Source organism: Burkholderia sp. THE68 (assembly GCF_009938265.1).
Taxonomy (GTDB): domain Bacteria; phylum Pseudomonadota; class Gammaproteobacteria; order Burkholderiales; family Burkholderiaceae; genus Caballeronia.
Map to the genome: position 1 here is coordinate 1,532,522 of NZ_AP022315.1, position 56,889 is coordinate 1,589,410.

The 56,889-nt window shown below is 64.6% G+C and carries 50 protein-coding genes and 1 other RNA gene (1 of these 51 running past the window's edge); 23 read left to right on the forward strand and 28 right to left on the reverse strand.

All coding sequences use genetic code 11. The features are described from left to right. Together rlmN and ndk are read right to left on the reverse strand one after the other, a co-directional pair. Positions 1–94: the 5' portion of a dual-specificity RNA methyltransferase RlmN gene (gene rlmN / locus BTHE68_RS07255; RefSeq protein ID WP_162066818.1), read on the reverse strand. It extends 1,049 nt beyond the left edge of the window; the window shows 94 of its 1,143 coding nt (coding positions 1–94); it begins with the start codon at positions 92–94; its stop codon lies off the left edge, out of view. Positions 95–247: 153 nt separating this feature from the next. Then, positions 248–673 (reverse strand): nucleoside-diphosphate kinase, encoded by a 426-nt coding sequence (gene ndk / locus BTHE68_RS07260; protein ID WP_162065765.1) that lies wholly within the window; start codon positions 671–673, stop codon positions 248–250. 333 nt (positions 674–1,006) lie between these two features. On the opposite strand from ndk, the gene BTHE68_RS07265 reads away from it, so the two are divergent. After that, positions 1,007–1,705, forward strand: coding sequence for a Bax inhibitor-1/YccA family protein (locus BTHE68_RS07265; RefSeq protein WP_061178613.1), 699 nt, complete (start codon positions 1,007–1,009; stop codon positions 1,703–1,705). A gap of 82 nt (positions 1,706–1,787) precedes the next feature. Here BTHE68_RS07265 and rlmD read toward each other — a convergent pair whose 3' ends face one another. From rlmD to surE, 6 genes are all read right to left on the reverse strand, one after another. Further along, positions 1,788–3,113, reverse strand: coding sequence for a 23S rRNA (uracil(1939)-C(5))-methyltransferase RlmD (gene rlmD / locus BTHE68_RS07270; RefSeq protein ID WP_286202785.1), 1,326 nt, complete (start codon positions 3,111–3,113; stop codon positions 1,788–1,790). Positions 3,114–3,261: 148 nt separating this feature from the next. Beyond that, a complete protein-coding gene (locus tag BTHE68_RS07275) occupies positions 3,262–4,038 on the reverse strand; it encodes a 3'-5' exonuclease (RefSeq protein WP_162065767.1) in 777 nt (258 codons plus the stop codon). A 48-nt stretch (positions 4,039–4,086) separates the two neighbouring features. Beyond that, positions 4,087–5,184 carry an RNA polymerase sigma factor RpoS gene (gene rpoS, locus BTHE68_RS07280; RefSeq protein WP_162065768.1) on the reverse strand — a complete coding sequence of 366 codons (1,098 nt, stop codon included), beginning with the start codon at positions 5,182–5,184 and terminating at the stop codon, positions 4,087–4,089. 12 nt (positions 5,185–5,196) lie between these two features. Continuing rightward, positions 5,197–6,150 (reverse strand): peptidoglycan DD-metalloendopeptidase family protein, encoded by a 954-nt coding sequence (locus tag BTHE68_RS07285; protein WP_162065769.1) that lies wholly within the window; start codon positions 6,148–6,150, stop codon positions 5,197–5,199. Positions 6,151–6,154: 4 nt separating this feature from the next. After that, complete coding sequence (locus tag BTHE68_RS07290) at positions 6,155–7,246, reverse strand: protein-L-isoaspartate(D-aspartate) O-methyltransferase (RefSeq protein ID WP_162065770.1); 1,092 nt, start codon at positions 7,244–7,246, stop codon at positions 6,155–6,157. Next, positions 7,216–7,974: a 5'/3'-nucleotidase SurE gene (surE, locus tag BTHE68_RS07295; RefSeq protein WP_061178667.1), complete on the reverse strand. Its 759-nt coding sequence runs from the start codon at positions 7,972–7,974 to the stop codon at positions 7,216–7,218. Before surE ends, BTHE68_RS07290 begins: the two co-directional genes overlap by 31 nt. 103 nt (positions 7,975–8,077) lie before the next feature. On the opposite strand from surE, the gene BTHE68_RS07300 reads away from it, so the two are divergent. Both BTHE68_RS07300 and BTHE68_RS07305 read left to right on the forward strand, forming a co-directional pair. Beyond that, positions 8,078–9,052, forward strand: a complete 975-nt coding sequence (locus BTHE68_RS07300) for an NADPH:quinone oxidoreductase family protein (RefSeq protein WP_162065771.1) — start codon at positions 8,078–8,080, stop codon at positions 9,050–9,052. Between the two features lie 48 nt (positions 9,053–9,100). Then, positions 9,101–10,087: a glycosyltransferase gene (locus BTHE68_RS07305; protein WP_162065772.1), complete on the forward strand. Its 987-nt coding sequence runs from the start codon at positions 9,101–9,103 to the stop codon at positions 10,085–10,087. A gap of 9 nt (positions 10,088–10,096) precedes the next feature. On the opposite strand, the gene BTHE68_RS07310 is transcribed toward BTHE68_RS07305, so the two are convergent. From BTHE68_RS07310 to ffs, 10 genes are all read right to left on the reverse strand, one after another. Continuing rightward, on the reverse strand, positions 10,097–11,071 hold the full coding sequence (locus tag BTHE68_RS07310) for a glycosyltransferase family 9 protein (RefSeq protein WP_162065773.1): 975 nt from the start codon (positions 11,069–11,071) through the stop codon (positions 10,097–10,099). A 274-nt stretch (positions 11,072–11,345) separates the two neighbouring features. After that, entirely contained in the window at positions 11,346–12,170 is an 825-nt protein-coding gene (locus BTHE68_RS07315; RefSeq protein ID WP_162065774.1) for an ABC transporter permease, read from the reverse strand. A gap of 13 nt (positions 12,171–12,183) precedes the next feature. Further along, complete coding sequence (locus BTHE68_RS07320; RefSeq protein WP_162065775.1) at positions 12,184–13,011, reverse strand: ABC transporter ATP-binding protein; 828 nt, start codon at positions 13,009–13,011, stop codon at positions 12,184–12,186. A 3-nt stretch (positions 13,012–13,014) separates the two neighbouring features. Next, the gene (locus BTHE68_RS07325; protein ID WP_162065776.1) at positions 13,015–14,052 is read right to left on the reverse strand and encodes an ABC transporter substrate-binding protein; all 1,038 of its coding nucleotides are present in this window, start codon (positions 14,050–14,052) and stop codon (positions 13,015–13,017) included. Between the two features lie 50 nt (positions 14,053–14,102). Continuing rightward, on the reverse strand, positions 14,103–15,308 hold the full coding sequence (locus BTHE68_RS07330; RefSeq protein ID WP_162065777.1) for a CaiB/BaiF CoA transferase family protein: 1,206 nt from the start codon (positions 15,306–15,308) through the stop codon (positions 14,103–14,105). Between the two features lie 30 nt (positions 15,309–15,338). Further along, on the reverse strand, positions 15,339–15,563 hold the full coding sequence (locus BTHE68_RS07335; RefSeq protein WP_061178626.1) for a DUF1653 domain-containing protein: 225 nt from the start codon (positions 15,561–15,563) through the stop codon (positions 15,339–15,341). Positions 15,564–15,576: 13 nt separating this feature from the next. Next, positions 15,577–16,173, reverse strand: a complete 597-nt coding sequence (recR, locus tag BTHE68_RS07340; RefSeq protein WP_162065778.1) for a recombination mediator RecR — start codon at positions 16,171–16,173, stop codon at positions 15,577–15,579. Positions 16,174–16,213: 40 nt separating this feature from the next. Next, positions 16,214–16,540: a YbaB/EbfC family nucleoid-associated protein gene (locus tag BTHE68_RS07345; protein ID WP_061178628.1), complete on the reverse strand. Its 327-nt coding sequence runs from the start codon at positions 16,538–16,540 to the stop codon at positions 16,214–16,216. Between the two features lie 105 nt (positions 16,541–16,645). Continuing rightward, on the reverse strand, positions 16,646–18,889 hold the full coding sequence (locus BTHE68_RS07350; protein ID WP_162065779.1) for a DNA polymerase III subunit gamma/tau: 2,244 nt from the start codon (positions 18,887–18,889) through the stop codon (positions 16,646–16,648). A 165-nt stretch (positions 18,890–19,054) separates the two neighbouring features. Continuing rightward, positions 19,055–19,153: signal recognition particle sRNA small type (gene ffs / locus BTHE68_RS07355), an RNA gene on the reverse strand. 342 nt (positions 19,154–19,495) lie between these two features. Between ffs and trxA the strand changes: the two genes are divergently transcribed. The 10 genes from trxA (at position 19,496) to BTHE68_RS07405 (ending at position 35,792) form a co-directional block, all read left to right on the forward strand. After that, positions 19,496–19,822, forward strand: coding sequence for a thioredoxin TrxA (gene trxA / locus BTHE68_RS07360; protein WP_008349330.1), 327 nt, complete (start codon positions 19,496–19,498; stop codon positions 19,820–19,822). Between the two features lie 275 nt (positions 19,823–20,097). Continuing rightward, entirely contained in the window at positions 20,098–21,363 is a 1,266-nt protein-coding gene (gene rho, locus BTHE68_RS07365; RefSeq protein WP_035501035.1) for a transcription termination factor Rho, read from the forward strand. Positions 21,364–21,476: 113 nt separating this feature from the next. Beyond that, positions 21,477–22,304 (forward strand): M90 family metallopeptidase, encoded by an 828-nt coding sequence (locus BTHE68_RS07370; protein ID WP_162065780.1) that lies wholly within the window; start codon positions 21,477–21,479, stop codon positions 22,302–22,304. A 138-nt stretch (positions 22,305–22,442) separates the two neighbouring features. Continuing rightward, positions 22,443–22,697, forward strand: a complete 255-nt coding sequence (locus BTHE68_RS07375) for a type B 50S ribosomal protein L31 (RefSeq protein WP_061178668.1) — start codon at positions 22,443–22,445, stop codon at positions 22,695–22,697. Between the two features lie 215 nt (positions 22,698–22,912). Next, on the forward strand, positions 22,913–24,676 hold the full coding sequence (locus BTHE68_RS07380; RefSeq protein ID WP_162065781.1) for an ArnT family glycosyltransferase: 1,764 nt from the start codon (positions 22,913–22,915) through the stop codon (positions 24,674–24,676). A 40-nt stretch (positions 24,677–24,716) separates the two neighbouring features. Further along, positions 24,717–26,078, forward strand: a complete 1,362-nt coding sequence (locus BTHE68_RS07385) for an MATE family efflux transporter (protein WP_162065782.1) — start codon at positions 24,717–24,719, stop codon at positions 26,076–26,078. A 92-nt stretch (positions 26,079–26,170) separates the two neighbouring features. Then, positions 26,171–32,173, forward strand: a complete 6,003-nt coding sequence (locus tag BTHE68_RS07390; protein ID WP_162065783.1) for an Ig-like domain-containing alpha-2-macroglobulin family protein — start codon at positions 26,171–26,173, stop codon at positions 32,171–32,173. 4 nt (positions 32,174–32,177) lie between these two features. Further along, positions 32,178–34,382, forward strand: coding sequence for a penicillin-binding protein 1C (gene pbpC, locus BTHE68_RS07395; RefSeq protein WP_162065784.1), 2,205 nt, complete (start codon positions 32,178–32,180; stop codon positions 34,380–34,382). Between the two features lie 213 nt (positions 34,383–34,595). After that, the gene (locus BTHE68_RS07400) at positions 34,596–35,174 is read left to right on the forward strand and encodes a ComEA family DNA-binding protein (protein WP_162065785.1); all 579 of its coding nucleotides are present in this window, start codon (positions 34,596–34,598) and stop codon (positions 35,172–35,174) included. A 153-nt stretch (positions 35,175–35,327) separates the two neighbouring features. After that, positions 35,328–35,792 (forward strand): YidB family protein, encoded by a 465-nt coding sequence (locus BTHE68_RS07405; RefSeq protein WP_162065786.1) that lies wholly within the window; start codon positions 35,328–35,330, stop codon positions 35,790–35,792. A 163-nt stretch (positions 35,793–35,955) separates the two neighbouring features. Here the strand turns inward: BTHE68_RS07405 and clpB are convergent, their stop codons facing one another. Together clpB and BTHE68_RS07415 are read right to left on the reverse strand one after the other, a co-directional pair. Then, entirely contained in the window at positions 35,956–38,553 is a 2,598-nt protein-coding gene (clpB, locus tag BTHE68_RS07410) for an ATP-dependent chaperone ClpB (RefSeq protein WP_162065787.1), read from the reverse strand. A 158-nt stretch (positions 38,554–38,711) separates the two neighbouring features. Beyond that, complete coding sequence (locus tag BTHE68_RS07415; RefSeq protein ID WP_162065788.1) at positions 38,712–39,209, reverse strand: Rrf2 family transcriptional regulator; 498 nt, start codon at positions 39,207–39,209, stop codon at positions 38,712–38,714. A 266-nt stretch (positions 39,210–39,475) separates the two neighbouring features. On the opposite strand from BTHE68_RS07415, the gene BTHE68_RS07420 reads away from it, so the two are divergent. Beyond that, the gene (locus BTHE68_RS07420) at positions 39,476–40,015 is read left to right on the forward strand and encodes a group III truncated hemoglobin (RefSeq protein WP_162065789.1); all 540 of its coding nucleotides are present in this window, start codon (positions 39,476–39,478) and stop codon (positions 40,013–40,015) included. A 10-nt stretch (positions 40,016–40,025) separates the two neighbouring features. On the opposite strand, the gene BTHE68_RS07425 is transcribed toward BTHE68_RS07420, so the two are convergent. From BTHE68_RS07425 to BTHE68_RS07435, 3 genes are read right to left on the reverse strand one after another with little or no spacing between them, the layout of a single operon-like run. Continuing rightward, complete coding sequence (locus BTHE68_RS07425) at positions 40,026–40,499, reverse strand: molybdenum cofactor biosynthesis protein MoaE (protein ID WP_162065790.1); 474 nt, start codon at positions 40,497–40,499, stop codon at positions 40,026–40,028. Position 40,500: 1 nt separating this feature from the next. After that, positions 40,501–40,758, reverse strand: a complete 258-nt coding sequence (gene moaD / locus BTHE68_RS07430; protein ID WP_061178639.1) for a molybdopterin converting factor subunit 1 — start codon at positions 40,756–40,758, stop codon at positions 40,501–40,503. Between the two features lie 13 nt (positions 40,759–40,771). After that, a complete protein-coding gene (locus BTHE68_RS07435) occupies positions 40,772–41,998 on the reverse strand; it encodes a molybdopterin molybdotransferase MoeA (RefSeq protein WP_353622647.1) in 1,227 nt (408 codons plus the stop codon). Positions 41,999–42,243: 245 nt separating this feature from the next. On the opposite strand from BTHE68_RS07435, the gene BTHE68_RS07440 reads away from it, so the two are divergent. The 6 genes from BTHE68_RS07440 (at position 42,244) to BTHE68_RS07465 (ending at position 47,277) form a co-directional block, all read left to right on the forward strand. After that, positions 42,244–42,789 (forward strand): NUDIX hydrolase, encoded by a 546-nt coding sequence (locus tag BTHE68_RS07440; RefSeq protein WP_162065792.1) that lies wholly within the window; start codon positions 42,244–42,246, stop codon positions 42,787–42,789. A 19-nt stretch (positions 42,790–42,808) separates the two neighbouring features. Next, positions 42,809–43,540 (forward strand): leucyl/phenylalanyl-tRNA--protein transferase, encoded by a 732-nt coding sequence (gene aat / locus BTHE68_RS07445; protein WP_162065793.1) that lies wholly within the window; start codon positions 42,809–42,811, stop codon positions 43,538–43,540. 94 nt (positions 43,541–43,634) lie between these two features. Beyond that, positions 43,635–44,462 (forward strand): arginyltransferase, encoded by an 828-nt coding sequence (locus BTHE68_RS07450; protein ID WP_162065794.1) that lies wholly within the window; start codon positions 43,635–43,637, stop codon positions 44,460–44,462. Between the two features lie 84 nt (positions 44,463–44,546). Beyond that, entirely contained in the window at positions 44,547–45,569 is a 1,023-nt protein-coding gene (locus BTHE68_RS07455; protein ID WP_162065795.1) for a quinone-dependent dihydroorotate dehydrogenase, read from the forward strand. Between the two features lie 113 nt (positions 45,570–45,682). Beyond that, on the forward strand, positions 45,683–46,477 hold the full coding sequence (locus BTHE68_RS07460; RefSeq protein WP_162065796.1) for a cystine ABC transporter substrate-binding protein: 795 nt from the start codon (positions 45,683–45,685) through the stop codon (positions 46,475–46,477). A 140-nt stretch (positions 46,478–46,617) separates the two neighbouring features. Beyond that, positions 46,618–47,277: an amino acid ABC transporter permease gene (locus BTHE68_RS07465; RefSeq protein ID WP_162065797.1), complete on the forward strand. Its 660-nt coding sequence runs from the start codon at positions 46,618–46,620 to the stop codon at positions 47,275–47,277. A 21-nt stretch (positions 47,278–47,298) separates the two neighbouring features. Here the strand turns inward: BTHE68_RS07465 and BTHE68_RS07470 are convergent, their stop codons facing one another. The 4 genes from BTHE68_RS07470 to BTHE68_RS07485 all read right to left on the reverse strand — a co-directional run bounded on the left by BTHE68_RS07470 (position 47,299) and on the right by BTHE68_RS07485 (position 51,525). Beyond that, entirely contained in the window at positions 47,299–48,348 is a 1,050-nt protein-coding gene (locus BTHE68_RS07470; RefSeq protein WP_502710552.1) for a Gfo/Idh/MocA family protein, read from the reverse strand. Between the two features lie 92 nt (positions 48,349–48,440). Then, entirely contained in the window at positions 48,441–49,193 is a 753-nt protein-coding gene (locus tag BTHE68_RS07475) for a FadR/GntR family transcriptional regulator (RefSeq protein WP_061178648.1), read from the reverse strand. Positions 49,194–49,674: 481 nt separating this feature from the next. Continuing rightward, positions 49,675–50,826: a glycosyltransferase family 4 protein gene (locus BTHE68_RS07480; RefSeq protein ID WP_162065799.1), complete on the reverse strand. Its 1,152-nt coding sequence runs from the start codon at positions 50,824–50,826 to the stop codon at positions 49,675–49,677. A 192-nt stretch (positions 50,827–51,018) separates the two neighbouring features. Further along, the gene (locus BTHE68_RS07485) at positions 51,019–51,525 is read right to left on the reverse strand and encodes a GNAT family N-acetyltransferase (RefSeq protein ID WP_061178650.1); all 507 of its coding nucleotides are present in this window, start codon (positions 51,523–51,525) and stop codon (positions 51,019–51,021) included. A gap of 395 nt (positions 51,526–51,920) precedes the next feature. Here BTHE68_RS07485 and BTHE68_RS07490 point away from each other — a divergent pair, with 395 nt between their 5' ends. The 3 genes from BTHE68_RS07490 to BTHE68_RS07500 all read left to right on the forward strand — a co-directional run bounded on the left by BTHE68_RS07490 (position 51,921) and on the right by BTHE68_RS07500 (position 56,126). After that, the gene (locus tag BTHE68_RS07490) at positions 51,921–52,943 is read left to right on the forward strand and encodes a DUF1839 family protein (RefSeq protein WP_162065800.1); all 1,023 of its coding nucleotides are present in this window, start codon (positions 51,921–51,923) and stop codon (positions 52,941–52,943) included. 980 nt (positions 52,944–53,923) lie between these two features. Further along, on the forward strand, positions 53,924–54,670 hold the full coding sequence (locus BTHE68_RS07495) for a Crp/Fnr family transcriptional regulator (protein ID WP_014191659.1): 747 nt from the start codon (positions 53,924–53,926) through the stop codon (positions 54,668–54,670). Positions 54,671–54,704: 34 nt separating this feature from the next. After that, a complete protein-coding gene (locus BTHE68_RS07500; protein ID WP_162066819.1) occupies positions 54,705–56,126 on the forward strand; it encodes an undecaprenyl-phosphate glucose phosphotransferase in 1,422 nt (473 codons plus the stop codon). A gap of 66 nt (positions 56,127–56,192) precedes the next feature. On the opposite strand, the gene rpiA is transcribed toward BTHE68_RS07500, so the two are convergent. Further along, positions 56,193–56,882: a ribose-5-phosphate isomerase RpiA gene (gene rpiA, locus BTHE68_RS07505; protein WP_162065801.1), complete on the reverse strand. Its 690-nt coding sequence runs from the start codon at positions 56,880–56,882 to the stop codon at positions 56,193–56,195. Between the last annotated feature and the right edge of the window lie 7 nt (positions 56,883–56,889).

Genomic DNA, 56,889 nt, shown 5'->3' on the forward strand with positions numbered 1-56,889 from the left:
TGGCGCGAAACGGCTTTTCGCCCAGGCTCGCGCAATACGCGGTGAGCCCGGCGGCGTCGAGATCGAGAAGATTGACGGTGGTGCTGCTCGTCATGTCGAATTCTGCCATTTCAGATTTGCGAAGCCCGGAAGATGCCTTCCGGGACCGTTCGCGCCATTTCCTGCTTCTGTTCGTACCGCTTTTTCTTGCGTCGAGGCGCGATGCGCGCGACGGTCATGCGGACCGCCGCGCCGTACAACGCGGAAATTAACGCGAGTAGACGTTGACTTCCGGGAAGAAGAAAGCAACTTCCTGCTTTGCGGTTTCCGGAGCGTCCGAGCCGTGCACGGCGTTGGCGTCGATGCTGTCGGCGAAGTCGGCGCGGATCGTGCCCTTGTCCGCCTTCTTCGGATCGGTCGCGCCCATCAGGTCGCGGTGCTTGGCGATCGCGTTTTCACCTTCCAGCACCTGAATCACGACCGGGCCGGAAATCATGAATTCCACGAGATCCTTGAAGAACGGGCGTGCAGCGTGCACCGCGTAGAACTTTTCTGCGTCGCCGCGCGACAGATGAACCATGCGCGACGCGATGATCTTGAGACCTGCGTTCTCGAAACGGCTGTAGATCTGGCCGATAACGTTCTTTGCCACTGCGTCCGGCTTGATAATCGACAGGGTGCGCTCGATCGCCATGAAAAACTCCAAATAATGAACGGTTTACGGATTAAAACGAATCGACAATTGTAGCACGAAGCAAGGTATCATTGCGATTGAAACCTTACGGTACCGTAAGGATCAAACACAGCGAAGACTACGCGCCGGAACGCCGAATCAACCTTTCGAACTATTGAATTCGGCGCGCGCCGGGGTCATATTGGAGCCGTACGCTGCGTTGCAACCTGGCGCACCATGCCGCGGATGCACCAAAACGGTCCTAATACTGGTTTAAGTCCGGCACCTTATCATTCGCGTGTGACGGGCGTAGCGGGAAGACCAAACCACAGACAATTGGAGCAAGGAGAAACCATGAACGAATCACCCTACGGCTTTGGCCGGAATGGCAGCGTCACCTCGGTCGAGGTGCGCAACCGCGTGCTGCGCAACACCTACTGGCTGCTCGCGCTCTCGATGGTGCCGACGGTGCTCGGCGCGTGGGTCGGCGTCGCGACGGGCTTCTCGCTGTTCGCCGCCACCAGCCCGGCGATGAGCTTCATCGCGTTTCTCGCCATCGCGTTCGGCTTCATGTTCGCGATCGAGAAGACCAAGGACAGCGGCATGGGCGTCGTGGTCCTGCTCGGCTTCACGTTCTTCATGGGCCTGATGCTGTCGCGCCTGCTGAGCTTCATCCTCGGCTTCTCGAACGGTCCGCAGCTCATCATGATGGCTTTCGGCGGCACGGGCGTGATCTTCGCCGCGATGGCGACCATCGCCACGGTCAGCAAGCGCGATTTTTCGGGACTCGGCAAGTTCCTGTTCATGGGCGTGATCGTGATTCTGCTCGCCGCGTTCGCGAACATCTTCCTGCAGTTGCCGGCCCTGATGATGACGATCTCCGTGCTCGCCATCGTGATCTTCTCGGCGTACATGTTGTTCGACGTGCAGCGCGTGGTGAACGGCGGTGAAACGAACTACATCAGCGCGACGCTCGCGATCTACCTCGATCTGTACAACGTGTTCACGAACCTGCTGGCGCTGCTGGGCATTTTCGGCGGCAACCGCAACTGATCGGAGGATCGTTTCCCGAAACGAAAAACCGGCCTTCGGGCCGGTTTTTTTGTGCCTGCGGTCTTCTTACTAAGCGCGTCGATCAGTCCCGCTCGAACAGCGCGATCGACTCGACGTGCGACGTGTGCGGAAACATGTTCACCACCCCCGCGCCCTTCATCCGATAACCGGCTTCGTGCACCAGCAGGCCCGCGTCGCGCGCAAGCGTCGCCGGGTTGCACGACACGTAGACGATGCGCTTCGGCAACGGACCGTCGCCGCTCTGCGCGATGTCCGCGAGCGCCTTCGCTACCGCAAGCGCGCCTTCACGCGGCGGATCGACCAGAAACTTGTCGAACGCGCCGAGCGCGCGAAGGTCGTCGGCGGTGACTTCGAACAGGTTGCGGCATGCGAACGACGTATGCCCGTCGACGCCATTGGCCTTCGCGTTCTCCAGCGCACGCGCGGTCAGCGCCTCGCTGCCCTCGATGCCCACCACTTCGCGCGACACCCGCGCGAGCGGCAGCGTGAAATTGCCGATGCCGCAGAACAGATCGAGCACGCGGTCGGACTTTTCCGGCGCGAGCAGGCTGAGCGCCCGGCTCACCAGCACGCGATTGATCTGGTGATTCACCTGCGTGAAATCGGTCGGCTTGAACGGCATGCGGATATCGAATTCCGGCAGCGTGTAAGCCAGTTCCTGATCGAGCGGATAGAACGGATAGACCGTATCCGGGCCCTTCGGCTGCAGCCAGAACTGCACGCCGTGTTCGTCGGCAAAGGTGCGGATCAACGCTTCGTCCGCTTCGGTCAGCGGCTCCAGAATGCGCAGCACGAGCGCGGTGACGTCGGTACCGAGCGCGAGTTCGATCTGCGGCATGCGATCGCGGATCGAGAGCCCAGCCACCAGATGGCGCAGCGGCACGAGCATCGCGGAAACGTGCGGCGGCAGCACTTCGCAGCTCGTCATGTCGGCGACATAGCTGCTCTTGCGCTCATGAAAGCCCACCAGCACGCCGCCCTTCTTTTCGACATACCTCACAGTGAGGCGCGCGCGATAGCGATATCCCCACGACGGACCGTGAATCGGCCGGAACATGGTTTCCGCGCGCAGCTTCGACAGATGCTGCAGGTTGTCCTCGAGCACGCGCTGCTTCACCGCGATCTGCGCGCGCACATCGAGATGCTGCATCGAGCAGCCGCCGCAGGTGCCGAAAAACCGGCACTTCGGCCTGGTCCGCAACACGCTCTCGCGCAGCACGTTCACCACTTGCGCCTGCTCGAAACTCGGCTTCTTGCGAAAACTCGAATAGCTGACGCGTTCGCCCGGCAGCGCGCCTTCGACGAAGATGACCTTGCCCGGCTCGCCGTCCTCGTTGACCAGACGGCCGACGCCGCGCGCTTCCATATCGAGCGACTCGATTTCGATTTCCGGGGCGACGAAGTTCGGATCGGGCGTGACGGACTTCGCCGGCGCGGCGCGGCGGCGATGGGGAGTTTTTCGGGCGGCTTCAGACACCTGCGTACTTCCTGGCTAACGAATGGCAAAGGCGAGATTGTAGACGAACGTCACCGCATCAACGTCCGAACGCGGCCAGATACTCGGCCCAGTGCGGCGACGATTCCTGCGCGAGCGCGTTCTTCACGACATTGATTTCATCGGCGTATTCGTCGGGCGTGAAGCCGCCGCGCATCATCTGAAACCGGCAGTACATGAGGTACGTATTCACGACATCGGTTTCGCAATAATTGCGAATGTCGTCGATCTGGCCGTCGCAATAAGCTTCCCACACCTTACTGCCGTCCATGCCGAGCTTGCCGGGAAAGCCGCACAGCTTCGCGAGCGCATCGAGCGGCGCGCTGGCGCGCGCCTGATACATCGCGAGCACGTCCATCAGGTCGATGTGACGCATGTGATAGCGGCTGATGTAGTTGTTGAACTTGAATTCGCGGTCGTCCTGGCCGAGGTCCCAGTAGCGCGGCGCGGCGATGCCGTGCACCAGCGCGCGGTAATGCAGCACGGGCAGATCGAAGCCGCCGCCGTTCCACGAGACGAGTTGCGGCGTGTACTTCTCGATCACGCGATAGAACGACTGGATGAGCGCCGCTTCGCCGTCGGTGGTGGTGCCGAGCGAGCGCACGCGAAAACCGCTGTTGTCGCGAAATACGCAGGAAATCGCCGCGACGCGTTGCAGATGAAGCGGCAGAAAGTCATTACCGACGCGCTCGCGGCGTGCTTCGAACGCATGTTCGGCCACCTCGCGATCGGAGAGATCGTCGGGCAAATCTTCGAGACGGCGAATGCCGTCGACATCGGGGATGGTCTCGATGTCGAAAACGAGAATCGGTGTCATTGAATCCTGAAACGCGACGCCCCGTTTTTGAAGGGCGTCGCCAAAGCGTTAGAGCACGGCGTCCTTGCGAACGCCGTTGGAGGCGAAAAAGCGCTTGAGCCGCACGAGCGCCTCTTGCTGGATCTGGCGCACGCGTTCGCGCGTGAGGCCCATTTCATCGGCGAGTTCTTCGAGCGTGGCGGGCTCGATATGGTTCAGCCCGAAGCGCCGTTCGATCACGTGCCGGTGTTTATCGGACAGGCGCGACAGCCACAGACGCGTGAGCGATTCCAGTTCGCGATGCTGCACTTCCGCGTCCGGCGACTGGCTCTGATCGTCCGAAAGCAGATCGAGCAGGCTGCTGCCCGGATCGAGATCGAGCGGCGCGTCGAGCGAAGCCGTGTGCTCGTTGAGCGCGAGGATATCGGTGACTTCCTCGGGCGTCTTGCCGGTGAGATACGCGATGTCGTCGATGCTCGCGTCGCGGCGCTCGGGCGCGACGCTGTCGGCCGAATTGGCGGAATTTTTTTCCAGATGGCGCTTCGCGCGCAACACCTGATTAAGCTCGCGAATCACATGCACCGGCAGGCGCACGGTGCGCGCCTGATTCATGATCGCGCGCTCGATGCTCTGGCGGATCCACCAGGTGGCATACGTCGAAAAACGAAAGCCGCGCGTCGGGTCGAATTTCTCGATGGCGTGCATGAGGCCGAGGTTGCCTTCCTCGATCAGATCGAGCAAAGGCACGCCGCGATTGAGATACCCCTTCGCGATACTGACGACGAGCCGCAGATTGCGCTCGATCATCACCTGCCGCGCCTCGAATTCGCCCGCCTTCGCGAGCCGCGAATAGCGCTGCTCTTCCTCGACCGTCAACAGCGGCTTCACGCTGATGCGGTTCAGGTAGTGCTGAATGGTGTCGGCCGTGAGTTCGGCCTGCAGGAGCGAACGGAAATCGTCGGCGTCCGGCTGGGGCTCGTTCGCGTTTTCACTCGCGTCGTCGCTGCCCTTGCCGCGGCTTCCGCCCTCTTCCTCGGAGTCGACATCGACATCGACGTTATCGATGTCGTCGTCATGAGTCGAAGCACCGTCTTCCACCGACACTTGCAAAGGTCGGCTGATCGTCTCAGTCTCGGCTTGCGGCAGGCGGCGCTTCGTTTTTGGCATGATGGTTTCGCTTTATTGCGGCGGCAAATACTTAAGTGGGTCAACAGGTTTTCCCTGCCGGCGAACTTCGAAATGCAACATCACGCGGTCCGAATCGCTGTTCCCCATCTCAGCGATCTTCTGCCCTTTTGTCACCGCGTCTCCCTCTTTTACCATCAAAGCGCGGTTATGTGCGTACGCGGTGAGAAAAGTCGCATCATGTTTGATAATAATGAGATTGCCGTAGCCGCGCAGCCCATTTCCGGAATAAACCACCCGGCCATCCGCCGACGCGTTGACCGCGTCTCCCGCCGCACCGCCAATATTCAAACCCTTGTTCTTCGCGTCGTCGAACGTGCCGAGAATCGGCCCGCGCGCCGGCCAGATGAACGCCGGCTGGCCCGTGGGCGCCGCCGCGTTCGCGTCCGCGCCAGGCGCACCCGGTACGCCCGGCGTCGATGCCGCGCCCGGAGTTCCGGGCGCCGCGCCCATGCCCGAATTCGGACCGTAGTACGGCGGCTGCGCGGCCGTGCCCGCTGGCGGCGTGGCGTATGCGTTCGCGCCGTTGAGCGGCTGCGTCTGCACGCCGCCGCCGACGATCGGCGCCGTCGCCACACCGGGCGTCGCCGCGGCGAGGTTCGCGCCCGGAGGCGCCACCCGCATCAACTGCCCGACTTCGATCTGGTTCGGGTTGGTCAGGTTGTTCCACGTTGCTATGTCGTGATAATTCTGACCGTTTTCCAGTGCGATCCGATATAGGGTATCGCCCGGTTTTACACGGTAATAGCCTGGCGGCGGCGGACCGTTGTCCGGCGTCTGGGCCGCAGTCGTGCCGATGGGCGCGCCCGTTCTGTCGACGACCGGCGCCATGTCCATGCGCGTCGAACACGCCGCCAGCGCGGACAACGCCAGCACGCACACGCCGCGCTGCGCCGCGCTCAGGCGTTGGTCCGCACTTCCTTCTCGCAAAGCACGCAGGATACTCATCGGGTCAAATCACTCCGGATTTTAAGGGTACAAAAAAGACGCGATCGAGCTGCTCTTCCCGCCACTGTGCCGCCGACACGCGCGTGACGAGCGTCAGCACCTGCGACTGCGCGGCTTGCGATCCGACCGGCGCGACGAGCTTGCCGCCCACCGCCAGTTGGTCGAGCAAGGCCTGCGGCACGTCGAGGCCCGCGCAGGCGATCACGATTGCGTCGAACGGCGCGGCCGCGGGCAAACCCAGGCGGCCATCGCCGTAATGCAGCCTGATGTTCGGCACGCGCAGCGGCCGAAGGTTGAGCTTGGCGCGCTCCGACAGCGGACGCACGCGCTCGATCGAATAAACCTCAGTGGCGACCTGAGACAGCACGGCTGCCTGATAGCCGCAGCCCGTGCCGATCTCCAGCACCTTGTTCAATGCGCGCCCCGTCGCGACGAGCTCGATCATGCGCGCGACGACGGACGGCTTCGAGATGGTCTGGTGATGACCGATCGGCAGCGCGGCGTCTTCATAAGCCTGCGCGGCGAGCCCCGGATCGACGAACATGTGGCGCGGCACGACCGACATCGCGTTCAGCACGCGCGGATCGGTGATGCCGTTCGAGCGCAGCCGTTCGACCATGCGCTCGCGCACCCGTTCCGAGGTGAGCGTCTGCGTGCTCGCGAGCGCGACGTTGGGCGCACCTTTTCGGGTCGCGGTCGTGGCGGCAGCCGGGTCGCGCTCGGCGGGCCGCGTCGTTGCGCGCAACGCGCTCGCGCGCGGCGCGTGAGACGCATGACTCTTGCTCGCGGACGAAAACGGTTTCGTCGCGCCAATTGCCGCCTTCGAATCGGCACGCGCTGGAAAAACAGAGGTGGCCGGCTTCGCGGACGCCGCCGCCGTGGCGGGATTCTTCATCGGCGCGCGCGTCGCAGACGCAGACGGCTTGGCCTGTTGCGTCGGCGCTGACTTGAGCGCTGAAACGGCAGCCGGTTTGCCGCGCGCGTCCTGTGCGCGCGTCGCGGGCTTGCGTGGCTCGCGAACCAGATCCGCGAGCGCCAGCGGAAAGCGCTTGGCGCGCTCCTCGCTCATGTGCGGCCGCTCCCGGCACGGGCCCATTCGCGCGTCTCGGCCATGAGCTTCGTATGCGTCAGGTCGAGTTGCAGCGGCGTGATCGAGACGAAACCGTTCGCGACCGCGTGGAAATCGGTGCCTTCGCTGGCATCGAGCGCGTCGCCGGACGGGCCGATCCAGTAGATCGGATTGCCGCGCGGATCGCTCTGGCGGATCACCGGCTGCGAAGGATGACGCTTGCCGAGGCGCGTCACTTTCCATTCGCGCAGTTGATCGTAAGGCAGGCTCGGGATATTCACGTTCAGCAACGGATGGCCCGGCATCGGATGTTCGAGGAAATGCGCGACGATCTCCGCGGCGACGCGCGCCGCGTCTTCGAGATGGAGCCAGTCGCGGCCGACGAGCGAGAACGCGATCGCCGGAATGCCGAACATGAAGCCTTCGGTGGCCGCCGCGACCGTGCCCGAGTACAGCGTGTCCTCGCCGACGTTCTGCCCGTTGTTGATGCCCGACACGACGAGATCCGGCTGCTGCTCGAGCATGCCGGTCAGTGCGATATGCACGGAATCGGTCGGCGTACCGTTCACGAAATTGAAACCGTTCGGCGCCTGATGCACGCTCAGGGGCCGCGACAGCGTGAGCGAGTTGGACGAGCCGCTGCAGTTCTGCTCCGGCGCCATCACGGTCACTTCGCCGAGCGGCTGCAGGACCTCGTGCAGCACATTGATGCCGCGCGCCAGATAACCGTCGTCGTTGCTGAGTAGGATTCGCATCCGATGATTGTAACCGAGGAACATGGCGCGACGACCACTCGCAGGCTCGCGCGCGACGTCGTCCCTGCCCTACACTGAGGCCACTTTTCCATGAGGAGACGCCATGCGCGCCGTACGCTGCAACGAACACGGATTGCCCGACACGCTTTGCATCGAAACCCTGCCCGACCTGCATCCGGAAGCAGGCGAAGTCGTCATCGACGTGAAAGCGGCGAGCGTCAATTTCCCCGACGTGCTGATCATCCAGAACAAGTACCAGTTCAAGCCGCCGCTGCCGTTCACGCCTGGCGCGGAGTTCGCTGGCATCGTGCGCGAAGTGGGCGCGGGCGTCACGCGCCTGTCGCCGGGCATGCGCGTGGCCGCCTACACCGCGCAGGGCGCGTTCGCCGAACAGGCGCGCGCGCGGGAAGCGGATTGCATCGTGTTGCCCGATGACGTCGATCTCGCCGACGCCGCCGCGTTCACCCTCGCATACGGCACGTCGTACCACGCGCTGGTCGATCGCGGTCAGCTCAAGGCCGGCGACACGCTGCTCGTGCTGGGCGCGGCGGGCGGCGTCGGCATCGCGGCGATCCAGATCGGCAAGATCGTCGGGGCGCGCGTGATCGCGGCGGCATCGAGCGCGGAGAAGCTCGCGTTCTGCCGCGAGCATGGCGCCGACGAGGTCATCGACTACGCCAGGGAAGATCTGCGCGAACGCATCAAGGCGCTGACCGGCGGCGACGGGCCGGATGTCATTTTCGATCCCGTGGGCGGCGCGTATGCGGAGCCCGCGTTTCGCAGCATCGGCTGGCGCGGGCGGTATCTGGTCGTCGGCTTCGCGAACGGCGAAATCCCGAAGCTGCCGCTCAACCTCGCGCTATTGAAAGGCGCGAGTATCGTCGGCGTGTTCTGGGGCGGTCACATGCAGCGCGAGCACGGACTCGCCGATCAGGAGTTCGCGACGATGGTCGACTGGATCAAGGCCGGCAAGCTGCGTCCGGTCGTCACGAAACGCTATTCGCTCGACCAGACACCGCAGGCCCTCGACGACATGATGCAGCGCCGCGTGACAGGCAAGATCGTGATCGAGCCGTGACATGCGGCCTGCTATCATCGCGCGCTTTCGAAAGCGTTCCATTGAAACATGACGAGCACCCGACCCGACGTCAGCGTCATCGTGCCGGTCTACAACTGCGCGGCGTGGCTCGAAGCCCAACTCTGCTCCGTGCTGGATCAGGAAGGCGTCGACCTCGAAGTCATCGCGATCTGTGACGGCGCGACAGACAACAGTCTCGCCGTGCTCGAATCGATGGCGGCGCGCGATGCGCGCATCCGCGTGGTCACGCAGGAAAATCGTGGTGTATCGGCGGCACGCAATGCCGGGCTCACGCTCGCGCGCGGCGAATGGATCGCGTTCGCCGATGGCGACGACTGGATGAAACCCGGCGCGTTGCGCAGCTGGATCGGCTACGGCCGCCAGCATGATCTCGACGTCGTCATTGGAAATGGCTTCAGCTTCGATGCGCTGCCGCCTCCCGCCGGCCCGCAGCCGATGTACGCACGCCAGCCGTGGGACGAAATCTGCAGCGGAACGTCGTGGCTCGAGCGAACCGTGCCGAGCGATGACTGGGTCGTCTGCGTATGGCTGCAGTGCGTGAGGCGCGATTTCGTCGAACAGCACGGCCTGCGTTTCGAACCAGGCGTCGTGCACGAGGACATCATCTGGTCGCTGCAACTGGCGCTGCGCGCACAGCGTGTCGGTTTCGTGCGCGAACCGTTCTACGGATATCGACGCAATCCGCTATCCATCACGAACTCGCCGTCGCAGGCCGCCGTTGCGCGCCGCGCCGCAGGTTATCTGCGCGTGATCGACGCGCTCGTGGCAGCCGCGCTCGATGTGCGGACCGATCGGCATCTGAGCCGCATCCTGTTGCGCCAGGCCAACCGCGAGGGCGGCCATCTTCTGCATGTGCTCAGAAAGCGCCTGCACGACGACGCGATGCGCAAGCCTGTCGCGCGTCAATTCCTGCAATCCGGCCATGTCCGCGCCATGTTGAAAGGCGCGACCAACGCGAGCGAACTGTGGCGTGCGCTTCGCTGCTGGCGCATCTACGCCCGCTTCGCAACGTAAGCGAGACGACTAGAAACGCCGCGATTGCGCGCCGGGCACCATGCCGACGCGCGTGGTCTGTGCTGCGTTCGCGTCGCCGAAACCAGCGGCCGCGTATCGATGGCCCGTGCGTGCATGCGTGCCACGCAGCGTCTGGAAGGCCGCCGTCACACGTCGCACCGACAGCAGGCGCTGCCACAGCCGCTCCTTGAGCCCACCGAAGGGCAACACGGAAGGCGGCAGCACGATCGCACCCGGACCCCAACCCGGACGCCAGGAGCGTGCGAGGCCCCGGCGCATGAAAAGCGAGAGCGTGGGCACGCCGATACACGACGCGAGATGCCCGAGCCCCGAATCGTTGCCGATGAACCAGGACGACTCGGCGATCCACGTCGCGACTTCGCCAAGACGCGGCAGCGCGTGGACTTCGCAGCCTTGCTCGGCGATATCGCCCCAGACGCCGAATTCGTCGGGCGCCACGAGAAAGCTCGGCTGCAACTGCCGACGCGTCAGCACGCGCGACAGCGCGAGAAATTTTTTGCGGCCCCACATCTTCTCGGGATGACTGCCGGTCGGATGAATGACGACCCGATCGACGAAGCGCCCTTGCATGACGCCCGCCGGCACGACGAGCCCGTTTGCGCGCGTCACGTCGCGCAGGCCCAGCACTTTCGTCGTGATCTCGACGATACGGTCCACCATGTGTTTCGAGCCGCCATATTCCGGCAGCTTCGCGAGGCAGAGCGTCGTGCCCGAGCGGCTCAGCGTGGACGCATAGTCGGTGGGCAGCAGTTCGATCACGGTGTCGAACGCGCCGCGCCATGCATCGGGTTGCCCGACGGCCATATGCGGAAACCAGTCGGCGAGTTGCTCCGCCACCCAGCCGAACACGACGGGCCTGTAACCGTTGCGGATGAGATTGTTGACGAGGACGAGCCCGATAAGGCTGTCACCGATCGGCGATGGCAACACCACCGCTATCGAAGTGTCAGTGCTCAGTTTCATTCTTGTTCTCGCGGGATCGCGCGGATGAACGCCGCGCCGATCCCGCGCATGGGCGCCCAAATACGGAGTGTGGCCTGGTATGCGTTACAGCTTTATGTGCGTGCGCCGTTGATTCACCCCAAAGCACGGGCGGGTCCGCCTCGACCCGATGTGCAGCGCACGGATACCGCAGCATGATAGCGATACCCGCCTCGTGTGACCATAACCGATCTGCCGGGACAGGTTTGGCATGTTTTGTCACGCACGCCTGGGTCCGAGAAGGCAACGCAGCCCGTCAGAGCTTCTCCGTTTCTCCGCTCTTCGGCTGCCACTTCATGAGCCGCCGCTCGACCAGCGCGACCAGCCCGTCGAGCACGAGCGCGAACGCCGTCAGCACGAGAATCCCGGCGAACACCGTGTTGATATCGAAGGTGCCTTCGGCTTGCAGGATCAGATAGCCGACGCCGCGCGCCGAGCCGAGATATTCACCGACCACCGAGCCCACGAACGCTAGCCCGACCGACGTATGCAGGCTGGAAAACACCCAGCTCGTCGCGCTCGGCAGATAGACGTGCCGCAACAGTTGCCGGCGATTCGCGCCGAGCATGCGCGCGTTGGCCAGCACGACCGGGCTCACTTCCTTCACGCCCTGATAGACGTTGAAGAACACGATGAAAAACACGAGCGTCACGCCGAGCGCGACCTTCGACCAGATGCCGAGTCCGAACCACACCGCGAAGATCGGCGCGAGGATCACGCGCGGCATCGAGTTGGCGGCCTTGATGTACGGATCGAGCAGCGCGCTCATCGTCGGCGCGAGGGCGAGCCAGAGACCGACCGCCAGTCCGAACACGGTGCCGATCACGAACGCCAGCACTGTTTCGATCAGCGTCACCCACAGATGGATATAGATCTCGCCGCTGGTGAACCACTCCCAGATTCGCACGAGCACCTTCTGCGGCTCGCCGAAGAAGAAGGCGGCCTTGTTGGCGTCGTCGAAATAGAAAGGCGGCAGGAGCGTCGGGCTCGTCAGCGCGTACCACAGCGCGAAACACACGAGCAGCAACAGCCATTGCCACACGATGAGATTCGCCCGATTCGGGCGCAGCTTGTTCCACATGGTCGGTCTTGTCTCAGTCGGCGGCGGGCTTCAGTTGCTGCTGATAGCCCTTCAATACTTCCTCGCGCAGCACGCCCCAGATCTGCGCGTGCAGTTCGACGAAGCGCGGATGCGAGCGGATTTCGGCGACATCGCGCGGGCGCGGCAGATCGATCACGAACTCGCCGATCGGATGCGTGCCCGGCCCCGCCGACAGCACGATCACGCGATCGGACATCGAGATCGCTTCGTCGAGGTCGTGCGTGATGAAGAGCACGGCCTTGCGCTTCGCCGCCCAGAGATCGAGCAGTTCGTTCTCCATCAGCTGACGTGTCTGGATGTCGAGCGCGGAGAACGGCTCGTCCATCAGGATGATGTCGGGATCGAGGATGAGCGTCTGCGCCATCGCGACGCGCTTTCGCATGCCGCCCGAAAGCTGATGCGGATAACGGTCGCCAAAGCCGCCGAGTCCCACGCGCTTGAGCCATTCCTCGCCGCGCGCGTCGGCTTCGGCCTTCGGCACGCCGCGAAACGCGAGGCCGGCGCTCACGTTGTCGAGCGCGGAGCGCCACGGCATCAGGCCATCGGCCTGGAACATGTAACCCGCGCGCCGGTTGATGCCAAGAAGCGGCTCGCCGAAGACGCTCACCGTGCCCGACGAAGGCTCGAGCAGCCCCGCCGAAACGTTGAGCAGCGTGGACTTGCCGCAGCCCGTCGGCCCGACCACGGAAACGAATTCGCCGGGCGCGATCGCGAGACTCGTATCGCGCACCGCGGTGTAGCGATCGCTGCGACGCTCACGCGAGGCGAACGTGCAGGTGACGTCTTCCAGCGCGAGCGCGGGTATCGAAGGCGCGCTCATCGGTCAGACCTTGACGGTGGCAAGCGCCTTCTTCACGAAGTCGTTGGTCCAGGTCTTCGACAGGTCGATCGGCTTGCCCTTCACGGTTTCGTCGAAGGCCTGCAAGGTCTTGAGCGAGGTCGTGGGACCATCGGCGGGCATCAGGCCGTCCGGCGACAGCGCTTCCTTCACGTGCTGCCACGAATCGAGATAGAGCGCGCGGTCGCCGAGCAGATAGCCTTCCGGCACCGTCGAAATCAAGTCCTTGCCCGATGCCGTTTGCAGCCACTTGAGCGCGCGCACCATCGCGTTGGTGAGCGCCTGCGTCGTGTTGGGATTCTTCGTGATGAAGCTTTGCGATGCATACAGGCAACCGGCCGGCATATTGCCGCCGAACACCTTGACGGTATCCGCGAGCGTGCGCGTGTCGGAGACGATACGGATATCGCCCGCGCGATCGAGCTTGGTCATCACCGGATCGAGATTGGCGATCGCGTCGATCTGGCCGGACTGCAGCGCGGCGATCGCGCCCGCACCCGCGCCCACGCCGATGAACGACACATCGCTTGCCTTAAGCCCCGCCTGCGCGAGCACGAAGCTCGCCATGATCGACGTCGACGAACCCGGCGCCGTCACGCCGATCTTCTTGCCCTTCAGGTCCGCGACCGACTTGTAGTTCGGCATGGCCTTCTTCGACACCGCGAGCACGATCTGCGGCGCGCGCCCCTGCAGCACGAACTCGCGGAAGTACTGGTTCTTCGCCTGCAGCAACAGCGTGTGCTCGAACGCGCCGGACACCACGTCCGCGCTGCCGCCGACCGCCGCCTGCAAGGCCTTCGCGCCGCCCGCGAAATCGGCGATCTCGATTTCGAGCCCTTCGTCCTTGAAATAACTGCGACGCTCCGCGATCGTGAGCGGCAGATAGTAGAAGAGATTCTTGCCGCCGACCGCGATCGATACCTTCGTCTGCTCGGGCTTGCCCTGCGCGAATGCGAGCGGCATCGCCGACCAGGCACTGCCCGCGAGCACGGCGCCGCTCGCGATGAACGTTCTGCGTTTCATCGTCTCTTGTCTCCTGTTTTCATCGTTATCAACGCTGTCCGGCCGAAGGTTCAGATCACCTTCGCCGCCCGCAGCCGCGCAATGTCGTCGGCATCATACCCGAGCGTTTGAAGTACTTCATCCGTGTGTTCACCGAGTTGCGGGCCGAGCCAGCGCGTTTCACCGGGCGTTTCGGACAGCTTCGGCGTGACGTTCGGCAGCGTGATTTCGCGGCCGTCCTGCCAGGGAAAGCGTTGCAGCATCTGGCGCGCGATGTATTGCGGATCGGTGAACATGTCCGCGACGCTGTAGATGCGCCCGGCCGGCACGTCGGCGGCATTGAGCACCGCGAGCGCTTCATCGATGCTGCGCGTCGCAAGCCACGCGGCGATGGCGTCGTCGATTTCCTGCGTGCGCGGCACGCGGCCGTCGTTCGACGCGAGCGCAGGATCGTCCGCGAGGTCCGCGCGGTCGATCGCGTTCATCAGGCGCCTGAAGATGGGATCGCTGTTGCCGCCGATCACGATGCTGCCGTCGCGGCACGGATACGTGTTCGACGGCACGATGCCCGGCAGCGACGCGCCGGTGCGTTCGCGCACCGTGCCGTACACGCCGTATTCCGGCACGACGCTCTCCATCATGTTGAAGACGGCTTCGTACAGCGCGACATCGACCACTTGTCCCTTGCCGCCGTTCACCTGCCGGTGATGCAGCGCCATCAGCGCGCCGATCACGCCGTGCAGCGCGGCGATCGAATCGCCGATCGAAATGCCGATGCGCGGCGGCGGCAGATCGGGATAGCCGGTGATATGCCGCAGCCCGCCCATCGACTCCGCGATCGCGCCGAAGCCGGGGCGATCGCGATAAGGACCGGTCTGTCCGTAGCCCGACAGACGCACCATCACGAGGCCGGGATTGTCGGCGGACAGCACTTCATAGCCGAGCCCGAGTTTTTCGAGCAGCCCGGGCCGGAAATTCTCGACGACGATATCGGCTTCCTTTGCGAGCCGCCGCACGATCTCCTTGCCCTCGTCGGCCTTGAGATTCACCGTCACCGATTTCTTGTTGCGCGCCTGCACTGCCCACCACAGCGACGTGCCGCCCACTTCGGGATACAGCTTGCGCCACTTGCGCAACGGGTCGCCGCCGTTGGGGTCTTCGATCTTGATGACGTCGGCGCCGAATTCGCCCATGAAGCGCGCGGCGAACGGCCCCGCGATGAGCGTGCCGAGCTCCAGCACTTTTACGCCGGCGAGCGGTCCAGTCGATGCGCTCATGATTTCGTCTCCCTTATTTTTGTATGGACTTCAAAGCGGGATGTCGAGCGGCCTGAAACGCGGCGTGCCGTCGGCGAGTGTCTCGTTGAACATCGCGGCCGGGCGAACCCACAAGCCGCGTTCGTGCGGCCACAGATGCTCGTAGACGATCATCGCTTCCTCGGTTTCCGAGTGACGCGCGACGCCGATCACGCGATACAGGCCACCCTTGTAATGACGATGCGTCGCGAGCGCGAGAGCTTCGGTTTCTGTCATCGATTCGATTCCTTCAGACGGAGCGGCGATCGAGCATGGCGCGCGCGATCGTGCCCGCATCGACATATTCCAGCTCGCCGCCGACAGGCACGCCGCGCGCGAGCCGCGTGACCTTCAGCCCTTTCGACTTGAGCGTCTGCGCGAGATAGTGCGCGGTCGCCTCGCCTTCGTTGGTGAAGTTGGTGGCGAGCACCACTTCCTGCACGATGCCGTCGAGCGCGCGGCCGATGAGCCGCTCGAAGTGGATTTCCTTCGGACCGATGCCGTCGAGCGGGCTGAGCCGCCCCATCAGCACGAAATAGAGCCCGCGATACGTGAGCGTCTGCTCGAGCATGATCTGATCAGCGGGCGTTTCGACGACGCACAGCAAGGCCGGATCGCGTTCCTCGTCGCTGCAGACTTCGCAGATGTCCGCTTCGGTGAAGGTGTTGCACTTCTGGCAGTGCTTCAGATGCTCGGTCGCGAACAGGAGCGTGGTCCCGAGTTTTTCGGCGCCCGCGCGATCGTGCTGCATCAGGTGATAGGCCATGCGCTGCGCCGACTTCGGTCCGACGCCGGGCAGCGCGCGCAGCGCCTCGACCAGCGCCGACAGGGCGGAAGGTTGTTTCATGTGTCCTCATGACGCGCCGAATTCGGTTCGGCGCGCGCGATTAGAACGGCAGCTTGAAACCCGGCGGCATCGGCATGCCGGCGGTCATGCCGCTCATTTTCTCTTGCGTGGTGGCCTCGGCCTTGCGCACGGCGTCGTTGAACGCGGCGGCGACGAGATCCTCCAGCATGTCCTTGTCGTCGGCGAGCAGGCTCGGGTCGATCTGCACGCGACGCACGTCGTTCTTGCAGGTCATCGTCACCTTCACGAGACCGGCGCCGGACTGGCCCTCGACCTCGATCTGCGCGAGTTGCTCCTGCGCCTTCTTCATGTTTTCCTGCATCTGCTGAGCCTGTTTCATCAGCCCGGCGAGTTGGTTCTTCATCATGGTTCGGCTCCTTGCTCGAAAACGTGTGGCCCAGGCGCGCGACGGGTGCGCGCCCGATATTCAATGCGGATGCGCGGCGTCGGACAACGCGCCGCGCGCTTCAGTTCATGACAGGTTCGCGCCCGGCGACGCGGCAATCGGCTTGATCGAACCTTGCACGATGCTCGCGCCGAAATCGCGGATCAGCGATTGCACGAACGGATCCTGCTTGATCTCCTGCTCGGCTTCCTGTTGACGTCGCGCGCGATCGGCGGCGTCGAGCGCGGCGGCGGTGCGGCGCACCGGCGCGACATTGACGCTGACTTCGATCGCGCGGCCGAGTTTCTCGGTGAGCGCGGCCTTGAGCTTCGCGACGTGCGAGGCATCGGTGTACATCTGCACCGCGACCGCGAGCGTGACGGAATTCGCGTCGCAGGCGCTCAGTTCGCTGTTGAACGCGAGCTGATAGGCGACGCCCTTCAGCGGCAGATCGACGGCGAGCGCCGGCCATTCGATGCTCACGCCGAGCGCGTCGAGCGGCACGGCGGGCGGCAGCGGCGTCGTGTCGATGACGGGCGCGGGCTGCGTCGCGGGCTGCTTCGCCGGTTCCGCGCCGAAACGCATGTCGTCGGGGCCGCTGTCGAAGGCGGGCACGAAGCCGTCGTCAGGCGGCATGAAGTATTCGTCTTCCGATCCCGCCGGCGAATAGTCGTCGGGCGGCATGTCTTCCCACGGCGGGACGACTTTCGATTGACCCGCATTGCCGGCTGCGGGCTTCGGCTCGGACGCGGCCGGCGTCGTCGGTACGCGGCGTGGCGTCGGCGCCCGAACCTGGACGGCAGGTTGCGCGGCAGGCTTCGGCGCAGCCGGCGCGCCGCGCGCGCTGCGATCGGACGAAAGGCGCATGCCCGCGCTGCGCAGCACTTCGAGCGCCGCGCTTGCGCCACTGGCCGCGCGCGACGCAGCGGACTCGGATTCCGCGACACGCGAAGCAACGGGCGCGGCTTCTTCGGCGGCCTGACGCGCGGCGCTGGGCACCGGCGCGGGTTTCGCGGGAACCGGCTCGCTCGCTTCGATGGTCGGTGCAGGCTTCGCGCTTTCGACCACGGTTTCGACCGGCGGCGTCTCCTTCGCCTTGACGACGACAGCTTCCACAGCAGGCGTTGGGGCCTTTGCCAGCGGCGCGGGTGCGACCGCGCGCTCGGCCAGTGCGCCTGCGAGCGCCGCGCTGCGCGCAGGCTTCGCACCCGACGGCGCGTTCACGGCCACGCCGCCGCCCGACCCGCTTGCCGGTTCGAACGCGAGCATGCGCAGCAGCGTCATCGTGAAGCCGGCGTATTCGTCGGGCGCGAGACCGAGTTCGCTGCGCCCGACCGTGGCGATCTGATAGAAAAGCTGAACCTGCTCGACGGAAAGCGTCTCGCCGAAGCGGCGGATATCCGCGGCTTCCGGCCACTCGTCCAGCACCGACGACGGCGCGAACTGCCCCCACGCGATGCGATGCAGCAGACTCGCGAGATCCTGCAGCGCCGTCGAGAACGAAAGACTGCGCAGCGCCATTTCGTCGGCGATCGCGAGCACGAGCGCGCCATCACCGGCGGCGAGTGCATCGACGAGGCGAATCAGATAGCTTTGATCGAGCGCGCCGAGCATGCCGCGCACGGCGTCCTCGGTGACCTGGTTGGCCGAATAGGCGATGGCCTGATCGGTGAGCGAGAGTGCGTCGCGCATGCTGCCGTCCGCCGCGCGCGACAGAAGACGCAGCGCCTGCAACTCGAACGCGATGCTCTCTTGCTGAAGAATGCTTTCCAGATGCGACACGATGTGTCCCGCCGGCATCTGCTTCAGGTTGAACTGCAGGCAGCGCGAGAGCACGGTGACCGGAATCTTCTGCGGATCGGTCGTCGCGAGGATGAACTTCACATGCGGCGGCGGCTCTTCGAGCGTCTTCAACATCGCGTTGAAGGCGTGGTTCGTGAGCATATGCACTTCGTCGATCATATAGACCTTGAAGCGCGCATCGACGGGCGCATACACCGCGCGTTCGAGCAGCGCCGCCATTTCATCGACACCGCGATTGCTCGCCGCATCCATTTCGACGTAATCGACGAAACGGCCTTCATCGATTTCCCGGCACGCACGGCACACGCCGCACGGCTTCGAAGTGACGCCGGTTTCGCAATTGAGCGCCTTCGCGAAGATGCGCGAGAGCGTGGTCTTGCCGACGCCACGCGTGCCCGTGAACAGATAGGCATGGTGCAGGCGGCCGCCGTCGAGCGCGTGCGTGAGCGCACGGACGACGTGCTCCTGGCCGACGAGCGACTCGAAAGATTTCGGCCGCCATTTGCGTGCGAGAACTTGATAGGTCATGCGCGAAATTGTATCAGCAACGCCCTCGCGCAAACGCCGCGCCGGAAGGCACAGGGCGCGCTGCGCGACGGCTCGGGAGCGCACGAAACCAGCGCGATTCGAGGGCGCGGGAATGACCGGATGACTTTGGAGAAACGAGGGAGGAACAGCAGAAGAAAAGCGGAAGGTGACGAGCCCGACCCTCGGCACTGGTGGAAAACGGCTGTGGCTGCTTCGTTCCCGACCTGACCAGGTTGACCGCGCCACCATGCGAGGAGGCCCGTCACGTCGAATCATACCACGGGGGCACACGCGGCCGGAAGGCGTCGGCGAATTACGCGCGCCGCCATAGCCCGCTCCTGGCCCTCTTGTGCTTGGTGTTTTCGCCCTCAGATCGTCCCTATCAGCAACCGGCAACGGATAGCAAAGTAGGCTAAGATGGCAAATGAATTGTGCGGAAGCGGTGCATCATGCCCTTTCGCGGATCATTCGCCGCCGCTTGCGAGTCGTTTCGGCGCACGGCGTGCGGGCCGAATCCTGCCCGTTGGCGACGAAAATTTTTTCAGTTTTGGTGTATCGTGGCGAGCATTCAAACGCGGGCCTCGAATCAATAGAGGTATTCAGACAATGAGCGAATCAATCAAGCACATCAGCGACGCTTCTTTCGAGCAGGATGTCGTCAAGTCGGATAAACCTGTCCTGCTCGATTTCTGGGCGGAATGGTGCGGCCCCTGCAAGATGATTGCCCCGATCCTCGACGAAGTCGCCAAGGATTACGGCGATCGCCTGCAGATCGCGAAGATCAACGTCGACGAACATCAGTCGACTCCGGTGAAGTTCGGCGTGCGCGGCATTCCCACGCTGATTCTTTTCAAGAACGGCGCCGTGGCCGCGCAAAAGGTTGGCGCATTGTCCAAGTCGCAACTCACCGCGTTCCTCGACAGCAACCTGTAACAGCAGCATCGGCGGGCGCCGGCACGACCCGGGCACTCGCCTCTCGCATTCGAAGCGCCGCCCCGGCACGACCGGCCAGGCGCATCAGATATGCAGCCGATGTTGTCACGCGACAACATCGGCCTAAACGCCCCGCCCAAAGCCCACCCGAGGCTCCTGTGGCGTGTGCTATGCTAGAATCACAAGAGTTCAAGAAGTATTAAGTCTCGAGCGGTTCCGCTCACCTCTTCTCCCAAATCTTTCTGTCGTACCTCTCTCCCCGGCGGGAAACCCGTATGCATTTATCCGAGCTCAAGTCTCAGCACGTGTCTGCACTGATCGAGATGGCCAATGGCCTCGAGATCGAAAATGCGAACCGCCTGCGCAAGCAGGAACTCATGTTCGCAATTCTTAAAAAGCGCGCCAAAGCGGGCGACACGATTTTCGGCGACGGCACCCTCGAAGTGCTGCCCGATGGCTTTGGCTTCCTGCGTTCGCCCGAGACCTCGTATCTCGCGAGTACGGACGACATTTACATCAGCCCGTCGCAAATCCGCCGCTTCAATCTGCACACCGGCGACACGATCGAAGGCGAAGTGCGTACGCCGAAGGACGGCGAGCGTTATTTCGCGCTCGTGAAGGTGGACAAAGTCAACGGGCAGCCGCCCGAGGCCTCGAAACACAAGATCATGTTCGAGAACCTCACGCCGCTGCACCCGAACAAGCCGCTGCCGCTCGAACGCGAAATGCGCGGCGAGGAAAACGTCACGGGCCGGATCATCGACATGATCTCGCCGATCGGCAAGGGTCAGCGCGGCCTGCTCGTCGCGTCGCCGAAGTCGGGTAAAACCGTGATGCTTCAGCACATCGCGCATGCGGTGAAGGCGAATCATCCGGACGTCATCCTGTTCGTGCTGCTCATCGACGAGCGCCCGGAAGAAGTGACGGAAATGCAGCGTTCGGTGCGCGGCGAAGTCATCGCGTCGACCTTCGACGAACCCGCCGCGCGTCACGTGCAGGTCGCCGAAATGGTCATCGAGAAGGCGAAGCGTCTGGTCGAAATGAAGCACGACGTCGTGATCCTGCTCGACTCCATCACGCGTCTCGCGCGCGCCTACAACACGGTCGTGCCGGCATCGGGCAAGGTGCTGACGGGTGGTGTCGACGCCAACGCGCTGCAACGTCCGAAGCGCTTCTTCGGCGCTGCGCGCAATATCGAGGAAGGCGGTTCGCTCACGATCATCGGCACGGCGCTCATCGAAACGGGCAGCCGCATGGACGACGTGATCTACGAAGAGTTCAAGGGCACCGGCAACATGGAAGTGCACCTCGAACGCCGTCTGGCCGAAAAGCGCGTGTATCCGTCGATCAACCTGAACAAGTCGGGCACGCGCCGCGAAGAACTGCTCATCAAGCCGGACCTGCTGCAAAAGGTCTGGGTGCTGCGCAAGTTCATTCACGACATGGACGAAGTCGAAGCGATGGAATTCCTGCTCGACAAGATCCGTCAGACGAAGAACAACGCCGAGTTCTTCGACATGATGCGTCGCGGCGGAGGCTGATTCCGCTTCGCTGCTTCAGCGCAAAAAACCGCCTGCTTGGTCAGGCGGTTTTTTTTCGTCTGGCGAGCGCCCGCTCCGTACAATCCGGTCTATCGAAGTCACCTGAACGACCGATGGCCAACCTCTTCACCCGCTGGTTCGGCGCGCAACGCCGCGAACGCGCGCTGCGCAAATACGCAATCGACGACACCCTCTGGCAACGCACGCTCGCCGCGTATCCGTGCTTCGGCCATCTGGACGCGAACGACCTCGGGCGTCTGCGCGAGACCGCGAGCCTGTTCATCGCGCAGAAGGAATTCTCGACCGCGCACGATCTCGAACTGACCGATCAGATGATCGTCTCCATCGCCGCGCAGGCCTGCCTGCCCGTGCTCAATCTCGACCTCGATCTGTATGACGGCTGGGTTGGCGTGATCGTCTATCCGGGCGAGTTCATCATCAGGAAGACCGTGGAGGACGAGGACGGCGTCGTACACGAAGTCGAACACGATGCGAGCGGCGAAGCATGGGAAGGCGGCCCCGTCGTGCTCTCCTGGGAAGACGCGCAAATGGCCGATGGCTCGGAAGCCTACAACGTCGTGATCCACGAGTTCGCGCACAAGATCGACATGGTGACGGGCGTCGCCGACGGTCATCCGCCGCTCTTTCGCCGCTGGCACGCACCGCTCGATTCCAGCGCCTGGGCCGATATCTTCGACAACGCCTACGACCAGTTCTGCGCGCGCGTGGACGCCGTGCCGGAGCGCCGCTGGAGCCGCTTCGAGCGCGAATCGCTCATCGACCCCTACGCGGCCGATCATCCCTCGGAATTTTTCGCGGTGTGCAGCGAGGCGCTGTTCGTCACGCCGCAGGCGTTCGAGACCGAGTATCCCGAGCTTTACCGGCTGCTCGCGCGCTATTATCGGCAGGACCCGGCGGGCGTCGGCGCGCTCGTCTCGTAAGCTGCGCCCGAGCCCCAAAAAAGATGTCAAGCGACTGATTTTCTGGCATAATCGCCGTTTTTCGACCCTAGGCAAGTGACTCGCGCGGTCATTTCGAAAGCGCAGCGGGTTGGCTACCGCCAGATACCAGGAAAGACCATGAAAGAAGGCATTCACCCGAATTATCGCGAAGTCCTGTTCGTCGACATGTCGAACGACTTCAAGTTCGTGACCCGTTCGACCATCCAGACGCGCGAAACCGCCGAATTCAACGGCAAGTCCTACCCGCTCGCGAAGATCGAAGTGTCGTCGGAATCGCATCCGTTCTACACCGGTCAGCAAAAGATCATGGACACGGCAGGTCGCGTCGAGAAGTTCAACAACAAGTTCGCTCGCTTCTCCACCAAGAAGTAAGTCGGCTTCGGGCTTCAAGGAAAAAGGGCAGCTTTGGCTGCCCTTTTTTGTCGCCGACTGCTTTTGGTCGTATTTGGTAAGCGTTGTTGCGCCGGGTTACGGGGAACGTCGATGAACCGCCCTTAAAGCCGCCGCGCGACTACAATGCCGGTTGCTCCAGCCCCACGCTCGCCTTGCGCGAGATCAGCGGACCGTTTTCCATCAAGTCTCTTCGCATGCGATCTGTCGTTCGTCTGACCGCCTCCGCCACCAGCGCCCTGCCGCGCTGGCTGTTGCTCGCCATCTGCATCACCTACGCGTCGTTCGGTCTCTTCGGCCGCGATCCGTGGAAGAACGAGGATGCGGCGGGCTTCGGCGTCATGTGGACGATGGCCAACGGCGACGCGCGCGACTGGCTGCTGCCGAACCTCGTCGGCCGCGCGCCCACCGCCGACGGCCCGCTGATGTACTGGCTGGGCGCATCGGCCATCCGGCTGCTGAGCCCGTGGGTCGACGCGAGCAACGCCTCACGCGTGGTGACGGGCCTGCTCTTCTGTCTCGCGTGCGCGTTCGTCTGGTATTCGGCCTATCTGCTCGGCCGGCGCGACGAGGCGCAGCCCTTCAAATACGCATTCGGCGGCGAACCCGAGCCGCGCGACTACGGCCGCACGCTCGCGGATGGCGCGTTGCTCATCCTGCTCGCATGCTTCGGCCTCGCCGAGCGCGGCCACGAAACCACGCCGCAGCTCGCGCAGTTCGCCGGCACCGCGATGCTCCTCTACGGCCTCGTGCGCAGCCTCGACAAGCCGATCCACGGCGGCATCGTGTGGGGCGTGGCGATCGGCGTGGTCGGGCTGTCGAGTTCGCCCGTGCTGGTGTTCGCGTTGCTGCTCTGCACACTCGCGATGACCATCATCGTGAAACAGGTACGCGCAGCGCCGCTCCTGATCTACGGCCTGCCGGTTGCGATCGTGCTGATCGCCGCATGGGTGCTGCCGACGCTGCATTACTTCCCCGACGACGGCGAATGGTGGCTGCGCCAATGGTGGCGCAACAGTTTTTCTTTCTTCTCCGGCACGCCGGGCTCGATCTTCGGCTACGCGATCAAGAACCTGCCGCTCTTCACGTGGCCCGCGTGGCCGCTCGCGCTGTGGGCGTTCGTCAGCTGGGGCGGGCTGCGCCGCTCGCCGCACGTGGGCGTGCCGCTGTCGATCATCGGGCCGCTGCTCGTGCTGGTCGTCCTGCAGGCGCACGAGACCAACCGGCTCTTCATGCTCCTGCTGCCGCCGCTTTCCGTGCTCGCGACCTTCGCGCTGCCCACCTTGAAGCGCGGCGCGATCAACGCGATCGACTGGTTCGCGATGCTGAGCTTCACCATCATCGGCTCGCTGGTGTGGCTCGTGTGGACCGCGGGCATGTTCGGCTTCCCCGCGTCGATGGCGCGCAATCTCGCGCGCCTCGCGCCGGGCTTTCATCCCGAATTCAAGCTGATTTCCTTCGTGTGCGCGGTGGCCGTGACCGTCTGCTGGTTCCTGCTCGCGCGCTGGCGCCTCGCGCGTCATCCGAAGGTGCTGTGGCGCAGCGTCGTGCTGTCGAGCGCGGGCACCACGCTCATGTGGGTGCTGCTCATGACGCTGTGGCTGCCGGTGGTGAACTACAGCCGGACCTACCGCGACGTGGCCGAGCAGATCGCCGATCACCTGCCGCCCGACTACACCTGCATCTCGCCCGTGCGTCTCGGCGACGCGCAGATCGCCACCTTCGCCTATTTTGGCGGCATGCATTTCGCGTTCGACGAGGACTGCGACGTGATCCTGCGCCAGGACCCGGCGGATTACGGCGAGCCGTCGTCGATGTCGGCGTTCCAGTGGAAGCTCGTGTGGGAAGGCCGGCGCGTCGCCGACCGCGACGAGCGCTTCCGGCTCTACGTACGCATCGAGCGTCCCACGCCGCCGGCGCAGAAGCCGCTGCGCCCGAAGAGCCTGCGCCGGACGCAATAACGCGATGCGCGCGACGCTCACCCCGACCAGCACAACCGGCATGCTGAGCGACGTGCGCAAGATCGCCGCGCTCGCGTGGCCGGTGCTGATCGGCCAGCTTGCGGTGATCGCGTTCGGCGTGATCGACACCGCGATGGTCGGCCGCTTCTCCGCCACCGATCTGGCCGCGCTCGGCCTCGGCGGCTCTGTCTATATCTCGGTGTATATCGGCCTCACGGGCATTCTGGTCGCGTTGCAGCCGATCGCCGGGCAACTGTTCGGCGCGGGCCGCGAAAGCGAGATTGGCGAAGAGACGCGCCAGGCGTTCTGGCTCGCCGCCGTGCTCGCCGTGATCGGCTTCGTGCTGCTGTTCCATCCCGAGCCGCTGCTGTCCCTCGCGAAGACGCCGCCCGCGCTGCACGACCGCACCGTCGACTATCTGCGGATTCTGTCGTTCGGCCTGCCCGCGAGCCTCGCGTTTCGCGTCTACAGTTCGCTCACCAACGCGGTCGGCAAACCCCGGCTCGTGATGTTTCTGCAAGTCGGCGGCCTGCTGCTCAAGTTTCCGATCAACACCTGGTTCATCTTCGGCGGCGCGGGCTTCCCCGCGCTCGGCGGTCCGGGCTGCGCGCTCGCGAGCACGCTCATCAACTGGGTGCTCGCGATCGTCGGCATGACGGTGCTCTTCAAGGTCGAGTTCTTCCGCCCGTTCGGCATCTTCTCGCGCTTCTGCTGGCCGGTCTGGCGGCGTCAGCTCGCGCTCCTGCGTCTCGGCATTCCGATGGGTCTCTCGTATCTCATCGAAGTGACGTCGTACACGTTCATGGCGCTCTTCATCTCGCGCTTCGGCACGACCACGCTCGCCGGTCATCAGATCGCCGGCAATCTCGGCGCGGTGCTTTACATGACGCCGCTGTCGATCGGCATTGCGTCGTCGACGCTCGTGTCGCAGGCGCTCGGCGCCGGACGCTACGACGACGCGCGTTCGATCTCGCGTCACGGTATCGGCATGGCGTGCGTGCTGGCGCTCGCCTACGGCGTGCTTCTGATCGCCGCGCGCGCTCACGTGATCGCGGCCTATACGCCCGATGCGGGCGTCATCGCCGCCGCGATGCCGCTCGTGCTCATCATTTTCTTCTATCACTTCTGCGACGCGCTGCAGATCACCACCGCGTTCATCCTGCGCGCGTACAAGGTGACGCTCGTGCCGACCGTGATCTACGCCATCGCGCTGTGGGGCATCGGGCTCGGCGGCGGCTATCTCCTCGGCTTCGACGTGGGCGGCGGCGTGCCCGAGTGGCTGCAGGGCGCGCGCGGTTTCTGGATCGCGAATTCGGCGAGTCTGGGTATCGCGGGCGTCGGCCTGTTTCTCTACTGGCGGCGCGTGAGCGCGCGGCATCTGAACAAGGTCGATCCGACCTGATGTGTGGAAAAACATCATCGGCTCGCATCATCGGAAAGACTGACGTAAGGCTCCAGTAGAATTTCGCGTCGAGGGAAACCCGGAGCGAGTGGATGAGCCGCATTACAACGTCACAAAAAAAATGGATTCTGGCCGCAACCACGCTGATCGCCGCGCTTGGTTTGAGCGCCGCGCTGCATCGAGCCGATGCCGCGCGCATCGCCAGCGTGTCTCCGCAAGGCAAGGTCGCGCAAGTGCGGCAGGTCGTCGCCAAATTCGACGAACCGATGATCGCGTTCGGCAACGCGGCGGCGGGCGCGCCCGGCAAGCTCGCCTGTAGCGGTGCGAGCACGGCGGCGACCGCGGGCTCGGGCCGCTGGATCGACGCCAGAACCTGGGCGTTCGACTTCGAGCACGATCTGCCGCCCGGCGTGCGCTGCGCGCTCGATCTCGCGGACGGCCTCAAGTCGGTCGCCGGCAACGCGCTTTCCGGCCCGCGCCACTTCGCGTTTCAGACGGGCGGACCGTTCGTCACGCGCATCATGCCGAGCTACGGCGACATCGAAGAGAATCAGGCCTTCGTGCTGCGGCTGAACGGCCCGGCGACGCAGGCTTCGGTGCTTCAACACGTCTGGTGCGAATCGAGCGCGCTCGGCAACCGCATTCCGGTGCGCGCGGTCGATGACGCCACACGCGCCGCCCTGCTCGACCATTTCAAGCTGCAAAAGGAAAGCGATCGCGTGCTTACGCTCGCGTGCCAGCAAACGTTGCCGTCGGCGACCAAAATGCAGCTCGTGTACGGCGCGGGCGTGACGGGGCAAAGCGGCATCGCCAACGACGTCGAGAAGCGCTTCGACTTCAACGTGCGCGAGCCCTTCACGGCGAACTTCTCCTGCGAGCGCGAGAACGCGAACGCGCCTTGCACGCCGCTGCGTCCGCTGCGCCTGAACTTCAGCGCGCCGATCAGCCGCGCCGACGCGCAGAAGTTCGTGCTGCACGGGCCGAAGGGCAACGCGTCGCCTCGTTTCGATGCGACCGACAAGGATGCCGAAGTCAGCGCCGTCGAATTCGCCGCGCCGCTGCCCGAGCGCGCCGATCTCACCATCGACGCCCCCGCGAACCTGAAGGACGTCAGCGGCCGCGCGCTCGCCAACGCCGATCTCTTCCCGCTAAAGACCGCGACCGCCCCGATGCCGCCGCTCGCGAAGTTTTCGTCGGGCACGTTCGGCATCATCGAGCGCTTCGCCGAACCGGACATGCCCGCGATGCTGCCGGTGACGCTGCGCCACGTCGAAGCGGATCTACATGTGCAGGGCCTCGATTCGGGCACCTCACAAATCACGAAACTCAAGCTCGATGCCGATCAGGACATCCGCCAGTGGATGCGCGCGGTCGATCTGTTCGACGGCGTCGCGATGCCGCGCTCGACCATCGAGGAGCGCATGCCGGCGATGCTGCGCAACGGCATCGCGCCGGTCGTCATCCCGAACAGCGACGGCTCGGTGTCCAAAGACCCGCAGATCGACATTCGCTCGCTGTCGATGCTGGCGAAACAACGCGGCGTCGAAACGCTCACCCTGCCCGCCGCCGATCCGAAAGCCTTGCGGCCGTTCGAAGTCGTCGGCATTCCGCTCACGAAGCCGGGCTTCTATGTCGTCGAACTGAACTCGCCCGCGCTCGGCGCGTCGCTGCTCGGCAAACAGCAGGCGATGTACGTGCGCACGTCGGTGCTCGTCACCAATCTCGGCGTGCATTTCAAGCAGGGGCGCGAGAACAGCCTCGTGTGGGTCACGACGCTCGACAAGGGCAAGCCCGTGGCGAACGCGCAAGTGCGCGTGACCGACTGCAACGGCGAGGAAATCGCCACCGCGAAAACCGACGCGCAAGGGCTCGCGAAGATCGGCAAGCCGCTCGTGGCCGCGCGCGAATGCAACGAACACAGCCTCGCGTGGGGCGGCTTCTTCGTGTCGGCGCGCGTGAACGATCCCGTCACCGGGCCGGACATGGCGTTCGTGTTGTCGGACTGGAATCGCGGTATCGAATCGTGGCGCTTCAACGTGCCGACCGACATGAGCGCGACGCGCACGACGCGCGCCCATACGGTGTTCGACCGCACGCTGCTGCGCGCGGGCGAGACCGTGTCGATGAAGCATCTGCTGCGCGTCGAAACGCTCGGCGGCTTCGCGTTCCCGGCGAGTTATCCGAGCCGCGTGACGATCCGCCACGTCGGCAGCGGCCAGACCTGGCATCTGCCGCTCAAATGGGCGGCCGATCATAGTGCCGATTCGACCTTCACCGTGCCCGTCGCCGCGAAGCTCGGCGAATACAGCGTGACGCTCGACAACGGCGCGGCCGCTTCGAACGGCAATGACGACGACAACGACAACGCCGTCACGCAGTCGTACGAATCGGGCAGTTTCCGCGTCGAGGAATTCCGCCTGCCGGTGTTCAAAGGCGCGATCACGGCCGGCGACGCGAAATCGCCCGGACTCGTCGGCGCGCAGGAAGCGGCCGTCGCGGTGCGGCTCGAATACGTGCAGGGCGGACCGGCGTCGAATCTGCCGGTGCAGGTTTCGGCGCTCGTGCGCGATACAGCGCCGGCGTTTGCTTCTCAGTACGAGGCGTTCAGCTTCGCACCCTATCGCAAACCGGCGAACGACGGTGCAAGCGCGCCCGCCGAAGACGAAGACAGCGAACAGCAGGACAACGCGACGACCAAGCTCATCGCGGACAAACTGCGCGTGACGCTCGATCGCGACGGCGTCGGCAAGGTCACGGTGAAGCCGCTGCCGGCGGTCGAATCGCCGAAGCGTCTCGCACTCGAAGCGAGCTTCGCCGATCCGAACGGCGAGATCCAGACCATCAGCGGCAGCGCAACCCTGTGGCCGGCCGCAGTCGCCGTCGGCGTGAAGGCGGGGCATTGGGTGTCGGTCGGCGGCGCGCTGCCGGTGCAGGCCATCGCGCTCGATTTGCAGGGTAAGCCGCGAGCGGGCGTATCGGTCGATATCAAGGCCGTCGCGCGCGTGATGTCGAGTTCGAGGAAACGCATGGTCGGCGGTTTCTATGCGTACGACAACCACACCGAGATCAAGGATCTCGGCACGCTGTGCAGCGGCAAGAGCGACGATCACGGCATCGTCTCCTGCGACGCGAACCTGAAAGAACCGGGCAACGTCGATCTGATCGCGGTCGCCAAGGACGGCGACGGCCGCGCGGCCAACGCGAGCACGTCGGTGTGGGTCACGCGCCAGGATGAGTTGTGGTTCGGCGGCGAGAACACCGATCGCATCGACGTCTTGCCCGAAAAAACCAGCTACGAACCCGGCGAGACCGCGCGCTTTCAGGTACGCATGCCGTTCCGCTCGGCGACGGCGCTCGTCGCGGTCGAGCGTGAAGGCATCGTGGAGACGCGGGTCGTCGAACTGAACGGCCGCGACCCGACCGTCGAGCTGAAAGTCGAGGAAACTTGGGGGCCGAACGTCTACGTGTCGGTGCTCGCGTTGCGCGGACGCATCCGCGAGGTGCCGTGGTATTCGTTCTTCACCTGGGGATGGAAGGCGCCCGTCGAATGGGCGCGCGCGTTCTGGTACGAAGGCCGGCAGTATCAGGCGCCGACGCCGCTCGTCGATCTGTCGAAGCCCGCGTTCCGTTACGGGCTCGCGTCGATCAAGGTCGGCACGGCGGCGCACCGGCTCGCGGTCAACGTGAGTCCGGATGCGAAGTCGTACACGGTGAGAAGCCGCGCGCACGTCAAGGTCAAGGTCGCGCTCCCCGACGGCAAGCCCGCGCCGGCCGGCACGCAGATTGCCGTCGCAGCCGTCGATGAAGCGCTGCTCGAACTGATGCCGAACCGAAGCTGGGACGTGCTCGACGCGATGCTGCAGCAGCGCGCCTACGGCGTCGAGACGGCGACCGCGCAGATGGAGATCATTGGACGGCGTCACTTCGGACGCAAGGCGGTGCCCGCGGGCGGCGGCGGCGGACACAGCGCGACGCGCGAGCTGTTCGACACGCTGTTGCTGTGGAATCCGCGCGTCACGCTCGATGCGAAGGGCGAAGCCACCGTCGACGTACCGCTGAACGACGCGCTCACGCGCTTTCGGATCGTCGCGGTCGCGGCGGTCGGCGCGGGGCAGTTCGGCACCGGCAGCGCATCGATTCAAAGCACGCAGGACTTGCAGCTGATCTCGGGATTGCCGCCGCTCGTGCGCGTCGGCGATGCGTTCCGCGCGCAGTTCACGCTGCGCAACACGACCGCGCGGACGATGCACGTCGTCGTCGCGCCGCGCGCCGGTTCCCTCGCGCTCGACGCGCGCACGGTGGAGCTTGCGCCGGAATCGTCGCAGGAAGTGGCCTGGGACGTGACGACGCCGGATGTCCTCGGCGCCAATTCCTCCGCGAGTCTCGCGTGGGAAGTCAGCGCGGCGGAACAGGCCGCGCCCAAGGCAAGCGACGCCGTGAAGCTGACGCAGAAAGTCGTCGCGGCGATTCCCGTCACCGTGCAGCAGGCGACGATCACGCAGGTCGACGGCACCTTCGCGCTGCCCGTCGCGCCGCCCGCCGACGCGAGCAAATCGGGCGATGGCGCCGTGCGCGGCGGCATCGCGGTGTCCTTGCAGCCGAAGCTCGCGGACGGCCTGCCCGGCGTGCGCCGCTGGTTCGAGCGCTATCCGTACAATTGCCTCGAGCAGCAAACCTCGCGCGCGCTCGGCCTGATGGACGCCGCGCAATGGCAAGGCGTGCTCACGAAGATGCCGTCGTATCTCGACCGGGACGGCCTCGCGAACTACTTCCCGCCCGCCGACGACGAACGTCCGACCGGCAGCCCCGCCCTCACCGCGTATCTGCTCGCCGTCAGCGACGAAGCCGCGAAACAGGACAGCCGCTTCGCCCTGCCCGCCGATCTGCGCAATCAGATGGCGGCGGGCCTCGCGAATTTCGTCGACGGCAAGCTCGAACGCAAGTTCTGGACGCCACGCAACGATCGCGACTTCGAGAAGCTCGCGGCGATCGAGGCGCTGTCGCGCTACGGCCTCGCGCAGGCGCGCATGCTCGGCTCGATCACGATCGCGCCGGACCAGTGGCCGACCTCGGCGGTGCTCGATTACTACGCGATCCTCTCGCGCGTCGAGGGCATTCCGAATCGCGACGACAAGCGCGCGCAGGCGGAGCAGATCATCCGTGCGCGCCTGACGTATCAGGGCACGCGCCTCACCTTCTCGACCGAACGCGACGACGATCTCTGGTGGCTCATGACCGGCACCGAGACCAACGCCGCGCGCACGGCGCTCATTTTCGCGGACGCGCCCGGCTGGAAGGACGAAATGCCGCGCGTCGTCGCGGGCCTGCTGGCTTTGCAGAAGAACGGCGCATGGCAGACGACCACCGCCAATCTGTGGGGCGCGCTCGCGGTCGGACGGTTCTCGCGCCTGTTCGAGAGCACGCCGGTCACGGGTCATACGTCGATTCAGCTCGGCACTTCGACACAAGGTGTGAACTGGAGCGCGCCTGCATCGAATGCGCCCGCTTCGGCCACGTCCGTGACGAAAACCGCGAGCGTGCGCAGCGTCATGCTGCCGTGGAGCACCGGTTCGCTGACACTGACGCAAGACGGCACGGGCAAACCGTGGGCGACAATCGAAAGTCTCGCGGCCGTCGCGCTGAAGGCGCCGTTCGCGGCGGGCTATCGCATCGCGAAGACCGTCACGCCGATCGATCCTGCCGTGAAGGGCGTGCTCTCGCGCGGCGACATCGTGCGCGTGCATCTCGACATCGACGCGCAAGGCGACATGACCTGGGTGGTCGTCAACGATCCGATTCCCGCGGGCGCGACGATACTCGGCTCCGGTCTCGGCCGCGACTCCGAAGCCGCGACATCGGGCGAGAAGCAGGATCGCGGCGCGTGGCCCGCGTTCGTCGAACGTGGCTTCGAGGGCTATCGCGCGTATTACGACTATCTGCCGAAGGGCAAGCTGACGGTCGAATACACGATGCGGCTGAACAATCCCGGCACCTTCGGCCTGCCGCCGACGCGCGTCGAAGCGCTTTACGCGCCCTCGACGTTCGGCGCGTTGCCGAACGCGGCGGTGACCGTGCAGCCGTCGCCCGCGAAGTGACGTCATGAAACGCGCCGCCTGCCTCGTCATCGCCTGCGCGCTGTCGGCGGCGGCGCACGCGTCGCCGAACTTCGACGAGGTGCGGGCGAAGTGGCGCAGCTCGGACTGGGTGCTGCTCGCGCGTGACGGCGAGCCGCTTGCCCGCACGCGCGTCGATACGAGCGCGCGGCGCGGCGACTGGGTCGCGCTGTCGGATGTGTCGCCGGCGTTGCGCGAGGCGATCGTCGTATCGGAAGACAAGCGCTTCTACGAACACGCCGGCGTCGACTGGCGCGGCGCGGCCGCGGCCGCATGGGGCAATCTGTGGAACACGCGCACGCGCGGCGCATCGACGGTGACGATGCAGCTCGACGGCCTCATCGACGATAAACCGGCAGGCCGGCGCTCGATCGGCGAAAAGGCCGGCCAGACGATCGGCGCGCTGTGGCTCGAACGCAGCTGGCGCAAGGATCAGATTCTCGAGGCGTATCTGAATCTCGTGCCGTTTCGCGGCGAGATCGTCGGGTTGTCGGCGCTCTCGCAGACGCTGTTCGGCAAGGCGCCGTCAGGTCTCGACGAACGCGAAGCCGCGCTCGCCGCCGCGCTCGTGCGCGCACCGAATGCGCCGTATCCGAAAGTCGCCGCGCGAACCTGCGTGATCCTGCGCGACATGCAGACGCTGCACGGCACGCGCGGCGTCGATCCATGCGTCAATCTGGGCAGCTATGTCCAGCTCACGCTCACGCGCACGGCGTCCGCCCCCGCCTTCGCTCAAGGCGATGGCGCGATCGCGCCGCATCTCGCGCGGCGCATCGCGAACGAAGTGCATCCGGCAGCGGGCGCGCGCGTGCGCTCCACGCTCGACGCCCGCCTGCAACGCTTCGCCCGCGATACGCTCGCGCGCACGCTCGCCGAACTGAACGCGCGCGCGCATCCGCGCAACGTGCACGACGCGGCGGCGGTCGTGATCGACAACCGTTCGGGCGATGTGCTCGCGTGGGTCGGCTCGGCGGGCGGTCTGTCGAACGCGCCGGAAGTCGATGCCGCGCTGGCCGCGCGTCAGGCGGGCTCGACGCTCAAACCCTTCCTCTATGCGCAGGCCATCGACGAGAAGCGCGTCACCGCCGCCACCCTGCTCGACGACGCCCCGCTCGATCTGGCGACCGGCGGCGGCCTCTACATCCCGCAGAACTACGATCACGATTTCAAGGGCTGGGTGAGCGTGCGCACCGCGCTGGGTTCGTCGCTGAACGTGCCCGCAGTGCGTACGCTCGTGATGGTGACGCCGCATCGTTTCGCGAAGACGCTCGTCGCACTCGGCCTGCCGCTGACGCAGGCGGGCGATTACTACGGCTTCAGCCTCGCGCTCGGCAGCGCGGATGTCACGCTGGCGACGCTGACCAACGCGTACCGCACGCTTGCGAACGGCGGCATGGCGCAGCCGTTCTTCGATCTCATGCAGGATCGTCCCGCGCCCGCCGGCACGCGCATCTTCAGCCCCGAAGCGAGCTTCATCGTCACGGACATCCTCGCCGACAACAACGCCCGCACGCGCACCTTCGGCTTCGACAGCGTGCTCGCGACGCGCACCTTCAGCGCGGTAAAGACCGGCACCAGCAAGGACATGCGCGACAACTGGGCGGTCGGTTTCACTTCACGTTATAGCGTGGGCGTCTGGGTCGGCAATGCCGACGGCGCGCCGATGTGGGACGTTTCAGGCGTGACCGGCGCCGCGCCCGCGTGGAACGCGATCGTCAACTATCTGAACCGGCGATCGGATAGCCGTCCGCCGCAAACGCCATCGGGCGTCGTGACGACCCGCGTCACGTATCAGAACGAGATCGAGCCGGCGCGCAACGAATGGTTCGTGCGCGGCACGCAGATGAGCGCCATCGGCCTCACGTCCCATGCGGCGGAGGCCGCGCGCGGCGCGCAACCCGACGCGAAGGCGGCACGCATCGGCGCGCCGACGAACGGCACGATCTTCGCGCTCGATCCGGATATTCCGCCCGCGCGGCAACGCGTGTGGTTCGAGCGCGTCGACAGCGGCGCGCGCCTCGCGTGGCGGCTCGACGGCAAATCCTATGGCCACGACGCCCGCGCGGCGTGGCTGCCGTGGCCGGGCCGTCACGTGCTGGAACTGGTCGACTCGAAAGGCGAAGTGGTCGATCAGGTCGGCTTCGAGGTGCGCGGCGCGTTTGCGAAAACGGCCACGGGCACATCGCGCTGAGCGGCGCAGCGAACATCGGCATGAATCGCAACGTCATCCGTCCGGCGTTTCGCAGCGTTAAAGATTGTGCGGAAGCGCGGTGCGCGCGGCGGGGTCGTGCACAATGCGAACCGTCATCGTTCGTGCCGGCTTTTTGCCCTATGCTTAACGGCATCTTCCCAATCGGCCCGAACTTATCGATTCATCCTTTCTCACCAAGCCTGGAGTGCCGTCATGCTGAAAAAGCTGCTGATGCTGTGCTTAGCGTTCATAGTGTCGATGGGTGTGGCCTTCGCCGCGGTCGACGTCAATACCGCCGATCAAGCCGCGCTGGAATCGGTAAAGGGTCTGGGGCCGGTAAAGTCCAAAGCGATCGTCGACGAGCGCACCAAGAACGGCCCGTTCAAGGACGCGGATGATCTCGCCACCCGCGTCAAGGGCCTCGGCACGAAGTCGGTGGCGAATCTGGAGCAGAACGGCCTGACGATCGGCGGTTCCTCGCTGCCGCCGACGGGCAAGACGGCCAAACCCACCACGACGCAAGGCGGCGCTGCCGCGCCGAACTCGACGGTCAAGTCCTCGACGGCGGCCACTGGCGCAACTGCGCCGACTGCCACCACGGCGCAGACGCCGGCCACGACGCCCGCTGCACCCGCATCGGGCACGAAGGCTTCGAAGAAGTCGAAGAAGGAAAGCGCCGCGTCGGCGACGGCCAGCGCATCGGCACCGTCCGCCGCCAGCGATACGAAAACAAGCAAATCGAAGCGCAGCAAGAAAGACAAGGCCGCCAGCGCAGCGGCCGCCAGCCAGTAATTCTTCGGGGAACCTTGACGGAGGAACGTTGCCTTCGCGGGACCATCGTTGAACGGTCGCTCGCGGCCGATGCCCGCGCCGCCGCGCCCCGCTCACATGCGGGCGCGGCGGCGCGAGCGAACCCACCCCGTAACCTCTCGTAGTGAGACTGCCATGAGCCTAATCGATATCCTCGCCTCCACCCTCGGCAATTCGTCGCAACAACCGGGCGGCCAACCTGCCCAGTCCGGCCAGGCCGCGCTGATCACGGCGGCGCTCGCATTCGTCAACAGCCAGCCGGGCGGTCTCATGGGCCTGATCCAGCGCTTCCAGCAGCACGGCGCGGGCGATGTCGTGCAGTCGTGGATCGGCACGGGCGAGAACAAGCCGATCAGCCCCGACACGCTCACCAATGTGCTCGGTCAGGACAACGTCGGCGCGCTCGCGCAGAAAGCCGGCGTCTCGGGCGATCAACTCTCGGGCATGCTGGCGGCGGTGTTGCCGCATGTCGTCGACCGTGCGACGCCCAACGGCGAAGTGCCGCCCGAAGGCCAGCTCGATCTGTCCAGCGTGCTCGGCTCGCTCGGCGGCCTTGGCGGCCTGTTTGGCGGCAAGAGCGAAGAGCCCAAGCAGGGCTGATCGCGCTTCTTGTTGCATCGAAAGCCCCGCCGGCATTGCGCCGCGCGGGGCTTTTATTTTGCAGACGGTGTTTCGAGCGCGCCATAAAGAAAAAAGGCAACGAATCGCTTCGTTGCCTTTTGTATGAACGGCTGACCCGCATGCGGGTCAGCCTCGGCGCGCCTCAATGCACCACGCGATCGAACACGAACTGCCCTTCCCGCACATCGACCGGAATGACGTCCTTCGGCCCGAACCGTCCGGCGAGAATCAGCTTGGCGACCGGATTTTCGATCTCTTGCTGAATCGCGCGCTTCAGCGGCCGCGCGCCGAACAGCGGATCGTAGCCGACCTTGCCGATCTGCTCGAGCGCCGTGTCCGACACTTCGAGCTGCATGTCGAGCTTCGCCAGACGTTCCTGCAAACGATGCAGCTGAATCTTCGCGATCGATTCGATATTGGTGCGATCGAGCGCATGGAACACGACGACATCGTCGATACGGTTCAGGAATTCCGGCCGGAAGTGCAGCTTCACTTCTTCCCAGACGGCGTCCTTCACGTTCTCCTGCGGCTCGCCGACCATGCCCTGAATGACTTGCGAACCGAGGTTCGACGTCATCACGATCACCGTGTTCTTGAAGTCCACGGTGCGGCCCTGGCCATCGGTCATGCGGCCATCGTCGAGCACTTGCAGGAGCACGTTGAACACGTCCGGATGCGCCTTCTCGATTTCGTCGAGCAAAATCACGCTATACGGCTTGCGACGCACCGCTTCGGTCAGATAACCGCCTTCCTCATAGCCCACATACCCCGGCGGCGCGCCGATCAGCCGCGCGACGCTGTGCTTCTCCATGAACTCGCTCATGTCGATGCGGATGAGATGATCCTCCGAATCGAACAGGAACGACGCGAGCGCCTTGCACAGTTCCGTCTTGCCGACGCCCGTAGGACCCAGGAACAGGAACGAGCCATACGGCCGGTTCGGATCGGACAAACCGGCGCGCGAACGGCGAATCGCGTCCGCCACCGCGCCGATCGCCTCGTCCTGGCCGATCACGCGCTCGTGCAGCTTGCTCTCGATCTGCAAGAGCTTTTCGCGCTCGCCCTGCATCATCCGCGACACGGGAATGCCGGTGGAACGCGACACGACTTCTGCGATTTCCTCCGCGCCGACCTGCGTGCGCAGAAGCCGCGGACGCGTCGGGTTGTTCTGCTCCTGCGACTCGGCCTGCGTCACCTGCTTCAGACGCGCTTCGAGCTCCGGCAGCTTGCCGTACTGCAACTCGGCGACCTTTTCGAGCTTGCCTTCGCGCTGCAGCCGCGTGATGTCCGCGCGCACCTTCTCGATTTCTTCCTTCAATTGCGCGCTGCCCTGCACGGCCGCTTTCTCTGCAGTCCAGATTTCTTCCAGGTCCGAATACTCGCGGTTCAGCCGATCGATTTCCTCTTCGATCAGTTGCAGACGCTTCTGCGACGCTTCGTCCTTCTCCTTCTTCACCGCCTCGCGCTCGATCTTCAGCTGAATGAGACGACGGTCCAGCTTGTCCATCTCTTCGGGCTTCGAATCGATTTCCATCTTGATGCGCGACGCCGCTTCATCGATCAGATCGATGGCCTTGTCCGGCAGGAAGCGGTCCGTGATATAGCGATGCGACAGTTCCGCCGCCGCGACGATCGCCGGATCGGTGATATCGACGCCGTGATGCAGCTCGTACTTTTCCTGCAAGCCGCGCAGGATCGCGATGGTCGCTTCCACCGTCGGCTCGTCGACCAGCACCTTCTGGAAGCGGCGTTCCAGCGCCGCGTCCTTCTCGATGTACTTGCGGTATTCGTCGAGCGTGGTCGCGCCGACGCAATGCAGCTCGCCGCGCGAGAGCGCCGGCTTGAGCATGTTGCCCGCGTCCATCGCGCCTTCGGCCTTGCCCGCGCCGACCATCGTGTGAATTTCGTCGATGAAGACGATGGTCTGCCCTTCATCCTTCGCGATGTCGTGCAGCACCGCCTTCAGGCGCTCCTCGAACTCGCCGCGATACTTCGCGCCCGCGAGCAGCGCGGCCATGTCGAGCGACAGCACGCGCTTGTTCTTGAGCGTTTCCGGCACTTCGCCATTGACGATGCGCTGCGCGAGCCCTTCGACGATCGCCGTCTTGCCGACGCCCGGCTCGCCGATCAGCACCGGATTGTTCTTCGTGCGGCGTTGAAGAATCTGGATCGCGCGACGGATTTCGTCGTCGCGGCCGATCACCGGATCGAGCTTGCCCGCGCGGGCGCGTTCCGTCAGATCGACGGTGTATTTCTTGAGCGCCTCGCGCTGGCTTTCGGCGTCCTGGCTGTTGACCTGCGCGCCGCCGCGCACGGCGTTGATCGCCGCTTCGAGCGCGCGGCGCGACAGGCCGTGCTGCTTCGCGATGCGGCCCGCTTCGCCACGATCGTCCGCGACGGCAATCAGGAACATCTCGCTCGCGATGTAGGTGTCGTTGAGCTTTTGCGCTTCCTTGTCCGCGGCGTTGAGCAGGCCCGCGAGCTCGCGGCTCACTTGAACGTTGCCGTCCGTGCCCTGAACTTGCGGCAGACGCTTGATGGCGTCGTTCAGGGAAGTTTGCAGCGCCTGCACCTGCACGCCCGCATGCGACAGCAGCGAACGCGCGGAACCGTCCTGCTGGGCGATCAGCGCCGCAAGCAGGTGAACCGGCTCGATGTACTGGTTGTCGTGTCCGACTGCCAGGCTTTGCGCGTCCGAGAGCGCTTCCTGGAATTTGGTGGTGAGTTTGTCGATTCTCATTTTTTGAAGCTCCAATTCTGAATACGATCAAAATGAGGCGCTTTCTGTCACTTTCAAGCGTTGTTTAGCTCGATAAGTGCACTTTTTTGCTTTTCGACAGGCTCTTGACCGAGCGCCGGTTTTCGGCAAACGATCGGTAACTGAATCGCTTCGTTCGATCAGGAAGGCGCGCGGCTCGGCACCAGCGCACTTGTCGGAACAGGCGTGATGGTGACAATGCCCAGCAGCCGCGCGAGTTCGTTCGCTGGTTCCGCGAGTTCGCGGACCGTGTACTTGTCGAGTTCGGCGAGAAACGCGTCACGCGCGGCCGCGAGCACGCCGCGCAGACGGCACTGCGGCTGGATCACGCAGCGCTGACGCACGGCGGCCTCCTGATCCACGAAACAGCCGACGATCGCAAAGTCGCTCTCGGTCTTGCGCACGACGTCGCCAATCGTGAGATCGTTCGAGCGCGCCGACAGCCGCAGGCCGCCGTTGCGGCCACGCACGGTCTCGACCCAGCCGAGCTCGCCGAGTTGCTGGACGATCTTCATCAGATGATTCTTCGAGATGCCGTAGCCGTCCGAGATCTCCTGAATCGTTGCGAGCCCGGCCGGTCGGACGGCGAGATAGAGCAGAACGCGCAGGGCGTAGTCGGTATAGTCGGTCAGTCGCATGGTGTCGCGCGCATGGGTTCAGGCGCCTGGGTGCATCGGTGGGAGCGGCGTCATGTCGCGCCGGACCGCGAAAACCGCGCGGTGGCAAGGGAAATGACGGTCGTCTGCCCCGCAAGGGCTAGTATCGGCACGCGGGCAACCCGAAAATGGAGCCGGCGCGGCGCTCGATGCGGGCCGCCGCAGGAGCAGCGCCCGCCCGAGTATCCGATATTGTGCGTCATATTATTGCTTTTCGTCAGCAAACCATCGGCTGGCGCTTGACCTTCATGAATTCAGATCACCAACCTGCAGCCGATCCGCGCGATCGCGAACCCAGCGAGGCCAACGTGCGCGCGCTCGTCGAAGCCTTTTATCGCCGCGTCGACGACGATCCGCTTCTCGGCCCGATCTTCTCTCGCGCGCTCACGGGTCGCTGGGACGAGCATCTCGCCAAAATGACGACGTTCTGGTCGAGCCTCGTGCTCGGATCGAAGCAGTATCGCGGGAACGTGCAGGAAGCGCACCGGCCGATCGACGACATCGAGCCGCGCCACTTCGCGCGCTGGCTGTCGCTGTTTCTGAACACGGTCGAGGCGCGCTACGAACCGGCCGCCGCCGTGCAGTTCATGGAACCCGCGCTGCGCATCGCGCAAAGCCTGCAGCTCAGCAAGTTCGGCTGGGACTATCAGATTCCCGTCGAGCAGCAGGAACTGCTCGCGGCGCTCAAACGCCAGCGCACGGGCGGCGCACCCGAGCCGCGCTTTCCCGAGCGCCCGGATGCCGAGCCGTTTCCGGCGAAGTTCATCGGCAGATCGGCCGACGAGTAGTAGCGCCGGCTCAGTCGTCCGCGTCCTGCCAGCGCGCGAGCGCCGCGTCGTCGGTTTCGCGCGCATCGACCCAGCGCTCGCCCGCTTCGGTCTTTTCCTTCTTCCAGAACGGCGCCTGCGTCTTGAGGTAATCCATCACGAACGCGCATGATTCGAACGCCTCCGCGCGATGCATCGCCGTCGTCACGACCAGCACGATCTGATCGAGCGGTTTCAACTTGCCCACGCGATGCACGATCAGCACGTCCGAGCCGCGCCAGCGCTCGCGCGCCTGCCCGGCGATCGCTTCCAGCGACTTTTCCGTCATGCCCGGATAGTGCTCCAGTTCCATCGTTTCGATGGCGCTGCCTTCGTTCAGGTCGCGCACCGTGCCGACGAAACACGCGACCGCGCCGACTTTCGGATTGTCGGCGCGCAGCGCGGCCACTTCCGCGCTTATGTCGAAATCGGCTTCCTGCACGCGGACTTTGGCATGCGTCGACATGTCAGCCACCCGTGACAGGCGGGAAGAACGCCACTTCGCAACCCTCGGTGATGCGCTGCGATGGATTCGTCATCACGTGATTGCAGGCCATGCGCAGCGCGCGGCCCTCGGCGAGCGCCTCTTCCCACGCGCCGCCGCGCATGCGCAGCCAGGCGCGCACGTCGCCGACGTTGACCACCGTGTCCGGCACGCTGACCGTTTCGTTCGCGACGCCAAGCGCCTCGCGCACGCTCGCGAAAAATCTCAGTTCGACTTTCATGTCCAGCTCGTCCTTACCGCGTCAGTTCTGAAAAGGGGATGAAGCGCACGATCTCGCCATCGCTGATCGCATGATTCGGCGGGTTGTCGATGAGACCGTCGCCCCAGACCGTCGATGTCATGACGGCCGAACTCTGATTCTCGAAGAGATCCAGCCCGCCCGATTCGTTTACCCGCGCACGCAGGAATTCGTTGCGGCGATCGCCTTTTTTCTGGCTGAAGTCGGCGCGCATCGAGTAGACGCGCGGCGTGACGTGCTTCACGCCTGCGAGACGCAGCAGAAACGGCCGCACGAACAGCAGGAACGTGCAGAAGCTCGACACCGGATTGCCCGGCAGGCCGATAAAAAAGGCCTCGCTTCCCTGATCACCGCGCCGCACCGCGCCGAACGCGAGCGGCTTGCCCGGCTTCATCGCGATCTGCCACATCGAAATGCGTCCTTCGGCTTCCACCGCTGGCTTCACGTGATCTTCCTCGCCGACCGACACGCCGCCGCAGGTCAGGATCAGGTCATGCTCGCTCGCGGCGCGCCGCAAAGTCTCGCGCGTCGCATCGAGCCGGTCCGGCACGATGCCGAGATCCGTCACCTCGCAGCCGAGTTTCGCGAGCAGCGCGCGCAGCGTGAAGCGGTTCGAGTTATAGATCGCGCCGGGTTCGAGCGGCTCGCCCGGCATGCGCAGCTCGTCGCCGGTGAAAAATATCGCGACACGCACGGCGCGCACGACATCGAGTTGCGCGCAGCCGACCGAGGCCGCGAGTCCGAGCGCCTGCGGCGTGAGGCGCGTGCCCGCAGGCAGGATGACCGAGTCGCGGCGAATATCCGCGCCTTGCCGCGTGATCCATTCGCCCGCCGCGGGCGCTTGTGCGAACGCGACGCGGCCGTCATCCGATACCTGCGCCATTTCCTGCATGACGACCGCATCGGCGCCGGGCGGCACCGTCGCGCCGGTGAAGATGCGCGCAGCCGTGCCGGCCGCGAGCGGTGCGGCCGCGTGGCCCGCCGGAATGCGCTGTGACACCGCCAACACGACGGGAGCGCCTTCGCTCGCGCCGGCGAGATCGGCGGCGCGGACCGCGTAGCCGTCCATGGAACTGGTGTGCATCGGCGGGACGTCGAGCGGCGAGGTGACGTCCGCGGCGAGCACGCGATTGCCCGCGTCGAGCGTGTCGACGCGTTCGCGCCCGTCCACCTGACGCGCGGCGTCGAGCAAACGGCCGAGCGCATCGGCGGTGGCGAGCATCGGAGGACGGCTGGCAGCGGCTGGCGTGGATGACATGGTGTTCGCTTCGGGCGCACGAGGCGCCCCGATCGTGAAAAGGGACACTGCAATTCGAGTCAACTATTGTAGCGAGAAGGCAGGCGTCGCACCGTTGGCCCAAGGCAGGCCGATCATGCGGCCCGGCTGATGCCGCAAACCGTTTTGAGCGTCTCAAAGGCGCGCCGGTGCGGTGATACACTCGCACCACATATCCCACGTCCATTTCCATGAAATTCTGTTCCGTCTGCGGCCACGAGGTCGGCCTCGCCATTCCGCCCGGCGACAACCGTGAGCGCTTCGTCTGCAACAACTGCAACACCGTTCACTATCAGAATCCGCGCAACGTCGTGGGCACCGTGCCCGTCTGGGACGACAAGGTGCTGCTGTGCCGCCGCGCGATCGAGCCGCGCTACGGCTACTGGACGCTGCCCGCCGGCTTCATGGAAATGCAGGAGACGACGAGCGAAGGCGCCGCGCGCGAAACGCTGGAGGAAGCGGGCGCGCGCGTGGAGATTCAGAGTCTCTTCACGCTGCTCAACGTGCCGCACGTGCATCAGGTGCATCTCTTCTACCTTGCGCGGCTGCTCGACATCGAAGTCGATCCGGGCGAGGAAAGCCTGGAAGTGAAGCTCTTCGAGGAAAGCGAGATTCCGTGGGACGAAATCGCCTTCCCGACAGTCGGCCAGACCCTGCGGTTTTTCTTCGCCGACCGCGCCGCCGGCAACTTCACGCTGCATACGGGCGATATCTTCCGCACGCTGCGCGACGGCTGAAGCACGTCCTTCCGAGAACATGGTTCCCTGGCTCGCCGACGACGATCCCTTCCCGCCCGTCGAGCGCGCGCTCGGCGTGTCGAGCGGCGCGCCGGGCCTGCTCGCCGCCAGCGCGGACCTGTTGCCGTCGCGTCTCATCGACGCCTATGGGCGCGGCATTTTCCCGTGGTATTCGGACGGCCAGCCGGTGCTGTGGTGGTGCCCCGACCCGCGCATGGTGCTCTATCCGGCCGAGTTCAAGGTGTCGGATTCGCTGCGCAAGACGTTGAAGCGCGTGCTGCGCGACCCGCTCTGGGAGATTCGCGTCGATGACGATTTTCCCGCCGTGATGCGCGCCTGCGCCGACACCCCACGCGACGGACAGCGCGGCACCTGGATCACGCCGGACATCGTGGATGCGTACTCGACGCTGCATCGCGCGGGCAGCGCGCACAGCATCGAGGCGTGGTACGACGGGGCCCGCGTGGGCGGGCTTTACGGCGTGTCGTTCGGGCGCATGTTCTTCGGAGAATCGATGTTCGCGCACCGCACCGACGCGTCGAAAATCGCGCTCTCGGCGCTCGTCGGACACTTGCGCCGCAACAAAATAGAGATGATAGACTGCCAGCAGAACACGTCGCATCTGGCGTCGCTGGGAGGCCGCGAGATTGCCCGACGCGCGTTCGTCGCGCATCTCGGGCGGGCCACCACGGAACCGGCGATCGGCTGGCGCTTCGATAAAACCGTCCTTCTCGACGCGCTGGCACGCTGAGCGACGAACGCAATGCAGCCGCCGGGCGCGCGCCTGGAATCGAACCCGCGCGCCGGCCGGCAACGACGAGACGACGCCTGCGAGAGCCGCCAACGTGACACATCCGAACGAGCTGCCGCTGTCACCGCTTTCCGCGCTGCAATTCTATGCAACAGCGCCCTACCCTTGCAGTTATCTGGAAGGGCGTGTCGCGCGCTCGCAAGTCGCCACGCCGAGCCATCTGATCAACTCCGACGTCTACACCGAACTCGTCAAGGCCGGTTTCCGGCGCTCGGGCGTATTCACCTATCGCCCGTACTGCGACGGCTGCCGCGCCTGCGTGCCGGTGCGCGTGCCGGTCGCGCGCTTCGTGCCGAACCGCGCGCAGCGGCGCGTGTGGAAGCTGCACGGCAATCTGGTGGCGAGCGTCGCGCCGCTGCATTACGACGAAGAGCATTACACGCTCTACATGCGTTATCAGTCCGCGCGCCATGCGGGCGGCGGCATGGACCGCGACAGCCGCGACCAGTACGAGCAGTTCCTGCTGCAAAGCCGGATCAACTCGCGCCTGGTCGAATTCCGCGAGCCGCGCGATCCGGCGCACCCGGACGAACCCGGCGTGCTGCGCATGATCAGCATGATCGACATTCTCGGCGACGGGCTTTCGTCGGTGTACACGTTCTTCGAGCCGGACATGCCGAAGACGAGCTACGGCACCTTCAACATCCTCTGGCAGATCGAGCAGGCGAAGAGCCTCGACTTGCCGCACGTCTATCTCGGCTACTGGATTCGCGAAAGCGAAAAGATGGCCTACAAGGCGAATTTCCGGCCGCTGGAAGGCCTGATCGACGGCCACTGGGCGCCGCTCGATCCCGCGAACACGCAATCCGCCGGCACGCTGCCGATGCCCGGGCGCATTCATGGACCGGGCCAGCCGAAGTAGTCCCGACAAGGCCGGACCGGCGCGCCGCCCAAAGCCGCTAAAATAGCGGTCTTAAAAAAATTCGCCGTCGCCGGCTTTCATTTCGTGTTCAGCTCCCTCTACCCGCTCGCGCGTTCGCATCTCTTCAAGATGGACGCGGAAGATGCTCATCACCTGACACTGCGCATGCTCGGCGCCGCCGGCCGCACCGGGCTCGCCGGCATGCTCGCCACGCGCGGCCCCGATTCGCCCCGCACCGTCATGGGCATCACGTTCCGCAACCCTGTCGGCCTTGCTGCGGGCCTCGACAAGGACGGCGCGTGCATCGACGGGCTGGCCGCGCTCGGCTTCGGCTTCATCGAAGTGGGCACCGTGACGCCGCGCGCTCAGCCCGGCAACCCGCGCCCGCGCATCTTCCGGCTGCCCGAGGCGAACGCGCTCATCAACCGGATGGGTTTCAACAACGGCGGCGTCGATCAGTTCGTCGCCAATGTGAAGGCAGCGCATTATCGCGGCGTGCTGGGCCTGAACATCGGCAAGAACGCCGATACCCCGATCGAGCGCGCCGCCGAAGACTATCTCTACTGCCTCGAACGCGTGTATCCGTTCGCGAGCTACGTGACGATCAACATCTCGTCGCCGAACACGAAGAATCTGCGGCAACTGCAAGGCGCGGGCGAGCTCGATTCGCTGCTCGGCGCGCTGAAGGACAAGCAGGCGCGTCTGTCCGACCTGCACGGCAAGCTCGTGCCGCTCGCGCTGAAGATCGCGCCCGATCTCGACGACGAGCAGATCAAGTCGATTGCGGGCACACTGCTGGCTCACAGGATCGACGGCGTGATCGCCACGAACACGACGCTCTCGCGCACCGCCGTCACAGGCATGCAGCACGGCGACGAGGCCGGCGGCCTGTCGGGACGTCCGGTCTTCGACGCGTCGAACGAAGTGATCCGCAAGCTGCGCGCGGAGGTCGGCACGGAGGTGCCGATCATCGGCGTGGGCGGGATCTTTTCGGGCGAGGACGCGCGCGCGAAACTGGCGGCGGGCGCTGCGCTCGTGCAGATCTACACGGGGCTGATCTATCGCGGCCCGGCGCTCGTCAAGGAGTGCGTCGAAGCGCTCGCGTGACCGGCCAATCCCGCATATAGACATAAGCAAACGATATTACGCAGCGATTGCATTTTCACTATGATCGCCGCATCGAATAAAGACGCTGTGCCCATCAAGAGGAAAACAACACGATGAAACTGTCCACGCTCAAGAAGCTCGTCGCCGCCAGCCTGATCGGCGCGGCATTCACCGCCACCGCCGCCCACGCCGACGATCTGCTCGATCAGGTCAAGCAGCGCGGCACGCTGCGCGTCGGCCTCGAAGGCACCTTCCCGCCGTTCAACTCGAAAGCGCCGAATGGCGAACTGGTCGGCTTTGACGTCGATATCGCCAAGGCCGTCGCCGCCAAGCTCGGCGTGAAGCCCGAGTTCGTCACGACCGAATGGAGCGGCATCATCGCGGGCCTGCAGGCGGGCAAGTTCGACGTGATCGTGAACCAGGTCGGCATCACCGATGCGCGCAAGCAGACGCTCGATTTCTCGCCGGCGTACACGTATTCGAACGCGCAGCTGATCCAGCGCAACGACGACAAGCGCGAGTTCAAGACGCTCGATGAACTGAAGGGCAAGAAGCTCGGCGTCGGTCTCGGCACGAACTACATGGACATGGCGAAGTCGGTGCCGGGCATCGACGTGAAGACGTATCCGGGCGCGCCCGAGTATCTGCGCGACCTCGCCGCCGGCCGTCTCGACGCAGCGCTCAACGACCGCCTGATGCTCGCGTATCTGCTGAAGAATTCGCAACTGCCGCTGCGCACGGGCGCAAATGTGGGCGCGGGCAATCCGTCGGGGATTCCGTTCAAGAAGGGCAATCCGAAGTTCGCCAAGGCGCTCGACGACGCGATGACCCAGCTCGAAGCGGACGGCACTTTCACGAAGATTTCGGACAAGTGGTTCGGCATCGACGTGACGAAGCCGGCGAAGTAAGTCAGCGCGTTCAGCGCTACAGGGCGGCATCGTTGAACGATGCCGCCCTTCGTTTTTTGCTCGCCGGTTTATGATGTGCGGATTTTCCGATTCGCCACGCCGCAGTTCTCTTACGCGCAGTTCTCTCACGCTTTCCGTTCATGTCCACGACATCCCTGCTCGTTCAATCGGCGCCCGTGCTGGCGCAAGGCGCGCTACTGACGATCAAGTTCGCGCTGTATTCGATGTTCTTCGGCCTCATCGCGGCCGTCGTGCTCGCGTTGATGGGCATCAGCCAGAATCGCGCGCTCGTCGCGCTCGGGCGGTGCTATGTGAGCGTGATGCGCGGCACGCCGCTGCTCGTGCAGATCTTCGTCATCTACTACGGCCTGCCGAGCCTCGGCATCTCGCTCGAACCGACGCCCGCGGGCGTGATCGCGCTGTCGGCGAACGTCGCGGCGTATCTGTCCGAAAGCATGCGCGGCGCGATTCTCGGCATCCACGCCGGGCAATGGCTCGCGTCCTACAGTCTCGGGCTGTCGCGCACGCAGACGCTGCGCTACGTGATCGGGCCGCAGGCGCTGCGCATCGCGGTGCCTAGTCTGTCGAACAGTCTCATCAGTCTGATCAAGGACACGTCGCTCGTGTCCGTCATCACCGTGACCGAGCTTTTGCGCAGCGCTCAGGAAGTGATCGCGGCGACCTATCAGCCGTTGCCGCTCTATCTCGCGGCTGCGTTCGTCTACTGGATTCTGTGCAGCGTGCTCGAATTCGTGCAGCGGATTTTCGAGCGACGTCTCGCACTGCCGGGACGGCATTGACTGCGCATTTGCCTCGCTTCGTCAGTCGGTTTCGAAGGGAAAGCGCAGCTTCAGATCGCGCCGCGCGGCATCGATGATCGCGATCATGCGCATCGACATCGCATGCGACATCACCGGGCTTTCCGTTTCACCCGCGCGCAACAGCTCGCAGAAATGCGCGGTTTCGTAGTTGAGGCCGCCGCCCGTGAAAGGCTCGTCGAGTTCGATTCTGCGGCCATCCGTGTAAGCGATCGTCGCGCGCGCCGGATTCCACCAGTTCTCGTGGATCGTCACCGTGCCGAGCGTGCCGCCGATCAGCGCGTCGCCGCGACCCTGCAGATCGAGGCCGCAGAACAGTTGCGCGATGCCGCGTTCGTGCCGCACGTTCAGGCTTGCGAAGACGTCGACGCCCGTTTCGCCCAGACGTCCGATGGTCTGCACATCGAGCGCCTCGCCGAGCCAGTCGACCGCGAGAAACGCCTCGTAGACACCGATGTCGAGCAGCGCGCCACCGCCTGCTTCCAGTGAAAACGACGGATGATCGAGCGGCACGCCGGCCATCGAGCAGCCCGCGCGCACGAGCCCGATCTCGCCGATGGGATCGCTCTCCAGATGCTCGCGCAGGCGGCGATACAGCGGGTAGAACGGCGGCTTCATCGCTTCCATGAAGAGCAGCTTGGCCGCGCGCGCCGCGTCGATCATGCGCTGCAATTCGCGCGCATTCACGGCCGCGGGCTTTTCGCACAGCACGGGCTTGCCCGCCGCGAACGCGCGCAACGCGTAACCGGGATGGCTGTCCTGCAAGGTCGCGATATAGAGCGCGTCGATGTCTTCGAGCAGCGCGTCGAAATCCGCGAACGCGCGCGCATCGAAGGCATCGGCGAGCGCGCGCGCCGGTTCCTCGCGACGCGACCACACACCCGCGAGCCGCGCGCCCTCGACATGCGCGAGACTGTCGGCGAAGCGCCGCGCGATGCGTCCCGCGCCGACGATGCCCCAGCGTATCGTTGTTCCGTCGATGTTCGTGTTGCTCAATCCTGCCTCCGTGTGCAATGTTCGTCGTGCGCCGCATTGTGCCTCATTGCATCGCATGGCGAGTTCGCGCGGCGCGCGCAGACGGCAAAAAGCCGGGACATGTCCCGGCTCCAGGCTTGGCAAGCAACATCGACCGACGCTTAAGCGCCCTAAACCCCCGCTGACGCGTTCACGCTCGGCGACGCGGGCTGACTGCTCGAGCGCTCCAGCGAGAACGCGCGGCCCACTTCCTCGGCGGCGAGGTCGACGAGCGCGCGCGTCGCGGATTCCGCGGCGGAGGGATCCTTTGCCTCGATCGCCTCGACCACGCTCTTCTGCGCCGCAAGCGTCGCCTCGCGCACGGACTCGATGCCATCGACGATCGGATTCACCGTCACGAGCGCGCCGCGCACGATCGCCGTCATCTGGCGAAAGAACTGGTTGCCGCTCGCCGCCACGATGCGCGTGTGCAGTACTTCGTCGGCTGCCTGATATTCCGGCTCGCCCACCTGCAGACGCGAGAGCGCGTCGAACGCATCGCGGATGCCGGCGATCTCGTCGGGCGTCGCGCGCGCGGCCGCGAGCGCTGCCGCGCGCGGTTCGATCAGCATGCGGAATTCGATTACATCCCGCAAAAATGTCTGATCGGGCTTTGCGCGAAAGCGCCAGCTCACCACGTCCTCGTCGATGAGCCGCCAGTCGCTCATCGGACGAATACGTGTGCCGGTTTTCGGCCGCACATCCAGCATGTGGCGCGCGAGCAGCATCGACAGCGCCTCACGCATGACGGTGCGGCTCACGTCGAACTCCTTCGAGAGGATGTCCTGCGGTGGCAGTATCGCGCCATATTTTTGCTCGACGATCCCTGAGACGAGTCCGTCCATCACCTTCGCCACCAGCGATCGCTCTTTGTTTTCATCCATCTCGCTTCTCCCCTTCTCGCCTGTTCCGTAGCCATGTGTATGAGCGCATCGCTTTCGCTTCCAGGCCTGCGAAAGGCACGACGGGTTCCCGACAGGTCCATTCGTCGTGCTTGATACGTTGCGTCTTCGTTGCTTCGAATGCCAGTCAGGAATTTCCTGACAGGGTAATCCCTCTGGCCCCGATGTCGATGATTAGTCTTTTTTCTTTATTACCGATTCACGTGCGTCTGCTGCGCTCGCGCCGCGCGCGCGCAGGCATTCATCAGGGAAACTGAAGAATGACGGCGTCGCAGCGCGGCGAGTGCTTTTTTTGCGGCCCTCATGTCGTCGGACCGATCATGCACTCATTTGAGCAAGCATCACGTAGGCTTTCTGTGCGAACGCGAACGGAAGGCTGCTGGCATGGGCCATTTGTATGATCGGACGTATGGGACGAAAGTACCGTGGCGCGGTGCAGCGCGGCCATTTGTCAGCGCTATGCTTAAATCGCGCCATCTGGCGTGCGGGCGCGTCGCGTATCGATTGTCATCTGCCGTCGCTGCATCGATTCACGCTCCGCGAGCGTGTGCTGATAGATCGCCATGTATTCGCCGCTTGCTCGTTCCACCGACAGCAATTGGAGATTCTGTCGCGCGCGCGCCGAGAACTGGTCGCGCGCCTGTCGGTCGAGCAACAGCCAGCGCAGCTTCGCCGCCGCCTGTTCGATGTCGCCCGCGGGCACGAGCACGCCCGCTGCGCCGTCGTCGAGCATTTCGGGGATGCCGCCCACGCGCGTCGCCACGATCGCGCAGCCCGCCTCGCGCGCCTCGGCGATCACGAGCGGACCCGGGTCCTGATACGAGAGCAGCGCGAACACGTCAGCGCTCGCGAAGTACGGGCGGGCATCGGCGACGAAGCCGGTGAAATGCGTGACCTGCTCGATGCCCAGTTCGTCCGCGAGCGCTTCCAGCGAACCGCGATCGGGACCGTCGCCGACGAGATAGAGATGCGGCTCGGCCATGAACTCGCGATCGTTCGCGGACTGCTCGCGCACGAGCGCGAACGCATGCAGCAGCTCCGCGATGCCCTTCCTGCGATACATGCCCGCCACGCAGACGATATTCGGATGCCTCAGGCGCACCGGCTTCGCAGCGGGCCGGCACACGAGCCGTGGCGCGCCCACTGCGCCGTTGAGCACGATCGACATGCGCTCAGGCCCGATGCCGCGCGCCTGCAGATCAAGCGCGACCGCGCGGCTCACGGCCACCATGCGGTCGCCGGCGCGCACGAGCGACGCGCTTTTCTGCAGTTCGTGATGCACGGTCGTCACGAGCGCGAAGCGGCGCCGCATGCTGCCGAAACGCGAAATGAGCGCGCCGGTCATCATGTGGGCGTGGACGATATCGGGATCGAAGCGATCGATGAGACGATTGAAGCCCGCGATCATCGACGGCACGCGCCACGGCTGCCGCGACTGCTGCAGCGGAATATGCGTGATGCCGTGACGTCGCAACAGCGGCTCGAACCCGCCGCCGGACGATGCCACGACGATGTCCTGACCCATGCGCGCCTGCATGCAGGCGAGATCGACCATCATGTTGACGGTGCCGTTGCCGATCGTCTGCGCGTGGTTGGCGAGATGGACTATTCGCATGAGATAGGCTGTTTATACGCTCGCCGGCTTGTGCCGGCGGCGTTGATCTTATTCTTTCGAGGACGCGATTCGAGACGGCTCGCGCCGCCTCGATCCTTGTTCCTGCCTCGATGCCTGGACCGTCCACGCCGTGATACTGGCTTCTTTCGCTGCGCACCGGTTGCGGCGCACGCAGCGCGTCGCTGGTGGCGCTTAGAGCAACTCGTAGGTGGTGGCGTTGTCGCTCGCTGCGAACTGAACCTGTCGGCTCTTTCTCGTCAGACCGATGTACGGCATGCCGTGCTCGAGAAACGGACCTTCGGTCTTGCGAAAGCCGAACGCCTCATAGAAACCGCGCAGGCTGACGGGTGCGGTGAGACGCACGCCGCGACCAGGCCAGCGCTCGGCCGTCACCGCGAGCAGCCGCTCGATCAGCGCGTGCGCGGTGCCATCGCCGCGACGCAGCGGGCTCGTCAGGATCTTGTCCACCACCACTTCAGGATCTTCCGCGTCGCCCGCGTGAATACGCGCATAAGCGAGCACCGGCATCGAACGGCTCATGTCTTCCGCTGCGAATATGTGCGTGCCCGTTTCGTCGCGACCATCCGGATCGAGATGGACGTGCGACTGTTCGACAACGAACACCGCACTGCGCGCGCGCAAAATCAAATAAAGCTCACGCGCAGTGAGTTGTTCGAAATCCAGGATTTTCCAGTTCATCGATTATCTCCATGCTTTACCGGCAATTACCGGCGTTGCGACGATTAAACCTTACGTGCCGACCCGCCTAAATTCAGTGCGCCATCGCACCGACCCCAACCCTGCGCGCCTTTCAAATAAGCCCGACCACACGCTGCAAAGGCGTCCCGGGGAAAAAGACGCCTGCCCGACGTTCGAAACGACTACGCGACAGTCCGCGCTGCGGGCCGCCGCGCGTGCTCGCATCGCGTCGATAGCGCTCGCGTAATAGGGCACCTTCATGGGAAAATCAAAATGCATACCGCCATCGGACGCGACGCGCGTGCACACGCATACGCACAACTAAAACCAAAAGCACACGCGCTTTCACGCATACGCGGTATCGGCAGCCGGCCTTCCCGGCCCGAGGTCACGGCATGAGCGCGTTCCAGACGAGCGGTGTGACGAATTCAGGCGCGAGTCGTTCCCGCGTCGTGTCGCTCGATCCCTTGCGCATGCGTGCGCGGCGTCATCATGCACACGCGCTGCATCGGGGCGAGCGCATCTGGCGCGAAGGCGTCGCGCCCATCGATCTGTGGATAGAACTCCTGCATGGAAACGGGCTCGAGCCGCGCGCGGCGCTTGCGTTCACCGTCGCTCAGGACTTCGAAGCCGATCAGTTCACGCTCGGCAAGCTGCCGTTCGAGGACATCGAAAAGCTGTACGGACTGCAGGTGCAGGAACTGGCGGTATTCGACTCGCTGGAGGAACGCGCGCTCGTGCAGACGCGCCGCGGGAACACCGTGCTCGTCGAGGTCGACGCGTTCTTCCTGCCCGACATGCGCGCCGGTTCGTATCGCCGCGAGCATGCGAAGACGACCATCGGCATCGATGTGATCGATCCCGATGCGCGCCGTCTCGGCTACTTTCATCACACGGGTTATCACCTGCTCGACGGCGATGATTACGACGGAATCTTGCGTCCCGACGCAATGCACGAGCTCTTTCCGCACGTCGAATTCGTCAAGCGTGTGCGGGATTCGCTGTCGGGCACTTCACTCGCCGAAGTCTCCGCGGACCTGTTGTGCGCGCATCTGCTGCGGCGCCCGCTGCACAACCCCATCACACGCTGGCGCGCGGCGTTCCCCGAGCATGTCGAAGCGATGCTCGCGCGCGGCGAGCCTTACGCGCGTTTCTATGCGTCCAATGTCATGAGACAACTCGGGGCGAACTTCGAACTGCTCGCGCACTACCTGCAATGGATGCGTGAACAAGGCTTCGACATTCCTGTGCAGACGAATGCGGCCGCGCGCAAAATCGCGAGCGAAACGATGGTCATGCAGTGCCGCCTCGCGCGCGCGCTGTCGCGTGGCCGCAGCGAGCCATGCGAGGCATCGTTCGATCTCATCGAGGATGCTTACGAACGCGTGATTCCCGCGCTCGCCGATATCGTGTGCTGACACCTCATTCACTTCAGCACACGCTTGCTGCAAAAACATATTCGAGCCCCTGATTCAAGGGGTTTTTCATTCATTTACGTCCCGCATTGCATATTCATTTTTATGACCTCGTGATGTCCGCGCGGCATTTGACGCAACACGCATTACGCGCGGATTAATCGGTTCCGCATGAAATTGTCCCCGATGAAACATTTCGCGACGCTCCCTGCGTGCGCGAGCCAACATTGCGAAAAGCATCTCTCCGATGAGATCCGGGCAAACGTTTCGCGCAGTCAAGCCATCCGTCGCTCCGCTGTGTGATGCGCTGCAGGCCTTGTGTGAGGCACCTCACGCCCCATGCATCGCGGCTGAAGCATTCTCGTGCGCGGCGTGGCACACCGATTTTTCAGGATGTGCAATGGGCGCAACGATTCCACTTCGTGCAACGCCTGGCGGCAGACTTGGAGCACGAGCCGCAAAGCCCCGCCCGGCAAGGCGTCGCGGGAAATCAAGGGCGCGCGGAAATAACGCGCTTTTGAAGCCCTGCGAAATGGATGGAACACGGATGAATCAATTTCCAATGTCCCTACGAAAGAAGGTGGGTTGTAGAGGGGATGTCGACCTGTGAGGCTTGTCGCACGGTGGTCAGAAACGACCAAACCTCCGTTCGGGGGGATTGCGCAGAGGAAACTCATCGGGGCACACAGGCATTCCTAAGACCACCAATGTTCAAGACTGAAACAAAAACGCTGCGCTGCGCTGCATCACGACAAGTACATCGGCTATGAGGTCCCGCCAGCATTGCGATTGCCCGCATTGGCATAGTCCTCGCTAATAGAGACCCGCAACCCGAATCAGCGCGAACAAAAAAATGGATTCAAGCGCGAACGGGCGGCTACGGGGCTGGTGTGAGGCTTCTTCGAAACGACATCTTTCGGAAACGCTCACCCAGTAAATAAAAATTGAAGCGCAACGCGCGAAGTCACGAGAGAGAACAAATCATGCTGACCCTCCAGTCCGACCTGCACGGCAATCACCTGCTCGGCGCACTTCCGGCGCACGAATGGCAAGCGCTCACACCGCATCTCGAACTCGTACAATTGCGCACCGAACAACTGCTGTGCGATTCGGGCCAACGCATTCATCACGTCTACTTCCCGACGACGGCGATCATCTCGCTGCTGCACACGATGGAAGACGGCGGCTCGGTCGAGATCGCCGCGGTGGGCCGCGAAGGCATGACGGGCGTGCCCGTGCTGACTGGTGGCGAAACCATGCCCACGCGCGTGCAGGTGCAGTGCCCTGGATTCGCCTATCGCATGAGCGCACAAGCCCTGCGCGAGCAGTTCGGCCGCTCGGACTTCCTGCGCCGCCTGATGCTGCTCTATATGCAGGCGCTTCTCACGCAGGTCGCGCAGACGGCCGCATGCAATCGACATCACTCGCTGAACAAGCAACTTTGCCGCTGGTTGCTGATCGAAATCGATCGTACCGCGTCGAACGAGCTGCAAGTCACGCAGCAACTGATCGCCGACATGCTCGGCGTGCGCCGCGAAGGCGTGACCGAGGCGGCGGGCAAGCTGCACGACGCCGGCCTCATCCATCACAGCCGCGGCTGCATCAAGGTCGTGGATCGCGAGGGCCTGGAAGCACGCGCATGCGAGTGCTACGGGCTCGTCAAGCGGGAATTCGACCGACTACTCCCGCGTCTTCGAGCAACCGAGGCAGCATCGGCCTCAAGTGTCTAACCGGTTTGGATGAATGCAAGAAAAAAATCACGAATTGTTTGGCTGGCTGGCGCGCTTTCTGGATGTATGTCTGATCATTGCGGGCGGATTGATCGCGCATGACGTACGCTTTTCGTCGCTCGATTTCAGCGACATCGAAAGGCTGCTGATCGCGTTCAACTCCGCGCTCGCCCTTCTCCTCTTCCCCGCATTCGGCGTGTACGAAACCTGGCGTGGCAAGCCGCTCGCCATGATGCTGGCGCGCGTCACGCTCGCCTGGATGGCCGTGGTCGCGGCGGGTCTATTGCTCGCGTTCACGCTGCATCGCATGGATGCGGTGTCGCGCCTGTGGTTCGCCTATTCGACACTCATCTCCGGCGCGCTCATCGTCGCGGCGAAATGCGTCGTGTATACGGGTCTGCGCCTGATGCGCGGGCGCGGGCTCAATCAGCGCACCGTCGCCATCGTCGGCGCGCAGGGCTTCTCGCGCACCTTGCTCGCGCACCTGAGCAGCACGCCCGAGCAAGGCTTCACGCCCGTCTGCGTGCTCGACATGACCAGCGACGCGGAATTGCGAGCGACCGGCGCGGACGGCGTGGCCGCTCCGACGTCCGCAATCGGCATGGGAGGCAATCGTTTGCCCGTGCTGAACGATTTCGACGAACTCGTCGAGAAGGTGCGCGCCGAGGACATCAACGAAGTCTGGCTCGCGCTGCCGCTGTCGCAGGAGCACACGATCTATCGCTTCGTCCACGCGCTGCGTCACGACTTCGTGAATCTGCGGCTGATTCCGGACACGCGCAGCATCTCGCTCTTCAATCATTCGATGACCGATGTCGGCGGGCTCGCCACCATCAATCTGACGACGTCGCCCATCAACACGCTGCAAATGTGGCCGAAGCTGCTGTTCGACCGCCTTTTCGCGGCGACGGCGCTGCTCGCGCTCGCCCCGCTGCTGATCGCCATCGCGATTGCGGTGAAGACGACGTCGAGCGGTCCGGTGTTCTTCACGCAGAACCGCAAGGGCGCGGACGGACGGCCGTTCCGCATCTACAAGTTCCGCTCGATGGCGGTGCACCAGGAGAACCACGGCAACGTCACGCAGGCGACCCGCAACGATCCGCGCGTGACGAAGGTCGGCGCGTTCCTGCGGCGCACGAGCCTCGACGAGCTGCCGCAGTTCCTGAACGTGCTGTTCGGGCACATGTCGGTGGTCGGGCCGCGCCCGCATGCGCTGGAGCACGACGACCTCTACAAGGATCTCGTCTACGGATACATGTTCCGCTACCGCATCAAGCCGGGCATCACGGGCTGGGCGCAGGTGAACGGCTATCGCGGCGCGACCGAGAAAGTCGAAAAGATGCAGAGCCGCGTGAAATTCGACCTGTTCTATATCCACAACTGGTCGTTCTGGTTCGACATCAAGATCGTCGCGATGACGATGTTCAAGGGGTTTATCGGACGCAACGCGTATTGATCGGCCCAGCAACGACAAAAGCCCGGCGATTCGCATCGCCGGGCTTTTGTCTTGTTCGCGTCCGGATTACTTGTAGTCGATCCGCTCGACGCCCGTCTCGGTGCCGAGCAGACAGATGTTCGCGCCGCGCGCGGCGAACAGCCCGACCGTCACGACACCCGGCCACGCGTTGATTTGCGCTTCGAGCGCGCGCGGATCGGTGATCGAGAGCCCTTTCACGTCGATGATCTCGTTGCCGTTGTCCGTGATGAACGGCGATCCGTCCTTCGTCACGCGCACGATCGGCACGCCGCCCAGCGCCGCGAGCTTGCGGCCGATCGCGGTGCGCGCCATCGGCACGACTTCGACGGGCAGCGGGAAAGCGCCCATCACCGGCACGCGCTTGCTCGCGTCCGCGATGCACACGAACACGTCCGCCACCGACGCGACGATTTTCTCGCGCGTGAGCGCGCCGCCGCCGCCCTTGATCATCGCGCCGCTCGCATCGATTTCGTCGGCGCCGTCGACGTAGATGGAGAGCGTTTCGATATCGTTCAGATCGAACACCTGAAAGCCGTGCGATTCGAGGCGCGCGGTGGTCGCGAGCGAACTCGACACCGCGCCGCGATAACGCGCTTTCGACTTCGCGATGGCGTCGATGAAGCAATTGGCCGTCGATCCGGTACCGACGCCGATGATCGCGCCTTCCGGCACGGTCGCGTTCACGTAGTCGGCGGCGGCTTGGCCGACCAGTTGCTTGAGTTCGTCTTGAGTCATGGGTGCG

Excerpts from the sequence above, each read along its gene's own strand:
- BTHE68_RS07345 (WP_061178628.1), bottom strand. The coding sequence starts at position 16,540 with ATGATGAAGAACCAACTCGCCGGGCTGATGAAACAGGCTCAGCAGATG.
- BTHE68_RS07265 (WP_061178613.1), top strand. The coding sequence starts at position 1,007 with ATGAACGAATCACCCTACGGCTTTGGCCGGAATGGCAGCGTCACCTCG.
- BTHE68_RS07400 (WP_162065785.1), top strand. The coding sequence starts at position 34,596 with ATGCTGAAAAAGCTGCTGATGCTGTGCTTAGCGTTCATAGTGTCGATG.
- BTHE68_RS07470 (WP_502710552.1), bottom strand. The coding sequence starts at position 48,348 with ATGCGATGCAATGAGGCACAATGCGGCGCACGACGAACATTGCACACG.
- BTHE68_RS07310 (WP_162065773.1), bottom strand. The coding sequence starts at position 11,071 with ATGAAACTGAGCACTGACACTTCGATAGCGGTGGTGTTGCCATCGCCG.
- BTHE68_RS07325 (WP_162065776.1), bottom strand. The coding sequence starts at position 14,052 with ATGAAACGCAGAACGTTCATCGCGAGCGGCGCCGTGCTCGCGGGCAGT.
- BTHE68_RS07465 (WP_162065797.1), top strand. The coding sequence starts at position 46,618 with ATGTCCACGACATCCCTGCTCGTTCAATCGGCGCCCGTGCTGGCGCAA.
- BTHE68_RS07420 (WP_162065789.1), top strand. The coding sequence starts at position 39,476 with ATGAATTCAGATCACCAACCTGCAGCCGATCCGCGCGATCGCGAACCC.
- BTHE68_RS07485 (WP_061178650.1), bottom strand. The coding sequence starts at position 51,525 with ATGAACTGGAAAATCCTGGATTTCGAACAACTCACTGCGCGTGAGCTT.
- moaD (WP_061178639.1), bottom strand. The coding sequence starts at position 40,758 with ATGAAAGTCGAACTGAGATTTTTCGCGAGCGTGCGCGAGGCGCTTGGC.
- BTHE68_RS07405 (WP_162065786.1), top strand. The coding sequence starts at position 35,328 with ATGAGCCTAATCGATATCCTCGCCTCCACCCTCGGCAATTCGTCGCAA.
- surE (WP_061178667.1), bottom strand. The coding sequence starts at position 7,974 with ATGCGAATCCTACTCAGCAACGACGACGGTTATCTGGCGCGCGGCATC.
- rho (WP_035501035.1), top strand. The coding sequence starts at position 20,098 with ATGCATTTATCCGAGCTCAAGTCTCAGCACGTGTCTGCACTGATCGAG.
- BTHE68_RS07375 (WP_061178668.1), top strand. The coding sequence starts at position 22,443 with ATGAAAGAAGGCATTCACCCGAATTATCGCGAAGTCCTGTTCGTCGAC.
- BTHE68_RS07490 (WP_162065800.1), top strand. The coding sequence starts at position 51,921 with ATGAGCGCGTTCCAGACGAGCGGTGTGACGAATTCAGGCGCGAGTCGT.
- BTHE68_RS07380 (WP_162065781.1), top strand. The coding sequence starts at position 22,913 with ATGCGATCTGTCGTTCGTCTGACCGCCTCCGCCACCAGCGCCCTGCCG.
- BTHE68_RS07330 (WP_162065777.1), bottom strand. The coding sequence starts at position 15,308 with ATGAGCGCATCGACTGGACCGCTCGCCGGCGTAAAAGTGCTGGAGCTC.
- BTHE68_RS07440 (WP_162065792.1), top strand. The coding sequence starts at position 42,244 with ATGAAATTCTGTTCCGTCTGCGGCCACGAGGTCGGCCTCGCCATTCCG.
- rpiA (WP_162065801.1), bottom strand. The coding sequence starts at position 56,882 with ATGACTCAAGACGAACTCAAGCAACTGGTCGGCCAAGCCGCCGCCGAC.
- clpB (WP_162065787.1), bottom strand. The coding sequence starts at position 38,553 with ATGAGAATCGACAAACTCACCACCAAATTCCAGGAAGCGCTCTCGGAC.
- BTHE68_RS07390 (WP_162065783.1), top strand. The coding sequence starts at position 26,171 with ATGAGCCGCATTACAACGTCACAAAAAAAATGGATTCTGGCCGCAACC.
- BTHE68_RS07350 (WP_162065779.1), bottom strand. The coding sequence starts at position 18,889 with ATGACCTATCAAGTTCTCGCACGCAAATGGCGGCCGAAATCTTTCGAG.
- BTHE68_RS07435 (WP_353622647.1), bottom strand. The coding sequence starts at position 41,998 with ATGCTCGCCACCGCCGATGCGCTCGGCCGTTTGCTCGACGCCGCGCGT.
- BTHE68_RS07460 (WP_162065796.1), top strand. The coding sequence starts at position 45,683 with ATGAAACTGTCCACGCTCAAGAAGCTCGTCGCCGCCAGCCTGATCGGC.
- BTHE68_RS07315 (WP_162065774.1), bottom strand. The coding sequence starts at position 12,170 with ATGTGGAACAAGCTGCGCCCGAATCGGGCGAATCTCATCGTGTGGCAA.
- BTHE68_RS07475 (WP_061178648.1), bottom strand. The coding sequence starts at position 49,193 with ATGGATGAAAACAAAGAGCGATCGCTGGTGGCGAAGGTGATGGACGGA.
- BTHE68_RS07285 (WP_162065769.1), bottom strand. The coding sequence starts at position 6,150 with ATGAGTATCCTGCGTGCTTTGCGAGAAGGAAGTGCGGACCAACGCCTG.
- BTHE68_RS07290 (WP_162065770.1), bottom strand. The coding sequence starts at position 7,246 with ATGGGCCCGTGCCGGGAGCGGCCGCACATGAGCGAGGAGCGCGCCAAG.
- BTHE68_RS07385 (WP_162065782.1), top strand. The coding sequence starts at position 24,717 with ATGCTGAGCGACGTGCGCAAGATCGCCGCGCTCGCGTGGCCGGTGCTG.
- aat (WP_162065793.1), top strand. The coding sequence starts at position 42,809 with ATGGTTCCCTGGCTCGCCGACGACGATCCCTTCCCGCCCGTCGAGCGC.
- BTHE68_RS07480 (WP_162065799.1), bottom strand. The coding sequence starts at position 50,826 with ATGCGAATAGTCCATCTCGCCAACCACGCGCAGACGATCGGCAACGGC.
- BTHE68_RS07305 (WP_162065772.1), top strand. The coding sequence starts at position 9,101 with ATGACGAGCACCCGACCCGACGTCAGCGTCATCGTGCCGGTCTACAAC.
- BTHE68_RS07335 (WP_061178626.1), bottom strand. The coding sequence starts at position 15,563 with ATGACAGAAACCGAAGCTCTCGCGCTCGCGACGCATCGTCATTACAAG.
- recR (WP_162065778.1), bottom strand. The coding sequence starts at position 16,173 with ATGAAACAACCTTCCGCCCTGTCGGCGCTGGTCGAGGCGCTGCGCGCG.
- BTHE68_RS07275 (WP_162065767.1), bottom strand. The coding sequence starts at position 4,038 with ATGACACCGATTCTCGTTTTCGACATCGAGACCATCCCCGATGTCGAC.
- pbpC (WP_162065784.1), top strand. The coding sequence starts at position 32,178 with ATGAAACGCGCCGCCTGCCTCGTCATCGCCTGCGCGCTGTCGGCGGCG.
- trxA (WP_008349330.1), top strand. The coding sequence starts at position 19,496 with ATGAGCGAATCAATCAAGCACATCAGCGACGCTTCTTTCGAGCAGGAT.
- rpoS (WP_162065768.1), bottom strand. The coding sequence starts at position 5,184 with ATGCCAAAAACGAAGCGCCGCCTGCCGCAAGCCGAGACTGAGACGATC.
- BTHE68_RS07495 (WP_014191659.1), top strand. The coding sequence starts at position 53,924 with ATGCTGACCCTCCAGTCCGACCTGCACGGCAATCACCTGCTCGGCGCA.
- ndk (WP_162065765.1), bottom strand. The coding sequence starts at position 673 with ATGGCGATCGAGCGCACCCTGTCGATTATCAAGCCGGACGCAGTGGCA.
- BTHE68_RS07320 (WP_162065775.1), bottom strand. The coding sequence starts at position 13,011 with ATGAGCGCGCCTTCGATACCCGCGCTCGCGCTGGAAGACGTCACCTGC.
- BTHE68_RS07425 (WP_162065790.1), bottom strand. The coding sequence starts at position 40,499 with ATGTCGACGCATGCCAAAGTCCGCGTGCAGGAAGCCGATTTCGACATA.
- BTHE68_RS07415 (WP_162065788.1), bottom strand. The coding sequence starts at position 39,209 with ATGCGACTGACCGACTATACCGACTACGCCCTGCGCGTTCTGCTCTAT.
- BTHE68_RS07370 (WP_162065780.1), top strand. The coding sequence starts at position 21,477 with ATGGCCAACCTCTTCACCCGCTGGTTCGGCGCGCAACGCCGCGAACGC.
- BTHE68_RS07300 (WP_162065771.1), top strand. The coding sequence starts at position 8,078 with ATGCGCGCCGTACGCTGCAACGAACACGGATTGCCCGACACGCTTTGC.